Annotated in this window: 54 protein-coding genes (1 of these 54 only partly in view); 16 read left to right on the top strand and 38 right to left on the bottom strand. The window is 69.5% G+C overall.

The genetic code is table 11. The annotated features are described in order from the left end of the window. On the top strand, window positions 1-809 hold the end of the coding sequence (locus NJ4_RS16195; protein ID WP_067437460.1) for an ABC transporter ATP-binding protein. The gene continues 943 nt to the left of window position 1, outside the view; only the last 809 of its 1752 coding nucleotides appear in the window; its start codon lies beyond the left edge, outside the window; the stop codon is at window positions 807-809. 6 nt (window positions 810-815) lie between these two features. Here the strand turns inward: NJ4_RS16195 and npdG are convergent, their stop codons facing one another. Further along, window positions 816-1484, bottom strand: a complete 669-nt coding sequence (gene npdG, locus NJ4_RS16190) for an NADPH-dependent F420 reductase (RefSeq protein ID WP_067437458.1) — start codon at window positions 1482-1484, stop codon at window positions 816-818. 131 nt (window positions 1485-1615) lie between these two features. Between npdG and NJ4_RS16185 the strand changes: the two genes are divergently transcribed. The 3 genes from NJ4_RS16185 (at window position 1616) to NJ4_RS16175 (ending at window position 6417) form a co-directional block, all read left to right on the top strand. Further along, the gene (locus tag NJ4_RS16185; protein ID WP_067437456.1) at window positions 1616-2644 is read left to right on the top strand and encodes an LLM class F420-dependent oxidoreductase; all 1029 of its coding nucleotides are present in this window, start codon (window positions 1616-1618) and stop codon (window positions 2642-2644) included. Then, window positions 2641-3783, top strand: coding sequence for an acyl-CoA dehydrogenase family protein (locus tag NJ4_RS16180; RefSeq protein WP_067437454.1), 1143 nt, complete (start codon window positions 2641-2643; stop codon window positions 3781-3783). The genes NJ4_RS16185 and NJ4_RS16180 overlap by 4 nt, the downstream gene beginning before the upstream one ends. Before the next feature lie 96 nt (window positions 3784-3879). Further along, complete coding sequence (locus tag NJ4_RS16175; protein WP_281178333.1) at window positions 3880-6417, top strand: bifunctional FO biosynthesis protein CofGH; 2538 nt, start codon at window positions 3880-3882, stop codon at window positions 6415-6417. Here NJ4_RS16175 and NJ4_RS16170 read toward each other — a convergent pair. From NJ4_RS16170 to NJ4_RS16155, 4 genes are all read right to left on the bottom strand, one after another. Next, entirely contained in the window at window positions 6414-6830 is a 417-nt protein-coding gene (locus tag NJ4_RS16170; RefSeq protein WP_067437452.1) for a nitroreductase/quinone reductase family protein, read from the bottom strand. The two genes, NJ4_RS16175 and NJ4_RS16170, sit on opposite strands and share 4 nt — an antisense overlap. An 86-nt stretch (window positions 6831-6916) precedes the next feature. Continuing rightward, entirely contained in the window at window positions 6917-8167 is a 1251-nt protein-coding gene (locus NJ4_RS16165; protein ID WP_067437450.1) for an endonuclease/exonuclease/phosphatase family protein, read from the bottom strand. 105 nt (window positions 8168-8272) lie between these two features. Then, the gene (locus NJ4_RS16160; protein ID WP_157551170.1) at window positions 8273-8923 is read right to left on the bottom strand and encodes a methyltransferase domain-containing protein; all 651 of its coding nucleotides are present in this window, start codon (window positions 8921-8923) and stop codon (window positions 8273-8275) included. A 2-nt stretch (window positions 8924-8925) separates the two neighbouring features. Continuing rightward, on the bottom strand, window positions 8926-9321 hold the full coding sequence (locus tag NJ4_RS16155; protein WP_067437446.1) for a VOC family protein: 396 nt from the start codon (window positions 9319-9321) through the stop codon (window positions 8926-8928). 219 nt (window positions 9322-9540) lie between these two features. Between NJ4_RS16155 and NJ4_RS16150 the strand changes: the two genes are divergently transcribed. Next, entirely contained in the window at window positions 9541-10602 is a 1062-nt protein-coding gene (locus NJ4_RS16150) for a TerC family protein (protein ID WP_174524613.1), read from the top strand. A 55-nt stretch (window positions 10603-10657) separates the two neighbouring features. Here the strand turns inward: NJ4_RS16150 and NJ4_RS16145 are convergent, their stop codons facing one another. From NJ4_RS16145 to NJ4_RS16120, 6 genes are all read right to left on the bottom strand, one after another. Then, complete coding sequence (locus tag NJ4_RS16145; RefSeq protein WP_067437443.1) at window positions 10658-10933, bottom strand: GNAT family N-acetyltransferase; 276 nt, start codon at window positions 10931-10933, stop codon at window positions 10658-10660. A 51-nt stretch (window positions 10934-10984) separates the two neighbouring features. Continuing rightward, window positions 10985-11701: a hypothetical protein gene (locus tag NJ4_RS16140; protein WP_157551169.1), complete on the bottom strand. Its 717-nt coding sequence runs from the start codon at window positions 11699-11701 to the stop codon at window positions 10985-10987. Continuing rightward, a complete protein-coding gene (locus NJ4_RS16135) occupies window positions 11694-12209 on the bottom strand; it encodes a SigE family RNA polymerase sigma factor (RefSeq protein WP_067437439.1) in 516 nt (171 codons plus the stop codon). The genes NJ4_RS16140 and NJ4_RS16135 overlap by 8 nt, the downstream gene beginning before the upstream one ends. A gap of 118 nt (window positions 12210-12327) precedes the next feature. Next, on the bottom strand, window positions 12328-13578 hold the full coding sequence (locus tag NJ4_RS16130; RefSeq protein ID WP_067437437.1) for a sugar ABC transporter permease: 1251 nt from the start codon (window positions 13576-13578) through the stop codon (window positions 12328-12330). Next, on the bottom strand, window positions 13575-14351 hold the full coding sequence (locus NJ4_RS16125) for an ATP-binding cassette domain-containing protein (RefSeq protein ID WP_456093718.1): 777 nt from the start codon (window positions 14349-14351) through the stop codon (window positions 13575-13577). Before NJ4_RS16125 ends, NJ4_RS16130 begins: the two co-directional genes overlap by 4 nt. A gap of 38 nt (window positions 14352-14389) precedes the next feature. After that, on the bottom strand, window positions 14390-15445 hold the full coding sequence (locus tag NJ4_RS16120) for a sugar ABC transporter substrate-binding protein (protein ID WP_067437433.1): 1056 nt from the start codon (window positions 15443-15445) through the stop codon (window positions 14390-14392). Between the two features lie 184 nt (window positions 15446-15629). On the opposite strand from NJ4_RS16120, the gene NJ4_RS25710 reads away from it, so the two are divergent. After that, window positions 15630-16811, top strand: coding sequence for an ROK family transcriptional regulator (locus NJ4_RS25710; protein WP_067437431.1), 1182 nt, complete (start codon window positions 15630-15632; stop codon window positions 16809-16811). A gap of 8 nt (window positions 16812-16819) precedes the next feature. Here NJ4_RS25710 and guaA read toward each other — a convergent pair whose 3' ends face one another. The 3 genes from guaA to NJ4_RS16100 form a co-directional block, all read right to left on the bottom strand. Next, window positions 16820-18403: a glutamine-hydrolyzing GMP synthase gene (gene guaA, locus NJ4_RS16110; protein ID WP_067437429.1), complete on the bottom strand. Its 1584-nt coding sequence runs from the start codon at window positions 18401-18403 to the stop codon at window positions 16820-16822. A gap of 248 nt (window positions 18404-18651) precedes the next feature. Beyond that, complete coding sequence (locus tag NJ4_RS16105; RefSeq protein WP_067437427.1) at window positions 18652-20373, bottom strand: GMC oxidoreductase; 1722 nt, start codon at window positions 20371-20373, stop codon at window positions 18652-18654. Further along, entirely contained in the window at window positions 20370-21986 is a 1617-nt protein-coding gene (locus NJ4_RS16100) for a succinic semialdehyde dehydrogenase (RefSeq protein ID WP_067437425.1), read from the bottom strand. Before NJ4_RS16100 ends, NJ4_RS16105 begins: the two co-directional genes overlap by 4 nt. A 145-nt stretch (window positions 21987-22131) precedes the next feature. Here NJ4_RS16100 and NJ4_RS16095 point away from each other — a divergent pair, with 145 nt between their 5' ends. Next, window positions 22132-23046, top strand: a complete 915-nt coding sequence (locus NJ4_RS16095) for an SDR family NAD(P)-dependent oxidoreductase (RefSeq protein ID WP_245644594.1) — start codon at window positions 22132-22134, stop codon at window positions 23044-23046. 10 nt (window positions 23047-23056) lie between these two features. After that, complete coding sequence (locus NJ4_RS16090) at window positions 23057-23590, top strand: hypothetical protein (protein WP_067437421.1); 534 nt, start codon at window positions 23057-23059, stop codon at window positions 23588-23590. A 108-nt stretch (window positions 23591-23698) separates the two neighbouring features. Here NJ4_RS16090 and NJ4_RS16085 read toward each other — a convergent pair whose 3' ends face one another. The 4 genes from NJ4_RS16085 to glpD all read right to left on the bottom strand — a co-directional run bounded on the left by NJ4_RS16085 (window position 23699) and on the right by glpD (window position 29881). Continuing rightward, window positions 23699-25012 (bottom strand): aminotransferase family protein, encoded by a 1314-nt coding sequence (locus NJ4_RS16085; protein ID WP_067437418.1) that lies wholly within the window; start codon window positions 25010-25012, stop codon window positions 23699-23701. Continuing rightward, window positions 25009-26358, bottom strand: a complete 1350-nt coding sequence (locus NJ4_RS16080) for an acetyl ornithine aminotransferase family protein (protein ID WP_067437415.1) — start codon at window positions 26356-26358, stop codon at window positions 25009-25011. Before NJ4_RS16080 ends, NJ4_RS16085 begins: the two co-directional genes overlap by 4 nt. Then, window positions 26358-27923, bottom strand: a complete 1566-nt coding sequence (locus NJ4_RS16075) for an aldehyde dehydrogenase family protein (RefSeq protein WP_067437413.1) — start codon at window positions 27921-27923, stop codon at window positions 26358-26360. Before NJ4_RS16075 ends, NJ4_RS16080 begins: the two co-directional genes overlap by 1 nt. A 230-nt stretch (window positions 27924-28153) precedes the next feature. Next, window positions 28154-29881: a glycerol-3-phosphate dehydrogenase gene (gene glpD / locus NJ4_RS16070; protein WP_067437410.1), complete on the bottom strand. Its 1728-nt coding sequence runs from the start codon at window positions 29879-29881 to the stop codon at window positions 28154-28156. 96 nt (window positions 29882-29977) lie between these two features. Here glpD and NJ4_RS16065 point away from each other — a divergent pair, with 96 nt between their 5' ends. Together NJ4_RS16065 and NJ4_RS16060 are read left to right on the top strand one after the other, a co-directional pair. Further along, entirely contained in the window at window positions 29978-30826 is an 849-nt protein-coding gene (locus tag NJ4_RS16065) for a DUF1707 SHOCT-like domain-containing protein (protein WP_067437408.1), read from the top strand. After that, window positions 30823-31686, top strand: coding sequence for a DUF1707 SHOCT-like domain-containing protein (locus NJ4_RS16060; protein ID WP_067437405.1), 864 nt, complete (start codon window positions 30823-30825; stop codon window positions 31684-31686). The genes NJ4_RS16065 and NJ4_RS16060 overlap by 4 nt, the downstream gene beginning before the upstream one ends. A gap of 83 nt (window positions 31687-31769) precedes the next feature. Here NJ4_RS16060 and NJ4_RS16055 read toward each other — a convergent pair whose 3' ends face one another. From NJ4_RS16055 to NJ4_RS16035, 5 genes are all read right to left on the bottom strand, one after another. Then, window positions 31770-32876: a GuaB3 family IMP dehydrogenase-related protein gene (locus NJ4_RS16055; RefSeq protein ID WP_067437403.1), complete on the bottom strand. Its 1107-nt coding sequence runs from the start codon at window positions 32874-32876 to the stop codon at window positions 31770-31772. A gap of 117 nt (window positions 32877-32993) precedes the next feature. Further along, window positions 32994-33749 (bottom strand): DUF2510 domain-containing protein, encoded by a 756-nt coding sequence (locus NJ4_RS16050; RefSeq protein WP_067437401.1) that lies wholly within the window; start codon window positions 33747-33749, stop codon window positions 32994-32996. Then, window positions 33746-34249: a hypothetical protein gene (locus NJ4_RS16045; protein ID WP_067437397.1), complete on the bottom strand. Its 504-nt coding sequence runs from the start codon at window positions 34247-34249 to the stop codon at window positions 33746-33748. Before NJ4_RS16045 ends, NJ4_RS16050 begins: the two co-directional genes overlap by 4 nt. Before the next feature lie 129 nt (window positions 34250-34378). Next, window positions 34379-35908 carry an IMP dehydrogenase gene (guaB, locus tag NJ4_RS16040; RefSeq protein WP_067437393.1) on the bottom strand — a complete coding sequence of 510 codons (1530 nt, stop codon included), beginning with the start codon at window positions 35906-35908 and terminating at the stop codon, window positions 34379-34381. A gap of 3 nt (window positions 35909-35911) precedes the next feature. After that, a complete protein-coding gene (locus NJ4_RS16035) occupies window positions 35912-36814 on the bottom strand; it encodes a GNAT family N-acetyltransferase (protein WP_067437388.1) in 903 nt (300 codons plus the stop codon). A gap of 193 nt (window positions 36815-37007) precedes the next feature. Between NJ4_RS16035 and NJ4_RS16030 the strand changes: the two genes are divergently transcribed. Both NJ4_RS16030 and NJ4_RS16025 read left to right on the top strand, forming a co-directional pair. Then, window positions 37008-38135, top strand: coding sequence for an exonuclease/endonuclease/phosphatase family protein (locus tag NJ4_RS16030; RefSeq protein WP_067437384.1), 1128 nt, complete (start codon window positions 37008-37010; stop codon window positions 38133-38135). Window positions 38136-38208: 73 nt separating this feature from the next. Further along, complete coding sequence (locus tag NJ4_RS16025) at window positions 38209-39744, top strand: hypothetical protein (protein WP_067437379.1); 1536 nt, start codon at window positions 38209-38211, stop codon at window positions 39742-39744. Window positions 39745-39911: 167 nt separating this feature from the next. Here the strand turns inward: NJ4_RS16025 and groL are convergent, their stop codons facing one another. Both groL and groES read right to left on the bottom strand, forming a co-directional pair. Next, on the bottom strand, window positions 39912-41534 hold the full coding sequence (groL, locus tag NJ4_RS16020; RefSeq protein ID WP_067437376.1) for a chaperonin GroEL: 1623 nt from the start codon (window positions 41532-41534) through the stop codon (window positions 39912-39914). Between the two features lie 168 nt (window positions 41535-41702). Continuing rightward, window positions 41703-41999, bottom strand: coding sequence for a co-chaperone GroES (gene groES / locus NJ4_RS16015; RefSeq protein WP_067437373.1), 297 nt, complete (start codon window positions 41997-41999; stop codon window positions 41703-41705). 235 nt (window positions 42000-42234) lie between these two features. On the opposite strand from groES, the gene NJ4_RS16010 reads away from it, so the two are divergent. Continuing rightward, a complete protein-coding gene (locus tag NJ4_RS16010; RefSeq protein WP_067437370.1) occupies window positions 42235-43458 on the top strand; it encodes a class I SAM-dependent methyltransferase in 1224 nt (407 codons plus the stop codon). On the opposite strand, the gene NJ4_RS16005 is transcribed toward NJ4_RS16010, so the two are convergent. The 5 genes from NJ4_RS16005 to NJ4_RS15985 are packed head-to-tail and all read right to left on the bottom strand — an operon-like array spanning window position 43451 to window position 47704. Further along, window positions 43451-44473, bottom strand: a complete 1023-nt coding sequence (locus NJ4_RS16005; RefSeq protein ID WP_067437367.1) for a hypothetical protein — start codon at window positions 44471-44473, stop codon at window positions 43451-43453. The two genes, NJ4_RS16010 and NJ4_RS16005, sit on opposite strands and share 8 nt — an antisense overlap. A gap of 39 nt (window positions 44474-44512) precedes the next feature. Further along, on the bottom strand, window positions 44513-45385 hold the full coding sequence (locus NJ4_RS16000; RefSeq protein ID WP_067437364.1) for an oxygenase MpaB family protein: 873 nt from the start codon (window positions 45383-45385) through the stop codon (window positions 44513-44515). A 19-nt stretch (window positions 45386-45404) separates the two neighbouring features. Further along, window positions 45405-45968, bottom strand: coding sequence for a DUF4234 domain-containing protein (locus NJ4_RS15995; RefSeq protein ID WP_082748731.1), 564 nt, complete (start codon window positions 45966-45968; stop codon window positions 45405-45407). Window positions 45969-45998: 30 nt separating this feature from the next. Continuing rightward, window positions 45999-46607: an MBL fold metallo-hydrolase gene (locus tag NJ4_RS15990; RefSeq protein ID WP_067437360.1), complete on the bottom strand. Its 609-nt coding sequence runs from the start codon at window positions 46605-46607 to the stop codon at window positions 45999-46001. Continuing rightward, complete coding sequence (locus NJ4_RS15985) at window positions 46604-47704, bottom strand: S-(hydroxymethyl)mycothiol dehydrogenase (protein WP_067437357.1); 1101 nt, start codon at window positions 47702-47704, stop codon at window positions 46604-46606. Before NJ4_RS15985 ends, NJ4_RS15990 begins: the two co-directional genes overlap by 4 nt. A gap of 48 nt (window positions 47705-47752) precedes the next feature. On the opposite strand from NJ4_RS15985, the gene NJ4_RS15980 reads away from it, so the two are divergent. The 3 genes from NJ4_RS15980 (at window position 47753) to NJ4_RS15970 (ending at window position 50245) form a co-directional block, all read left to right on the top strand. Further along, window positions 47753-48418 (top strand): VOC family protein, encoded by a 666-nt coding sequence (locus NJ4_RS15980; protein ID WP_082748745.1) that lies wholly within the window; start codon window positions 47753-47755, stop codon window positions 48416-48418. A 70-nt stretch (window positions 48419-48488) separates the two neighbouring features. Continuing rightward, window positions 48489-49031, top strand: a complete 543-nt coding sequence (locus NJ4_RS15975) for a SigE family RNA polymerase sigma factor (protein ID WP_067437347.1) — start codon at window positions 48489-48491, stop codon at window positions 49029-49031. Next, window positions 49028-50245, top strand: coding sequence for a hypothetical protein (locus tag NJ4_RS15970; RefSeq protein WP_067437344.1), 1218 nt, complete (start codon window positions 49028-49030; stop codon window positions 50243-50245). Before NJ4_RS15975 ends, NJ4_RS15970 begins: the two co-directional genes overlap by 4 nt. A gap of 20 nt (window positions 50246-50265) precedes the next feature. Here the strand turns inward: NJ4_RS15970 and tsaD are convergent, their stop codons facing one another. The 8 genes from tsaD to NJ4_RS15930 all read right to left on the bottom strand — a co-directional run. Further along, window positions 50266-51309 carry a tRNA (adenosine(37)-N6)-threonylcarbamoyltransferase complex transferase subunit TsaD gene (gene tsaD / locus NJ4_RS15965; protein ID WP_067437341.1) on the bottom strand — a complete coding sequence of 348 codons (1044 nt, stop codon included), beginning with the start codon at window positions 51307-51309 and terminating at the stop codon, window positions 50266-50268. Further along, entirely contained in the window at window positions 51306-51764 is a 459-nt protein-coding gene (gene rimI, locus NJ4_RS15960; protein WP_067437338.1) for a ribosomal protein S18-alanine N-acetyltransferase, read from the bottom strand. Before rimI ends, tsaD begins: the two co-directional genes overlap by 4 nt. Then, window positions 51761-52402 (bottom strand): tRNA (adenosine(37)-N6)-threonylcarbamoyltransferase complex dimerization subunit type 1 TsaB, encoded by a 642-nt coding sequence (tsaB, locus tag NJ4_RS15955; protein WP_067437335.1) that lies wholly within the window; start codon window positions 52400-52402, stop codon window positions 51761-51763. The genes rimI and tsaB overlap by 4 nt, the downstream gene beginning before the upstream one ends. 16 nt (window positions 52403-52418) lie before the next feature. Further along, window positions 52419-53357, bottom strand: coding sequence for a tRNA (adenosine(37)-N6)-threonylcarbamoyltransferase complex ATPase subunit type 1 TsaE (gene tsaE / locus NJ4_RS15950; RefSeq protein WP_067437332.1), 939 nt, complete (start codon window positions 53355-53357; stop codon window positions 52419-52421). Further along, window positions 53354-54469 (bottom strand): alpha/beta fold hydrolase, encoded by a 1116-nt coding sequence (locus NJ4_RS15945; RefSeq protein WP_067437329.1) that lies wholly within the window; start codon window positions 54467-54469, stop codon window positions 53354-53356. Before NJ4_RS15945 ends, tsaE begins: the two co-directional genes overlap by 4 nt. After that, window positions 54466-55647 carry an alanine racemase gene (gene alr, locus NJ4_RS15940; RefSeq protein WP_067437325.1) on the bottom strand — a complete coding sequence of 394 codons (1182 nt, stop codon included), beginning with the start codon at window positions 55645-55647 and terminating at the stop codon, window positions 54466-54468. Before alr ends, NJ4_RS15945 begins: the two co-directional genes overlap by 4 nt. Window positions 55648-55714: 67 nt before the next feature. Next, window positions 55715-56386: a lysophospholipid acyltransferase family protein gene (locus tag NJ4_RS15935; protein WP_067437322.1), complete on the bottom strand. Its 672-nt coding sequence runs from the start codon at window positions 56384-56386 to the stop codon at window positions 55715-55717. Window positions 56387-56445: 59 nt separating this feature from the next. Beyond that, on the bottom strand, window positions 56446-56733 hold a 288-nt coding region (locus tag NJ4_RS15930), incomplete at its 5' end, for an ADP-dependent NAD(P)H-hydrate dehydratase (protein ID WP_281178331.1).

Raw genomic sequence — 56733 nt, 5'->3', positions numbered from 1 at the left:
CGCTGGCCAGGCTGCTCGGAGTGGCCCAGGTGCCCGACGACCGTGAGGCCACCGGAGCACAGCCGCAGGGCGAGAGGCTCGACGCCCGCGACGTGCACTTCTCCTACGTTGAAGGGCGCGACGTGCTGCACGGCATCGACCTCTCGGTCGGCGTCGGCGAGCGGATCGCGATGGTCGGCCCGTCGGGTGCCGGCAAGTCGACCCTGGGCCGACTGCTCGCCGGCATCCACCCACCGCGTGCGGGATCGGTGACCGTCGGTGGTGTCGGCCTGACCGAGCTGCCGCTCGACGACCTGCGCGGGCACGTCGCCCTGGTCACCCAGGAGCACCACGTCTTCGTCGGCACGATCCGGGAGAACCTCGCGCTGGCCGCGCCGCACGAGGCCGGCGACGACGAGATCTGGGCCTCCCTGGCCGCAGTCGATGCCGAGGCATGGGTGCGGGCGTTCCCGAACGGCCTGCTCGAGGTGGTCGGGTCCGGGGGGCGCACGCTGACTGCTGCCCAGGCCCAGCAGGTGGCCCTGGCGCGGCTGGTGCTGGCCGATCCGCACACGTTGGTGCTCGACGAGGCGACGTCGTTGATCGACCCGCGGGCCGCGCGTCACCTCGAGCGGTCACTGGCCGCCGTACTCCACGGGCGCACGGTGATCGCGATCGCGCACCGACTCTTCTCCGCCCACGACGCCGACCGGGTCGCGGTCTGCGAGGACGGCACGATCACCGAGTTCGGCTCCCACGACGAGCTGGTCGCCGCCGGCGGTTCCTACGCCGCCCTCTGGGCCTCCTGGAACGGCACCCCGCACACCTGAGTGCGCTCAGAGGCCGGAGATGCTGATCCCCGAGCGCACCTTGTACTTCTTGTTGATCGAGATCAGCACGGCGGTCAACGGTTCGAGCTGACGGGCCAGGCGCAGCTTGCCCGCGTCGATCCCGATGCGCGAGGTGACGGCTCGGGCCAGCTCCTGGGCGGTCTCCTTCGACTCGGTCGAGTCGCCGCAGACCAGGACGTCCTCGTGGTCGAGGTACTCGTCCTGCGACCACAGCGACGCCGCGGCCACGTGGTGGAAGGCGCCGACGACCGAGGCGGTCGGCACGATCGCGGCCGCGGCCTCGGCGGCCGAGCGCTCGACGTCGAGCCCGTAGGGACCGCCCTTGTCGAAGCCGAGCGGGTTCACGCACGAGATGACGGTCTTGCCGGCGAGCTGATCGGCGAGCGCCTCGACCAGCTCGTCGTGGCCGTCGAACGGCACCGCGAGCAGCACCACGTCGGCCGCGGCCGCGGCCTCGGCGTTCGCGGCACCCGAGACGACCGGCGAACCGCCCTCCCCGGCAATGCGCTCGGCGATCTCGGCGGCGACCGGCTCGGCCTTCTCCGCGGCGCGAGAGCCGATGACGACCTCGTGACCGTGCTTGGCGAAGCGGTAGGCGAGGCCCTTGCCCTGGGGGCCGGTGCCGCCGATCACGGCGATGCGGAAGGTCGTCATGTGCAGGAGTCTCCTGGAGCTCGAGGTCGAATGTGGCACGGAACCCTTGCTACCGTGACACCATTACTGTCACAGTTGCACCGCGCAGTCACAGGCTACCCACTGTTGAGACCCCCGAAGGATCGTGTCCCATGAAGCTCTCCATGCCCCTGATGTACGCCGGCAACCCGCGCGAGGCCGCCGACCAGGTGGCCGACCTCGAGAAGGCCGGCCTCGACACCGTGTGGATCGCCGAGGTCTACGGCTTCGACTCCCCGACCCTGATGGGCTACCTGGCGGCGAAGACGGAGACGATCGAGATCGCGGCCGGAATCCTCAACATCTACTCGCGCACACCGGGTCTGCTGGCGATGACCGCCGCCGGCCTCGACAACGTCAGCAACGGGCGCGCGGTCCTGGGTCTCGGCGCCTCCGGTCCCCAGGTGATCGAGGGCTGGCACGGCCTTCCCTACGACAAGCCGATCGGCCGCACGCGTGAGGTCATCGACATCGTGCGGATGGCCCTGCGCCGTGAGCAGGTCGAGCACGACGGCATCATCAAGCTGCCCCTCCCCAAGGACCAGGGCCTGGGCCTCGGCAAGCCGCTCAAGCTCCTCAACAAGCCCGAGCGCAACGCCGTACCCATCTACCTGGCGGCCCTGGGCGCCAAGAACGTCGAGCTGGCAGCCGAGAAGGCCGACGGCTGGCTGCCGTTCATCTTCGCCCCCGAGAAGGCCAACGACACCTGGGGCGACGCGCTGGCCAAGGGCTCGGCCAAGCGCTCGGCCGACCTGGCACCGCTCGAGATCTCCGGCGGCGGCATGTGCGCCATCGGCGACGACGTCAAGGGCCTGCTCGACTTCGCCCGGCCCATGCTCGCGCTCTACATCGGCGGCATGGGTGCCCGCGGCAAGAACTTCTACAACCAGCTGGTCAGCGACTACGGCTACGAGGCCGAGGCCAGGCAGATCCAGGATCTCTACCTCAGCGGCAAGAAGAAGGAGGCCGAGGCCGCGGTGCCCCTCGAGCTCCTCGAGATGGTCAACCTGGTCGGCCCCAAGGGCTACGTCAAGGAACGTGTCGAGGCCTTCCGCGAGGCCGGCGTCACCAACCTGCAGATCATGCCGGCCGCCGACGACGCGGCCGCCCTGGTCCGCGAGATGAAGGAGCTCGTCGGATGACCCGCGAGATCTTCGAGGCCGAGCACGAGGACTTCCGGCAGACCGCGCGCACCTTCTTCGAGAAGGAGGTCGTGCCCGACCACGGCCAGTGGGAGAAGGACGGCATCGTTCCCCGCGACCTGTGGCTCAAGGCCGGCGAGGCCGGGTTGCTCTGCTTCGACGTCGACGAGGCGTACGGCGGCCCCGGGGTCGCCGACTTCCGCTACAACGTGGTGCTCTCGGAGGAGCAGAGCCGGGCCGGTGTCAGCGGCCCCGGCTTCTCGGTGCACTCCGACATCATCGTTCCCTACATCTCGAGCCTGGCCACCGACGAGCAGAAGCAGCGCTGGCTGCCCGGCTGCGTCTCCGGCGAGATCATCACGGCGATCGCGATGACCGAGCCCGGCGCCGGCAGCGACCTGCAGGGCATCCGCACCACCGCGATCGACAAGGGCGATCACTACGTCGTGAACGGCTCGAAGACGTTCATCTCCAACGGCATCAACGCCGACCTGGTGATCGTGGTGGCTCGCACCGACCCGGAGGCCGGGCACAAGGGCATCAGCCTGCTCGTGGTCGAGCGCGGCATGGAGGGCTTCGAACGCGGCCGTAACCTCGACAAGATCGGCCTGCACGCCCAGGACACGGCCGAGCTGAGCTTCACCGACGTGATGGTGCCCAAGGAGAACCTCCTCGGCAAGGAGGGCGACGGCTTCATCTCGTTGATGATGAACCTCCCCCAGGAGCGCCTGATCATCGCCGCCCAGGCCGCTGCCGTGTGCGACCTGATGGTCGAGCTCTGCCTCGACTACGCCAAGACCCGGGAGGCGTTCGGCCGTCCGATCGGCAAGTTCCAGAACACCCGTTTCACGATCGCCGAGATGGCGACCGAGGCGCGCATCACGCGCGTCTTCGTCGACGACTGCATCACCAAGCACAACCGTGGGGAGCTCGACGCGACCGGTGCCTCGATGGCGAAGTACTGGGCCACCGAGCTGCAGAACAAGCTGGTCAACCAGGCGGTGCAGCTGCACGGCGGCTACGGCTACATGATGGAGTACCCGGTCGCCCGGGCCTATCTCGACAGTCGCATCTCCACGATCTACGGCGGCACCACCGAGATCCAGAAGGAGATCATCGGCCGTTCCCTGGGCCTGTGACTCCAGCCGCGAACGGGAGCGGCCCCGGGTAGCTCGTCGTACGCATGAATGGGACACCCTGCACCGACGTACGCCCCGGGAAGTAGCCTCGACCTCGTGAGTGTCACCCCGCAGCAGATCCGTCGCGCCCTGGCCCGAGTCGAGCGCGGAGCGGCGCTCGACGAAGCCGAAGCCACCGCACTGCTTGCCGCCACCGGCGAGCAGCTCGACGCCTTGTGCACGGCGGCCGCGCGGGTTCGTGATGCCGGGCTGGTGGCGGCCGGCCGACCTGGTGTGGTGACCTACTCGCCGAAGGTCTTCATCCCGGTCACCCGGCTCTGCCGCGACCGGTGTCACTACTGCACGTTCGTGGAGACGCCCGGGCAGGCGGCGCGGGAGGGCCGCGAGCCGTACCTCTCCCCCGACGAGATCCTCGAGATCGCCGCCGAGGGCGCGAAACTGGGCTGCCTCGAGGCGCTGTTCACCCTCGGTGACCGGCCAGAGGACCGCTGGCCCGAGGCTCGCGAGTGGCTCGACTCCCGTGGCTACGACTCGACGATCGCCTACATCCGGGCGATGGCGGTCCGGGTGCTGGAGGAGACCGGCCTGCTGCCGCACCTCAACCCCGGGGTCATGTCGTGGGAGGAGCTGAACCGCCTCAAGCCGGTCTCCCCGTCGATGGGGATGATGCTCGAGACCACCTCGCGTCGCCTCTTCGAGACCAAGGGCGAGGCCCACCACGGCTCCCCCGACAAGGACCCCGAGGTCCGGCTGCGGGTGCTCGAGGACGCCGGGCGTCTCTCGATCCCGTTCACCTCGGGGCTGCTGGTCGGCATCGGCGAGACGCTGGAGGAGCGGGCGAACACGATCTTCGCGCTGCGCGCCAACGCGCGCCGCTACGGTGCCTTGCAGGAGGTCATCGTGCAGAACTTCCGGGCCAAGCCCGACACCGCGATGCGGCACACCGACGACCTCGACCTCGACGAGTACCGCGCTGCGATCGCGGTCACCCGGATCGTGCTCGGCCCGAAGATGCGCGTCCAGGCCCCGCCGAACCTCGTGTCACTCGAGGAGTGCACCGCGCTGCTGGGCGCCGGTGTCGACGACTGGGGCGGCGTCTCCCCGCTGACCCCCGACCATGTGAACCCTGAGCGCCCCTGGCCCTCCCTGGACCGACTGCGTGACCTCACCGCAGCGTCCGGCCTCGAGCTGAAGCCGCGGCTCACGGTCCACCCCGAGTACGTCGTCCAGGGCGAGCCGTGGCTGGACCCTCGGGTCTCCGGCCACGTCGCGGCCCTCGCGGACGACGACGGGCTCGCCACTGTCGGCGTACGACCCGAGGGCCTGCCGTGGCAGGAGCCCGACGGCGGCTTCGCAGTCGTCGGTGAAGGCAAGGGCCGCACCGACCTCCACGCCTCGATCGACACCGAGGGTCGCACCCACGACCGACGTGCAGACTTCGACACCGTCTACGGCTCCTGGGACGAGGTCGGCTCCGACGCCGCCGACGTGGCCGACGTGGCGGATCAGGACCGGCCCTCCGTGCCTGCGGGCCGGGATGGGTCTGCGGCACTCGCGGCGGCGGAGGCCGATCCGGGCAACCTGAGTGACGAGCATGCGCTGACGCTGATGACGGCCGAGGGGCCGTTGCTCGACGAAGTCATCAAGCTGGCCGACGCGCTCCGCCGCGAGGTCGTGGGTGACGAGGTCACCTACGTGGTGAACCGCAACATCAACTTCACCAACGTCTGCTACGTCGGCTGCCGGTTCTGCGCGTTCGCCCAACGGCGCACCGACGCCGACGCCTACTCCCTCTCCCTGGACCAGGTCGCCGACCGCGCCGAAGAAGCCTGGAACCTGGGCGCCTCCGAGGTCTGCATGCAGGGAGGCATCGACCCCGAGCTGCCCGGCTCGGCCTACTTCGGCCTTGCCGCCGCGGTGAAGAAACGGGTGCCCGGCATGCACGTGCACGCATTCAGCCCGATGGAGATCGTCAACGGGTCCTCACGCACCGGGTTGTCGTTCGAGGACTTCCTGATCAAGGCCCGCGAGGCGGGGCTCGACACCATCCCCGGCACGGCCGCGGAGATCCTCGACGACGAGGTCCGCTGGATCCTCACCAAGGGCAAGCTGCCCACCAGCACCTGGATCGAGATCGTCTCCACCGCGCACAAGGTGGGCATCCGGTCGTCCTCGACGATGATGTACGGCCACGTCGACAACCCACGCCACTGGGTGCAGCACCTGCGCGTGCTCTCCCGGATCCAGGACGAGACCGGTGGTTTCACCGAGTTCGTGCCGCTGCCGTTCGTGCACACGTCCTCACCGATCTACCTCGCCGGCGTGGCCCGCCCCGGACCGACCCTGCGCGACAACCTCGCCGTGCACGCAATGGCCCGGATCATGCTGCACGGGCGCATCGACAACATCCAGACCTCCTGGGTCAAGCTCGGCACCGAGGGCACCCGCGCCATGCTCAACGCCGGCGCCAACGACCTCGGCGGCACCCTGATGGAGGAGACCATCTCCCGGATGGCCGGCTCCGAGCACGGCTCCGCCAAGACCGTCGGGGAACTGGTCGAGATCGGTGCCGGCATCGACCGCCCGGTCCGCGAGCGCACCACCTTGTACGGCGTACCCATCAAGCGCACCTAGTCAGGAGCAGGCTCGAGGTCCACCCGGATGGTCAGCAGGTCGGTGCCGACGAGTCGCACCAGCGCACTGTTGATCCTGGGCAACTCCTTGAGCCGGGCTCGAGGATCGTCGTCATCGAGAATGACCGCCACCCCGGTTCGCCAGACGCCTGCGAGCTGGACACGGACCTGCGGATCCACAGCGAGGTTGCGCACGTAGTGGGAGCGGCGGCCGAACTCCGAGACGATCCAGAACGTGTTGCCGTCGAGCCTGCCACCGACCGGGGTCGGGCGTGGCAGGCCACTGGTCCGACCGATCGTCTCCAGCACCGCTTCACCGCGCAGGTGGGGCGCCAGGCGACGGGCGATCGGATTCGCCAGCCGACGTTGCACCGGCAGGATGATCGACTCCCACGTTCGAGACACGTTGGCCATGCCGCCCACGGTAGGGCGGTGCACGCCTCGACGCATCCGCCTGTGGTCGGAGAAACCGCGCCTCGCTGACCGCTCGCCGTCCCTGCTCAGCGGCGTACGTCGACCCAGACCAGGCGGTGGTCGGACGTCGGGAACGGGTAGGCGCCGGTGAGCCGGTGGAGCGGGTCGGTGGTGGTCGGCCAGAAGACCGCGGAGTCGAGGATCCGCAGGCCCTTCGACGGCAGCACGTAGTCGGCACGGATGTTGCCGGGGGTGCTGTCGGCGAAGTCGGCCGTGTCGTACGCCGGGTCGGAGACCTGCGCCTCGTTGGCGCCGCCCTGCAGCTCGGACGCCTCGACCGCGCCCTCTGAGGTCGGCGTGGAGGACGTGTTCACCCGGCGGTTGTCGAGCAGCTGGTCGGTGGCGCCCGCCAGTGAGTCGCCGTCGCGCGGGTCGGAGTTGAGGTCACCGGCGATCACGAACTGCCCTTGCCGGTCGAGGCCGCCGCGGTGGCCCTCGTCGTCGCGGATGTACGACGCGGTGCGGCCGCCGCTGACGTAGTCGGCCCAGAACCGGATCTCGTCGGCATTGCGCAGACCGTTGCGGTCCTCGGCACCGTCGAACACCGGCGGCGTCGGGTGGCTGACCAGGAAGTGCACGGTGCGCCGCCCGATGCGGATCGGCAGGTCCCAGTGCGACTTCGACGAGAGCGGCAGGACGGCCAGCTCGTCGGCCGAGTAGAAGTCACCCGGCGCCGGTGTCGCGGTGTCGTCGGGGAGCCGGGCCCCCGGCATGTCCCTCCAGAGGAAGTGCTGGAAGGTGCGCGCGTGACCGGCGTCGATGGGGTACTTCGAGTAGACGACCATGCCGTACTGCCCCTCGAACTCGCCGAAGCCGAGGGCGTCGTTGCCGCCGCCGGCGGTGCCGCTGTTGTCGAGGTCGAAGCCACTGGGCACACCGGTGTTCGACGGCGCCACGTAGGAGTAGGGGTAGTGCGCCGGGTCGGCGCCGTTCTGCCCGACCTCCAGGTAGTTGTCGCGGAACAGGTCCACGGCCTCGGGGGCGTAGTCGAACTCGTTGACCAGCACGACGTCCGGCGCCGCCCGCTGGATGGTCTCGGCGACGTTGCGGGCCTGCTGGTTGTCGGGTGTCGAGAGGTCGGCGACCAGTTGACCGGGGGCAGCCCGGTTCAGGGAGGCGTTGAAGGTGGCGAACCGCACCGACCGGTCAGGGCCTTCGCCGTGACCATGACCCCGCTCGGGTCCAGCCTGGGCCGGTCCTCCGGTGAGTGCCGGGGTCATCGCCAGCGCGGCGATCAGGGCTGTTGGGACGAGCCACGGGGCGGGCAGGCGGCGCACGGGAACCTCCGGGTGGGTGGGCGAGCCTTCACGGTAGATCCATGCGCCGCCCCTGCCCACCCTGCCGGGTGAATCCTGCGTGAACGTGGTCTCGACCAGACGGTGTCAGGAGGGCGCGGTGGCGGAGACGTACTGCGCGACTCCGTGGAGCTCCTGGGTGACCTCGGTGAACCCGGCACCGCGCAGGCGCCCGGTGAAATCGTCGGCGTGGAACATTCGCAGGCCGGTCACCCCGAGCACGCGAGACTGCACCGGCCGCACCAGGCGGTACGGCGACTCGCGGCTGGTCATCAACGAGATGCGCCCGCCCGGGCGGAGGACGCGCAGCATCTCCTCGAACGCCGCGAACGGGTCCGGGATCAGGTAGAGCGCGGCATAGCAGTTGACCGCGTCGAAGGCGTCGTCCGGGAACGGCTGGTTCGTCGCGTCGCCGAAGAGGTACGCCGCCCGCTCGTGCGCGTTCGTCGTACGAGCCCGTTCGAGCATGGGAGCCGACATGTCGATGCCGACGGCCAGGCCGGAGGGAGCCACCGCGCGAGCGAAGGCACGGGTGAAGAGCCCCGGCCCACAGGCCACGTCGAGCACGGTGTCGCCCGGCCTGAGGTGCAGGGCACGGACGGTCAGCGACCGTTCGTTGCGCAGGTGGTCGAGGTCGAAACCCATGAACGCCCAGCCGAGCAGGGGTCGGTAGGCCTTCTCGTAGACCGGCGCGAGGAGCGGGTTGCGCATGAGGCGTTGCGCCCAGCGGTCGCCCACGCTCAGGGCTCCCACACGACTTCGACCTCGAAGCCCTCCGAGCTCTCCACGTAGAGCGCCACGTGCTCGTCACCGCCGGCGTGCGGATAGCGGTCGGCGTACAGCTCGTGCCAGCCGTGGGCGCTGGACTCGGCCCGCATCCGGTCGAGCAGGGGGCGCTCGTCGGTGAGCAGAGCAAGGTGGTTGAGGCCGGGTCGCAGCCGGTCGTGGGGCTCGTCGACCTGGTCGGCCGAGCGCTCCAGGAAGAAGTGCGTGCCGTCCGGATGGGCCCAGGAACACGCACTGCCCGTCGCGGTGTCGATCTCCCAGCCGAGCTCACCCAGCAGCCAGCCCCACTCTCCCTCGGCGACGGCCAGATCGGCGACCCACAGGTCCAGGTGGTGCACGGCGCGAGACATGCTCACAACCTAGCGAGTTCTCATCCACAAGCGGAACGTGAAACACTGTCCGGGTTCAGGAGGGGAGTATTCCTTCGCAGTGGTGTCGTCACCACGACAGAGCAATCTGTCCGGTGCCACTGGTTCGGCTCACGTCGAGCGGAAGAGACCTCCGGAGTCCATGTCCGGCTGTCGCATCCCCAAGTGCTGCAGCGTCACGCCACTCCGGAGGAGATTTCCTTGGGTGCAATCATCGGCGATTCCGTCGCCAGCCCACTGATCTGGGCCATCACGATCGCCATCGCCGTCCTTGTCTTCACCGTCGACCTGGCCATCATCGGCCGTCGACCGCACGAGCCCTCCATGAAGGAGGTCAGCACCCATCTCGCGATCTTCGTGAGCATGGCGATCATCTTCGGCATCTGCCTGTTCATCTTCGCCGAGCCGCACGAGCTCTCCCCCGACCCGGGGCTGGAGTTCTTCTCGGGCTGGTTGCTGGAGTACTCACTCTCCATCGACAACCTGTTCATCTTCATCATCATCATGGCCAACTTCAACGTGCCGCGTGAGTACCAGCAGAAGGTGCTGATGATCGGCATCGTGCTGGCGCTGATCATGCGCGCGATCTTCATCGTGCTCGGCGCGGCCGCCATCAACCAGTACAGCTGGGTCTTCTACGTCTTCGGCCTGTTCCTGGTCTGGACGGCGTACAAGCTGGCCAAGGAAGGCGCCGAGGACGAGGACGACGAGTACGAGGAGAACCGCCTCGTGAAGTTCGCGGAGAGTCACCTGCCGGCGACCAGCGAGTGGAACGGCACGAAGTTCTTCTCGATCGAGAACGGCAAGCGCCTGATCACGCCGATGTTCCTCGTCGTGCTCACCCTTGGTACGACGGACCTGCTGTTCGCGCTGGACTCGATCCCCGCGATCTACGGCGTCACCAAGGACCCGTACCTCGTGTTCACCGCGAACGTGTTCGCGCTGATGGGCCTTCGCCAGCTCTACTTCCTCATCGGCGGGCTGCTGCAGCGCCTGATCTACCTGTCCTACGGCCTGGCGTTCCTGCTGCTGTTCATCGGCGTGAAGCTCGTGCTGCACGCCATGCACGAGAACGAGCTGCCGTTCATCAACGGTGGCGAGCACATCACGTGGGCGCCCGACGTGCCGATCTGGCTCTCGCTGGTGGTCATCATCGGCACCCTGGCGATCACCGCGATCGCCAGCCTGGCGGTCTCCCGCACCATGTCCGACGAAGAGACCGATGCCCGCACCGGTCCGCGTCGCGACTGGGAGAACGACTGACCTGACGAGGTTGAGGGCTCAGGTGGCTGCCATGGCAGCGATCTGAGCCCTCAGCTCAGGTCAGGAGGTCCTGGTAGTCGGGGTGCTTCTCGATCCAGCTCTTGATGAAGGGGCACAGCGGTACGACGCGCAGCCCGCCCTCGGCGCGCACGGCGTCGAGCGCCTGTCGCGCCAATGCACCGCCGACGCCCTGTCCCTCGAGGGAGACCTCGGTGTGGGTGAAGGTGATGTGGTCGGACGCGCGGCGGTATTCCGCGAAGCCGGCCAACTGGCCCTCGACGTGTGCCTCGAAGCGGTTCTGGTCCTTGTTGTCCTGCACCTCGACTGTCATGCCCGCCATCCTGACAGACGCGACCTGAGGGTTCTTGGGAGGCGAGGGCTGTCAGCGCAGACCGTCGAACCAGCCCGGGTCGGTGACCAGTTGCGCGAGCTCGTCTCGGTTGAGCACCGGATTCTCCCGAGTCACCGGCCCGCCCATCGCCGGGTCGGTGCCGTTGTAGGCGACCACGGTGACCGACGTGCCGTCGCGACCGAGATAGAACCCCCGCGTTCCTTCGAGGTCGGGGTTGACGCCGAGCACGTCGGGTGTGCTGGGCGCGATCAGCACCCACCCGTCGTCTGTCTCGGAGCAGTCAGCCAACTCCGCGCACCTTGTGGCCCAGGTGGTGAGCAGCGGGTCATCGGGGTCCTTGGCGACAATGGCCTGGACGGTTGCCTGGCCGGTGCCGTCGAGCGGATCGAAGTCGACGGTGGGGCCATAGATGGTGCCCGCGGGCAGCCCCGCAGGCACCGTGGCCAGCAGTTGTCTCTGCAGTCGCTCGAGCTTGGGTGGCAGGGCAGCTGGCGCCTGCGCCGACTTCGGCTTCACGACTGAGGCGGCCACATCCTTGTCCGGGTCCGACGCCTTGTCCCCGAACGGGCCGAGCGTCGCCGTGGTGGTCACCACCGCGGCCACCGCGACGGCACCGGCCAGCACCGAGAGCCGCTTCCGACCTTCCCGACGCTGCCCTCGGCGTACCCCACCGGCGACAAGCTCCTGGGTGCCGTGGACACCACGTGTCGCCCGTTCCAGCAGGTCCGTCATCTCGTGGTCATTCATGGAGCCCACTCCTGCTCGTGATCAGAAAGTCCGGTCCGAGAATCTCTCGAACCCTCGCGAGAGCGCGCGAGCTGCGACTGCGCACGGCCTGCTCCGACAGGTTCAGGTCGCGTGCGACCGTCCGGCAGTCGAGGCCGACCAGATGGCGCTGCACCACGATCACCCGGTCGGTCGGCGACAGCTGTCGCAGCGCCGCGACCAATGTGTGTCGCAGCGCGACATCCGTGTCGAGGCTGACCTGGTCCGGGATGTCGGCGGTCGGACGCTCGCTCGAGGATCGCTTGCGGGTCGTGCTGATGAACAGCCGCACCAGCATGGTGCGGGCGTAGGCCACCGGGTTCTCCGCGTCACGCACCTTCGGCCACCGGCCGTAGATGCGAGCGAAGGTGTCCTGCACGAGGTCCTCGGCGAGAAACCGGTCACCACACATCAGAAAGGCTGCCCGGAGCAGTTCGCCCGAGGTCGCCTGCGCGAAGTCTTCGAACTGCGCCCGATCGCCCTGCCGCATGAGGTCCCCACCTTGTTTCGGCTGCTACGTCACTCTCTCACTCACTACGACGAGGCCACCGAGCCGAATGTGGCAACCCGCTTCGGGACGGGAGTGCCGCGGACTCCGCCAGGGTTGCTCAGCCGCGACCGCTGGAGGCCCGGGCCCGGCGAGCCACCGAGTCGACTGACACGGCCAGCAGCAGGACGCCGCCGGTCACGATGAGTCGCACCGACGACGAGTCGACTCCGACGATGTTGAGGCCGCTCTGGATCGACTTGAGCACCAGGATTCCCAAGAGCGCCGACCAGGCCGAGCCTCGACCTCCGAAGAGGCTGGTGCCCCCGATGACCGCCGCGGCGATGGCAGTCAGGTTGGTGTCGTCGGTGCCGCTGCTCTGGGAGACCGAGGTGATCTGGGCGGCCGCCAGCAGACCGCCGATCGCGGCCAGCGTGGAGCACAGCACGAAGACGGAGACGTAGATCCGGGTCACCTTGATGCCGGCTCGTCGAGCAGCTTCCTCGTTGCCGCCCACGGCGAACACGTGCCTGCCCCACGCCGTACGGACCAGGGCGAAGTTCATCACCATCACGAGCAGCACGAAGAACGCCCAGAGGTAGCCCCAGCCCCGGTCGATGTAGAGGTAGTACGTCGCGAAGAGCAGTCCGAGCAGCAGGAGGCCACCCTTGATCAGCAGGCCGGGCACCCAGACGCCGCTGAGGCCAGCCGCGATCCGCTTGCGCGAGGCCAGCAGGCGACTCGTCACGTAGCCGGCCGAGATGAGCACCACCAAGAGGTAGGCGATCGGCTCGGGGAGGTATTCGTAGCGCATGTAGCGAACGAAGACGTTCCCGTCGGGGAGGTTGATCGTACCGTCCTTGCCGAGCACCAGATAGAGCACCCCCTCGAAGCCCATCAGTCCGGCCAGGGTGAACACGAAGCTGGGCACGCCGAGCCGCACGAACAGGAAGGCGTAGAGCAGACCGATCGCCACACCGCAGGCGATGCCGGCGATCAGGCCCAGGACCATCGACTGGCTCTGGTGCACCACGAGGACCGCCATCACGGCCGCACCGACGCCACTGACCGAGCCGATCGACAGGTCGATCTCGCCGAGCAGGAGGACCAGCACGACCCCCAGGGCGATCACGCCGACCGGTGCCGCGAACTGGGTGATCGAGACGAGGTTGCGCGAGGAGAGGAAGATCGGCTCCATCGCGTAGAAGACCACGCTGATCACGACCAGCCCGACCACCACCGGCACGCTGCCGAGGTCGCCGCCCCGGATCCGACGCCACGAAGCACGGATGGCGTCCGCGAACCCCTTCTGCTGCACGAGGCGCTCGTCGCCCAGATCGGCAGCGGTCGGATCCTTGACTGTTCCGCTCATCGCGGTCCTTCCGTTCTGCTCTGGTCACGGCGGGCCGTGCGCGAGGCGACGACATTGTCCGAGGCCCCGGTGATGGCGGCGACGAGCTCCTCGGTGGTGGCCTCCTCGACGCGGAACTCCGCTGCATTGCGACCCAGCCGCATCACCACGATGCGGTCGGCCACCGCCTGGACGTCGGCCATGTTGTGGCTCACCAGGATGACCCCGAGACCCTGCGCCCTGAGTCGCTCGATCAGGTTCAGCACCTCGGCGGTCTGGGCCACACCGAGAGCGGCGGTCGGCTCGTCGAGGATCACGATCTTGGGCTGGCCGACCAGCGACCGAGCGATCGCCACGGTCTGTCGCTGCCCCCCGGAGAGGGCCGCGATCGGGATGCGGACCGACGGGATCTTGGCCGAGAGGGAACGGAGCAGGCGCCAGGCCTCCTTCTCCATGCCGACCTCGTCGAGCACGCCGGCGCCTCGTCGCTCCTGGCCGAGGAACAGGTTGGCCACCACGTCGAGGTTGTCGCACAGCGACAGGTCCTGGAAGACGGTGGCGATGCCGACGCGCTTGGCGTCGGCGGGTCCGTCGGGGTGGATCTCGGCGCCGTCGAAGACCAACGTTCCGCCATCGGGTTGGTAGACGCCGGAGATGATCTTGACCAGCGTGGACTTGCCGGCACCGTTGTCGCCGACCAGTGCGACGACCTCACCGGCACGCACGTCGAGCGCGACGTCGGAGAGCGCCTGCACGGCACCGAACCGCTTGGTGACGCCGGTCAGGGAGAGCACGCTCCCCCCTGCCGGCGCCACCGCGTGTTGATCGACCATCACTTCAGCCCGGCCGCCGCACAGGCGTCGGCGTACTCGGCGGTGCAGATCTGCTCGACCGTGTAGAACTTGTCGGCCACGACCGTGTCGGCAACGTTGTCCTTGGTCACCACGATCGGGTCGAAGATGAACGACTTCACACCCTGGAAGTCCGTGGCGTCGGAGACGTCGTCACCGTTGGCCAGGGCGACCGCGACCTCGGCGGCCTTGTCGGCCTCGATCGGAATCGGCTTGTAGATCGTCATCGTCTGCTCCCCGGCGAGGATCCGCTGGATCGCGGCGATCTCGGCGTCCTGCCCGGTGACCGGCGGCAGGTCCTTGATGCTGGCCCCCTTCAGCGCGCTGATCGCACCACCCGCCTGACCGTCGTTGGCGGCGTAGACGCCCTGGATCTTGGCGCTGCCGAACCTGGTCAGCTGGTCGGTGGTGAACTGGTTCGCGTTGTCCGGGCTCCAGTCGGGGTTGTCATACTCCGCGAGGACCTTGAGGTTGGACTTGTCGATCGCCTCGTGCGCGCCCTTCTTGAACTGCGCGGCGTTCGGGTCCTTCGGGTCACCGTTGAGCATGATGATGTTGCCCTTGTCGTGCATCGCCTCGATCAGCGCCTCGCCCTGCATCCGGCCGACGGTCTGGTTGTCGAAGGACAAGTAGTAGTCGGCACCCTCGATGAAGCGGTCGTAGGCGATCACCGGGATGTCCTCGGCCTGGGCGTCCTTGACCGCCGAAGCGGCTGCCTTGCCGTCGACCGGGTCGAGCACGACCACGTCGGCACCCTGCGTGATCGCCGAGTCGACCTGCTCGGCCTGCGACTCCTTCTTGCCGTCAGCGTTGAAGTACTTGACCTCGCACTTCTCGCAGAGCTCCTTGACCTTGGCCTCGAAGAGCGGTTTGTCGAAGGTCTCGTAGCGGGTGGTCTTGGTCTCGGGGAGCAGGAGCGCGATGACGGGATCGTCGCCGCCCTCGGCAGCTTCGTTGGCGCCGCAGGCCGCCAGGGCGCCGGCGCTGATCAGTACGGCGACACCGATGGCGGCGACGCGCTGGAACGTTGTGGTCACGATTTCCTCCTGGTTCCCGGCCCGTCCACGTTGCGGTGACGGAGTCCGGCGCTGGTGAGGTCGAGTGTTGTGGCTCACAGCGTTTGTCGTCAAGAGTTGAACGCAAAATTGTTCCAACTCGCAACATTGCGCAATTTGGACCCCCCTCTTGACGACTAACTGCCTGATGTCAGAAGGTTCACCCATGCCGCCCGAGACCCCTGCCGCGCATCACCCCGGCTCGACGTCGTCGCTGCGCACGGCCAACCAGCGCCGTGTGATCGACGTGCTCCGTGGTCGCAACGGCGGCGTCCCGGCAGACGGCGCGCCTCTGACCCAGGCCGAGCTGGCCCGCATCACCGGCCTCGCCCCCGCGACCGTGTCCAACATCGTCCGCGACCTGGCCGGGGCCGGGCTGGTGTCCACCGAACCCGGCAGTGGCCGACGGGGTACGACGATCCGCATCTCCCGCGCCGCTGGCGTGGTGGCCGGGGTCGACTTCGGGCACAGCCACCTCTCGGTCGGTCTGGGCGACCTGGCCGGCAACGTGATCGCCGAGCGCCGCCAGCCGCTCGACCCGGCGCACACCCACGACGAAGGACTCGGCCTGGCTCGCGACCTGATGGCCGAGCTCTGCGACGCGTCAGGCATCGACGAGCCGGTGCGCAACATCGGGATGGGCCTGCCCGCGCCGATCGTGGCAGGCCTGGTGCGCAGCTCGGCGATCCTGCCCGGCTGGGTGGGCGTCAACGCCCGAGAGGTTGCGACAGAGGCGTTCGACAGCCCGGTGCACATCGAGAACGACGCCAACCTCGCCGCCCTGGCCGAGCACCGACAGGGGGCTGCACGCGAGCACGCGACCTCGGTGCTGATCAAGATCTCCTCCGGCGTGGGCGCCGGGGTGATCCTCGAGGACCGGCTGTTCCGCGGTTCCTCAGGCAGTGCCGGCGAGATCGGCCACCTGACCCTCGACGCCCAGGGCCCTGTCTGTCGCTGCGGCAGCCGCGGCTGCCTCGAGGCCTACGCGTCGGTCGGCGCCGTGCAGGACCTCCTGGTCGGCCAGTTCCCCGACGCGTCGATCGATGACATCATCGCCGCCGCCCGCGAGGGCAACGTCTCCGCCCTGCGCACGTTCGAGGACGCCGGGCTGCACGTGGGCTGGGGCGTCGCGTCCGTGGTCAACCTGCTCAACCCCGACATCGTGCTGATCGGCGGCGACATGGCCCGCGCCGGCGACCTGCTGCTCGACTCGGTGCGTGTCGGCCTGCGCCGGCACGCACTCGACACCGCCGCGAACACGCCGGTCGAGGCCGGCGTACTCGGCGAGCGGGCCTCACTGGTCGGCGCGGTGCTCCTGGCCTCGGACCGCACCGAGCTCCAGGTCTGAGGCGAGCGTCACTCCCACTCGATGGTGCCCGGGGGCTTGGAGGTCACGTCGAGCGTGACCCGGTTGACCTCGGCCACCTCGTTGGTGATGCGGGTCGAGATCTTCTCGAGCACGTCGTAGGGCAGCCGCGACCAGTCGGCGGTCATCGCGTCCTCGGAGCTGACCGGGCGCAGCACGATCGGGTGGCCGTAGGTGCGACCGTCGCCCTGCACGCCGACCGAGCGCACGTCGGCCAGCAGCACCACCGGCATCTGCCAGACGTCGCGATCGAGGCCCGCGCGGGTCAGCTCCTCACGGGCGATCGCGTCGGCGTCGCGCAGGATGTCGAGACGCTCCTGGTTGACCGAGCCGATGATGCGGATGCCCAGGCCGGGGCCGGGGAACGGCTGGCGCCAGACGATCTCGGAGGGAAGGCCGAGCTGCTCCCCCACCAGCCGGACCTCGTCCTTGAAGAGCGCCCGCAGCGGTTCGACCAGGTCGAACTCGAGGTCATCGGGCAGGCCGCCGACGTTGTGGTGCGACTTGATGTTGGAGGTTCCGGCGCCGCCCCCGGACTCGACCACGTCGGGGTAGAGGGTGCCCTGCACGAGGAAGGCCACCTTGGCGCCATCGGCTGCCGCCTCACCCAGGACCTCGGCCTCGGCGGCCTCGAAGACCCGGATGAACTCGCGGCCGATGATCTTGCGCTTCTCCTCGGGGTCGCTGACCCCGTCGAGCGCCTCGAGGAACCGCTGCTGGGCGTCGACGACGTGCAGCTTCACACCGGTGGCGGCCACGAAGTCGCGCTCGACCTGCTCGGCCTCGCCCTTGCGGAGCAGCCCGTGGTCGACGAAGACGCAGTCGAGCCGGTCACCGATGGCGCGTTGCACGACGGCCGCGGCGACCGCCGAGTCGACCCCGCCGGAGAGTCCGCAGATGGCCCGCCCGTCGGTGCCGATCTGCTCCTGGATGCGGGCTATCTGCTCCTCGACGATGTTGACCATCGTCCAGGTCTGCCGGCAGCCGGCGATGTCGTGGAGGAAGTGCTCGAGTGTCGCCTGGCCGTGCTCGCTGTGCATCACCTCGGGGTGCCACTGGACCCCTGCGAGCTGCTTGTCGAGGTTCTCGAAAGCGGCCACCGGGGTGACGTCGGTCGAGGCCAGCACGTCGAACCCGTCGGGGGCGGCGGTGACCGAGTCGCCGTGTGACATCCACACGTTGTGCTGGGCCGGGATGTCGGCCAGCAGCGTGCCCGGGGCGGTGACATTGACCGGCGTACGGCCGTATTCGCGGGCACCCGTCGGGGAGACCTCGCCACCCAGGCCCTTGGCCATCAGCTGGAAGCCGTAGCACATGCCGAACACCGGAACTCCGGCGGTGAACACCTCGTCGGAGATGCCTGGTGCGCCGTCGGCGTAGACCGAGGAGGGGCCCCCGGAGAGGATGATCGCCTTGGGGTTGCGGGCCAGCATCTCGGCGACCGGCATCGTGTGCGGCACCAGCTCGGAGTAGACCCGGGCCTCACGCACCCGGCGAGCGATCAGCTGGGCGTACTGCGCCCCGAAGTCAACGACGAGGACGAGGTCGTGCTGGCTGTGCTCGGGTCCGGTCATGGCGGGATCCTATCGACCATCGACCGCCGCTCCGAAAAGGCCTCGACATGGTCCAGAAAACGCATCAGGGCCCGACCGGGGAGGGAGGGTGGTCGGGCCCTGATCGTCCATGCATCTGCTGGACAGAGCTTGGACATGGGGCCCGACGTGGGAGGGAGCATGACTGTCGGACCCACACACCTCAACGAAGGCAGAAGGGCCGGGTTATGCCCCCGGCCCTTCTATTTCGAACTATTTCCCGGCGATGGTCAGCTGACGCCGACGATCGGGAGGCGCAAAGCGGCCGGAGCCGACTCGGGGACCACGGGACTGGCCGGGCGTACCGGGGCAATCCGGGCATACTGCTCACCGAGCGTCGGTCGCGGGTCGGCCTCGCCCTTGTTGGGCCAGAACGACATCGCCCGCTCGGCCTGGGCGGTGATCGTCAGCGACGGGTTGACACCGAGGTTGGCCGAGATCGCCGACCCGTCGGCGATGTGCAGTCCCGGGTAGTTGTAGACCCGCTGGTAGGCGTCGACGACGCCGGTCTCGGGTGAGTCCCCGATCGTGCAGCCACCGATGAAGTGGGCGGTGAGCGGCATGTTGAAGGGCTCACCCACGTTGCCGCCCGGGGTTCCGCCCATGGCGTCGGCCATGCGGCGCACGGCCTCGTAGGCGATGGGGATGTACGTCGGGTTGGGCTCGCCGTGACCCTGCTTCGAGCTCATCACCCAGCCGAACGGCGTCTTCTTGCCAACGGTGGTGATCGAGTTGTCGAGGCTCTGCATGACCAGGGCGATGACCGTGCGCTCCGACCAGTGCTTCATGTCATAGAGGTCGAGCGCCTGCTTGCGCTGCTTCCACAGCTCCTTGAGCCAGGTGCGCCAGCGCGGCTCGGTGTCGGTCTGGTCGGCCAGGACGGTCTGCATCATCGCCATCGCGTTGCTGCCCTTGCCGTAGCGGACCGGCTCGATGTGCGTGTGCTCGTCGGGGTGCCACGACGAGGTGATCGCCACGCCATGCGTGAAGTCGGTCGAGTCCTCCTTGGGCGCCAGCGCCCCCAGGATCGCCTCGGAGTTCGTGCGGGTGAGCACGCCGAGCCGGTCGGAGAGCTGCGGCAGGTCACCCTCGCCCTTGAGCTTGTGCAGGAGCTTCTGGGTGCCGAGTGCGGCCGCGGCGAAGATCACCTGGTCGGCGGTGAAGGTCTTGACCGCCGACCGACGCGACAGCTTGGCCTTGGTCCACCGGGTGGTGATCTCGTAGCCACCGTTGCGCCGCGGCTGGACCCGGGTGACCGTGGTCAAGGGGTGGACGTCCGCGCCGTTCTGCTCGGCCAGGTAGAGGTAGTTCTTGACCAGGGTGTTCTTCGAGTTGTGGCGACACCCGGTCATGCACTCGCCGCAGTTCTTGCACGGGTTGCGGTCGGGGCCGACCCCGCCGAAGAACGGGTCGGCGACCGGCTTGTGGCTGGGCTGGCCGGGGCCACCGAAGAAGACGCCCACGGGGGTCGGGTGGAAGGTGTCGCCGACGCCCATGTCGTCGGCGACCTGCTTCATCACCCGGTCGGACGCCGTGGTCAGCGGGTTCTCGACGACGCCGAGCATGCGCTTGGCCTGGTCGTAGTAGGGGGCGAGCTCGTCCTTCCAGTCGGTGATGTGCGCCCATGACTTGTCGCGATAGAAGGCGTCGAGCGGTTCATAGAGCGTGTTGGCATAGACCAGGGAGCCGCCTCCCACCCCGGCACCGGCCAGGATCAGGCAGTCCTTGACCATGTCGATGCGCTGGATGCCGTACATGCCTGCGGCGGGCGCGTAGACGTATTTCTTCAGGTCGAACGACGTCTGCGGCAGGTCGTCGTCCTCGAAGCGGGCACCGGCCTCGAGCACGGCGACCTTGTAGCCCTTCTCGGTCAGCCGGAGCGCCGAGACCGAGCCGCCGAAGCCCGACCCGATGATGAGTACGTCGTAGTGCCCTGCGTGGTTCCTGGTCATGCGCGACCCGTCTTCTTCATCAGGCGCGCACTTGCGGTGAGCGTCTTGGCGAACAGTTCGTTGGACATGCCCTTGACCGGCCGGAATCCCCACACGCGTTGGGTTCCGACCGACTGGGACTCGGTGTAGCGGTGGATGCCCTCGGCGCCCTGACGACGACCCATGCCCGACTGGCGCATGCCGCCCATCGGGGCGTCGACGCTCGCGAACGTTGCGCCGTACGCCTCGTTGATGTTGACCGTGCCGCACTTGATCTCGCGGGCGATCGCGCGGGCGCGCTTGCCGTCCTGGCTGAAGATCGCGGCGTTGAGGCCGTAGTCGCCCTCGTTGGCCCTGGCGATCGCCTCGGTCTCGTCGTGGAACCGGTAGATCGAGATGACCGGGCCGAACGTCTCGTTGCCGAAGCAGGTCATCTCGGGCGTGACCCCCTCGAGGATCGTCGGCTCGTAGTAGTAGGGCCCCAGGTCGGGTCGTGCCCGGCCACCGGTGAGCACCTTGGCGCCCTTGGCGACGGCATCCTCGACGTGTGCGGTGACCGTGTCGAGCTGGGCCTGCGAGATCAGCGATCCCATGTCGGTGGTCCACTCGTGGCCGGCACCCAGCACCATCGCCTCGGTGCGCGCCACGAACCGCTCGACGAACCTGTCGTAGACCTGGTCGGCGACCAGCAGGCGCTCGGTGGACACGCAGAGCTGGCCGGCGTTGGAGAACGTCGCTCGCACCGCACCCTCGGCCGCCTTCTCGATCGCGGCGTCGCGCAGGATCAGGATCGGGTTCTTGCCGCCGAGCTCGAGCGAGCAGCCGGTCAGGCGCTCCGCGCACCCTGCGGCGACCCGCTTGCCGGTGGCGGTGGAGCCGGTGAAGCAGACGTAGTCGGACTTCGCGATCAGCGAGGTGCCCACCCGCGAACCCGGGCCGGCGACGACGGTCCACAGGTCCTTGGGGAAGCCGGCCTCCTCGAGCAGCTGGGCACCGAGCAGAGCGGTGAGCATGGTCTGGCCGTCGGGCTTGGTGACCACCGCGTTGCCCGCGGCCAGCGCCGGCAACCCGTCGCACAGTGCCATCGTGAACGGGTAGTTCCACGGCGCGATGATGCCGACGACGCCCTTGGGCACCCGGTTCAGGTCGACGCGCGTGGCACCGGGCACGACGCCTGCACGGCGCTGGGTGTCGAGGTGCCGGTGAATCGTGCGCGCGTAGTAACGCGCGGTCAGGGCCACGTGGTAGACCTCGAGATAGGCGTCCTTGCGGGCCTTGCCGGACTCCCAGACCGCCAGGTCGATGATCTCCCTCTCGCGGTCGAGCACGAGGTCGTGGAGCCGCAGCAGGATCTCGGCACGGTGGTCGAGCGACGTACGCGCCCACGCCGCCTGCGCCTTGCGGGCACGAGCGAACGCCTCGACGATGTCGTCCTCGCTCGACTGTGGGACGTGGCCCAGCGGCTGGCCGTTGACCGGGCTGATCGACGGCGCCGACTCCCCCGAGGTGGAGACGATGCGCCGGGTCAGCGCCGCGGCGTAGTCGGGCTCGAGCGCATAGGTGGCTCCCGGGTCGTGCTCGGGGTCGTGCGGGCCACCGACGAGGGGCTCAGGTTGCGGGGTCTGCTGGCTCATGGTCCTGAGCCTAGGTGACCGACGAACCCTTCACTACCCTCCAGTAGCAATTGGACGCCCTTGACACTCTGATTCCTTTTGTAAATCCCGGATTCCGGACATCCGACGGGCTCGCAGCCCGCGCGGGCGCCGTACGGTGTCGGGTGTGACCGCGCTGTTCCTGACCCCAGTCGCCCGCATCCGACGCCAGGTGATCCGTCCGATCGCCGCCCGGCTGGCGCCCGCCTCCGACCTGGCGGCCAGCCCGCTCGCCGACCGGACCGTGCTGATCACGGGTGCCTCCTCAGGTATCGGAGAGGCCACGGCGTACGCCGTCGCACGCCGTGGCGGACACGTGCTCCTGGTGGCCCGGCGTTCCGACGAGCTCGACCGGGTCGCCGCCGCGATCCGGGCCGACGGTGGCAGCGCCTCGACGTACACCGCCGACCTCAGCGACGCCGCGGCCGTGGACGAGCTCGTCGCGCGGGTGCTGGCCGACCACGACGAGGTCCACTACCTGGTCAACAACGCCGGGCGCTCGATCCGCCGCTCGCTGGCGCTCTCCTACGACCGGGCCCACGACTTCGAGCGCACGATGGCGATCAACTACTTCGCGCCGGTGCGGCTGGTCCTCGGCCTGCTGCCGACGATGCGCGAGCAGGGGTTCGGGCACGTGGTCAACGTCGGCACCTGGGGAACCCAGGTGAAGGCCCCCAAGTACGCCGCCTACATCGCCTCGAAGACGGCCCTCGACACGTTCTCCCGGATCGCGGGGCGGGAGGCCTGGGCCGATGGCGTCACGTTCACGAACATGCGGTTCGCGCTGGTGCGCACCTCGATGGTGGCGCCCACCGATGCCTACGCGAAGCTGCCGGCCCTCTCCCCCGAGCGTGCGGCGACGAAGGTGGTCCACGCCCTGGAGGACCGGCCACTGACTGTCGGCACGATCCCCGGTGCCGTTGCGGAGGTGGTCAACCTGGTGGCGCCGCGGCTCTCCGACCTGCTCTTCGCCTCCTCCGACCGCCGGTTCCCCGACTCCGACGCAGCCCGGGCCACCACCTCCAGTGACCGGATGCGGTAGAACCGAGCGCATGGACGACCAGCAGCTAGCCGACCGAATCGACCGCCTCGAGGGCTATGCCGTCAAGGTCCTCAGCGCCGCCGCCGCGGTGTTCCTGTGCCTGGGGGCGTTCCGCACCTACTACACGGAGAAGGGCACGGACTACTCCGTCGTGACCACCGTGGGTCTCTTCGACGAAGGCGGCGCGCAGAAGGTGATCGCAGCCGGCTTCCTCGGTCTGGTGATCGCCACGGCGATCGCGGTGATGGTCTGCATCGTCGCCTTCGACCGCGGGCAGGGCCGATTCGCGGTGCGTGCCGGAGTCGTGTCGTTCTGGCTGATGGCGGTCGGCTCGCTGGCGCCCGTCTTGGTCTCCCTGATCGCCCGGGGCTCGGACGAGTCCTCCGAGCAGGCCGGATCGGCGATGATCCACTACGTCGCCGGCGTCGCCCTGTTCGGGCTTCTCGTCTTGACCACGGTTCGCAATCTGTGGGTGCGCGACCCGGAGCTCCACGTCGTCCACGGCCCCTCGGGTTCGGCACACCTGCGCGACCACTGGCGCTGACCCGTCGCCAGTTCGGTTCGACCCGTCGCCAGTTCGGTTCGACCCGTCGCCAGTTCGGGTCGACCCGTCGCCAGTTCGGGCCATCCTCTCGAATTCACGACGGGTCGATCAGCCGAGGACGTCCCGGATCGCGGCTGCGGTGAGTGAGGCGAGCTCCTCGGTCTGAGCGGGCGTGACCACCAGGGGCGGCCCGAGCACCACGAGGTCACCGTCGGTGCCGTTCGCACACCCGGTCGACGGGTAGAGCAGCACACCGCGCTCCTTTCCGGCCACGACGACGCGCTCGATCACGCGCTCGGACCTGGCGAACGGCTGCGCCGTACGGCGGTCGGCGACGAGCTCGATGCCACGCAGCAGGCCGAGTCCACGAATGTCCCCCACCGACGGATGCTCCCCCAGCTTCGTGCGCAGGGCGGTGTCGAGCTGGTCGCCGCGCTCCGCCGACGCTCTCACCAGGTCGTGCTCACGCAGGTGAGCGAGCACGGCGCGTCCGGCGGCCGCCCCGACCACGTGGTGGGAGTAGGTGAATCCGTGCGTGAACCCGCCGCTGATCAGCTCGTCGTGGACGTGACCCGAGGCGACCGCCAGACCCAGCGGCCAGTAGCCCGACGCGGCACCCTTGGCCAGCACCATCAGGTCCGGGCGCAGCCCGAAATGGTCGCTGCCGAACCAGGCGCCGGTGCGGCCGAAGCCGGTCATCACCTCGTCGGCGATCAGCAGCACGCCGTGGCGACGGCACACCTCCGCGATCGCCGGCCAGTAGTCCGACGGCGGCACGCAGCCCCCCAGGGCAGCACCGGAGATCGGCTCGGCGATGAACGCAGCCACCTGGCCGGGGCCGGTCTGCTCGATCAGCGCGTCGAGCGCGTCGGCGTGCCGGGGCCCGCAGGCGTCGGGATGGCTGTCGGGGAACGGGCAGCGGAACTCGTACGGCGTGGTGGTGTGCTCGGCCGCGCCCAGCCACGGGAGGTACGGCGCACGCAGCGCCGGTCGGCCGGAGACGTCGAGGGCTCCGCGAGTGTTGCCGTGATAGGCGCCGGCTCGTCCGATGATGACGTGCCGGTCCTCACCGCGCGCCAGGTGAAAGGCCCGGGCCATCTTCAACGCGGTCTCGACCGCCTCGCTTCCGCCGGAGACCGGGTAGACGTGCGGGTCGTCCATCGGCAGCAGCGGCGCCAGCTCCTCGGCGTACGCCTCCAGGGAGCCGGAGGTGAACGCCGACCCGTGCACGTAGGCGATGGAGCGGGCCTGGTCGGCGATCGCGTCGGCGACCTCGGTCACGCCGTGGCCGATGCCGACCACGATGGCGCCGCCGGAGCCGTCGAGGTAGCGGCGACCGTCGGTGTCGAAGATCTCCGCGCCGCTCCCGCGGGCGGCGACCGGGAGTCGGTCACCGCCGCGCGAGAAGACGTGCTTGCTCACTCCGCGACCGCGGCCACCGAGTCGCCGAAGATCCGCAGCGCGACCTGTGCCTGCTCGGGCGTGACCACCAGTGGGGGCGACATCCGGATCGTGCTCTCACCGCACTCCAGCACCAGCAGGCCCTGTTCGAAGGCACGCTGCTGCACGGCCGCAGCCTGCTCGGGCGTGCGGAACTCGACGCCGAGCATCAGCCCGACCCCGCGCACGTCGGTGATCATCTTCGGGAACCTGGACTGCAGGTCCTTGAGCCCCGGCACGAGCTCCTCGCCGATCTTGGTGGCGTTCTCGACCAGGCCCTCGGTCTGAATCGTCTCGAGGGTGGCCAGGCCGGCGGCGCAGGCCACCGGGCTGCCGCCGTACGTCGACCCGTGTGCCCCGGCGCCCCACTTCTCCATCAGCTCGGCCTTCGCCGCGAACGCGCCGAGCGGCAGACCCGATGCGATGCCCTTGGCGCTGATGATGATGTCCGGCTCGACGTCGGCCAGCTCGATCGCCCACATCTTGCCGGTGCGGCCCATCCCGGACTGCACCTCGTCGGCGACCAGCAGGATGCCGTGGCGGTCGCACAGGTCACGCAGCCGCTGCACCCACGAGGCGGGCGGCACGATGTAGCCGCCCTCGCCCTGCACCGGCTCGAGGAAGATCGCGGCCACCTCGGTCGGCGGCACCTCGTAGCGGAACAGGGTGTTCTCGAGGTAGTCGAAAGTCGCGTCCTCGTCGTGCACCCGGGCGCCGGTCTCGGGGTCGCGCTCGCTGAAGGCGTACGGCGCGTGCAGCACGCCGGGCAGCAACGGCCCGAAGCCCTGGTGGTACTTCGCCTTCGAGGCGGTCAGGCTCACCGCTCCGTAGGTGCGGCCGTGGAACGCGCCGTAGAAGCTGATCACGTAGGGGCGACCCGTGGCGTAGCGGGCGAGCTTGATCGAGCCCTCGACGGCCTCGGCGCCGGAGTTGGTCAGGAAGACCCGCTTCGGACCCGAGATCGGCAGGGTGCGGGCCAGCGCCTCGCACATCTGGGAGTAGATCGGGAGGTAGAAGTCGCTGGCCGAGTAGTGCAGCAGCTCAGCGGCCTGGGCCTGCACCGCCTCCACCACGCGCGGGTGGCAGTGGCCGGTGGAGTTCACCGCGATGCCGGCGTTGAAGTCGAGGAAGAGGTTGCCGTCGGGGTCCTCGATGACCGCCCCGTGGCCCCGCGCCGGCACCAACGGGTAGGCCCGCGGCAGCGACGGACTGGTCACGCCGCCGTCCCGGTCGAGCACCTTCTGACCCTCGGGCCCGGGCAGGGCCGTGCGGATGTCGGGCACCGGCCGGTCGCCCAGCCACGTCGGGTTCGTTGCCACCTGCGTCATCAAGAGACCACCGTTCTGGATTGTTCACGAAGGAATTGCTGCACGTAGTAGTGCCCGCCACCGGCCTTGCCGGCGGTGCCGGAGCCCTTCCAGCCGCCGAACGGCTGGACGCCGGGCCAGGCGCCGGTCGTTGCCCCCGCGGCGCGGTTCACGTAGACGACACCGGCCTCGATCGTGTCGAGGAACTGCTGGACCTCGGAGTCGTCGGTGGAGAAGAACCCGGCCGTCAGGCCCAGGTCGGTGTCGTTGGCCAGGGCCAGGCCCTCGTCGACGGAGTCGACCGGTGCCACCGCCACGAACGGCACGAAGAGCTCCTCGCGGAACAGCCGGTCGTCGGTGGGCAGGTCGGTCACCACGGTCGGCGCGAGGTAGTGACCCACGGCTCCGGCGGGGCTCTTGCCGACCACGTCACCACCGGTCACCACGCGGCCGTTGCTGCGGGCATGCTCGACGGCCTCGGTGAACCGAGCCACTGCGGCCTCGTCGATCACCGGCCCGAGGAACACGTCGCGGTCGGTCGGGTTGCCGAGCGCCAGCGCCGTCGCCTTCTCGGCCAGGGCCGCGATCAACGGCTCGTAAGCCTCGCGTTCGACGTACACCCGGGAGCAGGCGGAGCACTTCTGGCCGGAGAACCCGAAGGCAGAGCGGGCGATGCCGGCAGCAGCCTGCTCGATGTCGGCCTTGCGGGAGACGATGGTCGGGTTCTTGCCGCCCATCTCGCACACGACCGGCTTCGGGTACGCCGTGGCGAACTGCCGGTAGATCGACATGCCGACCTCGTAGGAGCCGGTGAAGGTCAGGCCGGCGACGTCCTGGTGCGCGACGACGGCCTTGCCGATCTCGTCACCACCGGGCACCACGTGCAGCACCCCGGCGGGCAGGCCGGCGTCACGCAGGCACTCGTAGAACTTGATCGCGGAGAAGCTGCCCTGCGGGCTGGGCTTGAGCACGACCGTGTTGCCGGCGACCAGGGCGCCGGCGGTCGGGCCGGCGGCCAGCGCCATGGGGAAGTTGAACGGGCTGATCACGCCCCACACGCCGTAGGGGCGCATGACGCTGCGGTTGCTCTCGGCGTCGACGATGGAGTCCATCGCGACGTCGAAGCCGTCGTGCTTCTCCATCATGTCGGAGTAGTAGCGGAAGAAGACCGCGGACTCCTCGACGTCGCCGAGCGCCTCGAGACGGTTCTTGCCGACCTCCATGCTCATCAGGGCGGCCAGCTCGTTGGAGCGCTCGCTGATCAGGTCGCCGGCGCGACGCAGGATGGCCACGCGCTCGCGCCACGGCGTGTTGGCCCACGAGGGCCCGGCGGCCTTGGCGGCGGCCACCGCGTCGTCCACGTCGGCCGCGGTCGCCGTGTGCACGCGGCAGAGCACGACCGAGGTGTCGACCGGGCTGACCACGTCGAAGAGCTCGCCGGTCGTGCGCGCCTCACCGCCGACGTAGGTCGGCAAGGTCTGGCCGAACCAGGATCGTGCGGTCTCCAGGCCCTGTTCGTAGGCGGCGTGCAGGTCGTCGTTGTCGGCAGAGAGAGTGGCATATGTGACGCGGAAGCGCGACGCCATGGTGGTTCCTCCAGATGGGTGCTGGGTGGTGTCCGTCGCGGCGATGCGTACGCAGCGACGAACAGGCCTCCTGTCGGAGATTCCTTGTTCAATCAGGCTAGCAACGAAAGAATTTACGTGCCAGAGGACACACGAAAGGATTTATTCGTTCGTGACGTGAACTTGACCCGCCCCTCGCCGGTTCCCCCTCGGCCGCCGGTTTCCCGGGTGCACCGGGGAATCCGGCAGGGTCAGACGATGTCCTTGACCTGCACCCGGGCCTCGTCAGCCTCCTGGTCGGTGAGCTTGGCCTGGCTCTGCCGCTCGGCCTCCACCCGTCGCAGGTAGTGGTCGACCTCCTCCGCGATGCGGGCGTCGTCCCAGCCGAGCTCGCCGCCCATCAACGCGGCCACCGTCGGAGCGGTCGCGACGCCCCGGTCGAACATCTCGATGGAGATGCGGGTCCGCCGGGTCAGCACGTCGTCGAGGTGCTGGGCGCCCTCGTGGGTCACTGCGTAGACCACCTCGGCGGCGAGATGGTCCTCGGCGCCCTCGAGCGGCATGCGCAGCTCGGGACGCTCAGCGAGCAGGGCCAGCACCTCGTCGACCAGGTCGCCGTACCTGCCGAGGAGGTGGTCGATGCGCGCCACGTGGAGCCCGCTGCGGCGAGCCAGCAGCACGCGCTGGTTCGAGCGGGTCTCGAACCCGTCGGCCCCGACCAGAGGCACCCGGTCGGTGATCGAGTCGCGCACGGTCAGGTTCACCGTCGTCTTCAGCGAGTGCGCTGCCGCCTCGATCGCGTCGCGGGCCATCACCCGGTACGTCGTGAGCTTGCCGCCGGCAATCATCACCAGCCCCGGCACCGGAGTGACCACGGTGTGCTCGCGAGAGATCCGCGACGTCGGCTCGGACTCGCCCTTCAACAGCGGCCGCAGGCCGGCGTACACGCCCTCGACGTCGTCGTGGTCGAGCGGCTCGCGAAGGATCTTGTTGACGTGGGTCAACAGGTAGTCGATGTCGGCCTTCGACGCCGCCGGGTGCGCCTTGTCGAGGTCCCAGGCGGTGTCGGTGGTGCCGATGATCCAGTGCCGTCCCCACGGGATGACGAACAGCACCGACTTCTCGGTCTTGGTGATGAAGCCGGCCTCGGACCGGATCCGGTCACGCGGCACGACAAGGTGGATCCCCTTGCTGGCCTGGACGTTGAGCGATCCACGGCCGCCGACCATCTCCTGGATCTCGTCGGTCCACACACCCGCTGCGTTGACCACGACCCTGGCACGCACCTCGAACTCGCGCCCGGTCTCGAGGTCGATCGCGCGGACGCCGACCACCCGCTCGCCCTCGCGCACGAAGCCGATCACCTTGGTGCGGGTGGCCACGTGGGCACCGTGCGTGGCCGCGGTGCGGGCGATCGTCATCACCAGCCTGGCGTCGTCGACCTGGCAGTCGTAGTAGCGGATCGCGCCGGTCAGCTCCTCGGTCTTGAGGTCGGGTGCGATGCGGGCGACCTGGCGACGGAACAGGTGCTTGTGCTTCGGCACGCCCATGTCGTACTTGCCGGCCATCGCCATCGCGTCGTAGAGCACCAGCCCGGCGCCGACGTACGGCCGCTCGAGGGTCTTGTGCAGTGGGTAGAGGAACGGCACCGGTCGGACCAGGTGAGGGGCGAGACGGGTGAGCAGGAGCCCGCGCTCCTCGAGCGCCTCGCGGACCAACCCGAAGTCGAACATCTCCAGGTAGCGCAGGCCGCCGTGGATCAGCTTGCTGCTGCGGCTCGACGTGCCTGAGGCGAAGTCGCGCTGCTCGATCAGTCCGGTCGAGAGGCCACGGGTGACCGCGTCGAGCGCGGTGCCGGCACCGACCACTCCCCCACCCACGACGAGCACATCGAGCTCACCACCGTGGTCGGCGGTGGCGACCAGGGCTTGCAGGGCATCGGTCCGGGACTGGGGGCTGAGGGCGCTCGGCTGGCTCATGCGGCCAGTGTGTCAGGGCTGCAGTGGCAGGCCCGCGGGCGGTCACTCGGCGTACGCATGCGCCACGCGCCTGCCCTTGCCAAGTATTGTCTCCCCATGACAGGGGGCAACGGCACGGTCCGGGCACGCGACGCCGATCGCGATCGCGTGGTTGACGTGCTCGGTCAGGCGTACGTCGACGGGCAGCTCTCCGAGACCGACCGTGAGCTGCGTGTCTCCCGGGCACTGAGTGCACGCACCCTCGACGACCTCGACGTGCTGGTGCGCGACCTCCAGGGCCACGACGTGGTCCCCCGCCCGCCGGCACCCAGCTCGAGACTGCCGCTGGTCGCCATGGCAGCAGCCGTGCTCGTGCTGGTCGGCACCGGGGCGTGGATCGTCTTCTCGGGCGGCGACGAACCCGCCAAGGAGCCGGCGGCCGCGGCCCCCTACGTGGCTCCGGTCGAGCCGCCCGAGATCGCCGAGCCAGTCGAGTTCGTCCCCGATGCGCTCTCCAAGGTCTGGTTCCAGGACTTCCTCACCGAGTACCAGGAGAACTTCGATGACACGATCATCCTCGATGCCGGGTTCCGCCAGGGCGGGTTCGTCCACTTCAAGCGCCCGGTCAGCAGCGAGCGCCCCGACGTGCTGCAGAACTGGGACTGGTATCCCGACCGTGGCTTCGAGCAGTCGATCATCTCGGCCTCGCACGACCCGTTCGGCTACGCGCAGGCGGACCTGTCCCTCATCGACCTGGACCGGCTGCTCGCCGAGGTCGCGCACAGCCGGAAGTACCTCGGTGTCGACAATCCCGACATCGACGTCTTCATCGGCCCTCACATCGGGGACTCCCCTCAGCTCATCGAGATCCGCGCAGGAAACTCGTACGGCGACACCGGTTGGCGCACCATCACCTTCGACGGCCGCATGACCGAGAGCCGTCCCTTCGTGATCGGCCGCCAGTGAACCCGGCACATGAGGGCCAGCGGGCCAAGGACAGCGATCGCACCGCCATGGTGGAGCTGATCGACACGGCGTACGCCGACGGACAGCTGAGCCCGACCGAGCGGGAGCACCGCACCCACCGAGCACTCACCGCCACCACGCTGGGTGAGCTGCAGGCGCTCACCACCGACCTGCAGGAAGTCGCCGCTCCGGTCGCCGCCGTCGTGCGCCGGCGGCGCTCCGCACTGGTCGCGGCGCTGGTGCTGCTGCTCGGCATCGGCGCGTACGCGATCTTCGGCGGCGACGACGAGAAGCCCGAGCCGCCCCGGCAGGACCGGGCCGCTCCGGCGGTCGAACAGGACCCGGTCGAGGAACCGGTCGAGGTGGCCGACCCTCCCGTCGTGGAGAAGGCACCGTTGGAGTACTCCTTCACCCGCAGGGGAGTACGCAACTTCGTGAAGATCTATCGCAAGCAGTTCGGCACGACCGAGGCCGTTGCCTTCGGGTTCAAGGCCGGTCAGGTGAATGTCGCGCGGCGGAGCCCCGACGGACCCCAGCACTGGCAGTTCGTGGACGGACACTTCGTCGACGCCGGCAGCTACTCCGACGGTGCCGCCGACGGGGTCATCGACCGCGAGTTCCCGCCGGGCTCGGTCGACCTGGCCGACCTCGACATCGACGCGATGTTCGACAACCTCGCGGCCGTGGAGCGAGCCACCTGGCGCACGACCTTCCCGACCCGCGGCACCTCGGTCATCCTCATCGGTGGGAGGCCCGGGGTGGCAGTCGCCGCAGGCGACAAGTTCACGACGTCGTGCCTGATCTGGTGGACCACGATGTCCGGCAAGGTGCTGCAGGACAACCTCCCCTGCACTGAGTGACCGCTGGTGCACCGTCCTGCTCGCAGCGGGTGACTGGGATGCGGTGCACAGCGGTGAGCGCCAGTGTCACGGGAGAACCCGAGTCACTCGACGACGACCTCGACCCGCTGGAACTCCTTGAGCTCCGTGTAGCCGGTGGTGGCCATCGAGCGCTTCAGCGCACCGATCAGGTTCATCGTGCCGTCGGCGACTCGCGACGGACCGAACAGGATCTCCTCGAGCGAGCCGATCGTGCCGAACTCGACGCGTTCGCCCCGCGGCAGCTTGCCGTGCCAGGCCTCGGCACCCCAGTGGAACCCGCGGCCCGGTGCATCGTCGGCGCGGGCGAACGGCGATCCGACCATGACCGCGTCGGCGCCGCAGGCGATCGCCTTGGCGACATCACCCGAACGACCGATCGAGCCGTCGGCGATGACGTGCACGTAGCGGCCACCGGACTCGTCCATGTAGTCACGACGGGCGGCAGCCACGTCGGCGACCGCGGAGGCCATCGGCACCGCCACCCCGAGCACGGTGCGGGTGGTGTGGGCCGCGCCGCCGCCGAAGCCGACGAGTACGCCGGCCGCGCCGGTGCGCATGAGGTGCAGCGCGGCCTGGTAGGTCGCACACCCACCCACGATCACCGGCACGTCGAGCTCGTAGATGAACTCCTTGAGGTTGAGCGGCTCGGCCTGGCTGGAGACGTGCTCGGCCGAGACCGTCGTGCCGCGGATGACGAACATGTCGACGCCCGCGTCGACCACGGTCTTGGCGAACTCCTTGGTCCGCTGCGGTGAGAGCGAGCCCGCGACCGTCACGCCGGACTCACGCATCTGCTTGAGCCGGGCGGTGATCAGCTCGGCCCTGACCGGCTCGGCGTAGATCTCCTGCATGCGCTGGGTGGCCCGAATGCCACGCAGCCCCGCCACCTCGTCGAGCAGCGGCGTCGGGTCGTCGTACCTGGTCCAGAGGCCTTCGAGGTCGAGCACGCCCAGGCCGCCGTGCTTGCCGAACGCGATCGCGGTCTCGGGCGACATCACCGAGTCCATCGGTGCGGCGAGGACCGGCAGCTCGAAGCGGTAGGCGTCGATCTGCCAGGCGACGCTGACCTCTTCGGGGTCGCGCGTGCGCCGCGAGGGCACGATGGCGATGTCATCGAAGGAGTACGCGCGCCGGGCACGCTTGGCCTTGCCGATCTCGATCTCAGTCACGCGGGTCAGCCTATCCGTTGCCGGCGCGGACGAGAATTGCCCACTGCACGCACGACAACGCACGACTCGGCGCGCGAGAACCCACAACTCGAGGCACCACAACGCACGACTCGTGGGTCAGCGGGGCGGCGGGGGGCGGCGCAGGTGACCGCCGACGACCATCGCGACGATCACCACGAAGTAGCCGGCCACGCCGACCCAGGCGCCGATCTCGGGCGAGGCCTCGCCGGCGAAGATCTTCGCGACCGCTGCCGTCTGGTAGAGCGCGGCGAGTCCGGCCAGGGTGGCGCCGACGATCCGCTGCCAACCACCGGACCGACCCGCAAGAGGAACCCCCGCGAGGACGACGCCGACCAGCACGACCGCCAGCGCCAGGTAGGCGCCGAAGGTGAAGAAGCTCCACAGCAGCAGGCCCGCGTCGTCGGCGCTGACGTCGTTGTCCGCCAGGTTGGAGGTGATGTCGATGGCCCGGCCCTCGTCGACATCGGCCCACGCCAGCACGAAGAGGCTCAGCACAGACATGAGCACCCCGATCAGGCCGAGACCGAGCAGCAGGCCGGGAGCTCCGCGCCGCGGCCGTGACCCCGCCGCTGGTGCGTACGACGACTGCGCGTGGTCTGGCGCCGGGTGTGATCCGACGGGCTCAGGCGGCTGGTGTGAATGCGTGGCGAGAGAGGCCTGCGCTGCGGGCTGGTGCGGAGCCGACGGTTCGATCCGCTGCGCCACCGGCGGAGCGAACGGCTCGGTCCCCTCGGGAATGGGGTCGCTCAGCACGGCGCCGTTGGCACCCACCACGCGCTCAGTCCAGGAGTGACCGTCGTACCACCGCTGCCCGAAGCGACCCGACGGGTCGGGGAACCATCCGCCGTTCACCGGTACCCCACCTGGATCATGATGTAGTCAGCCTCGTTCGTGACCTGCTCCTCGAACAGCTCGACCCGGATGTCGCCGATGAGCTCGTCCCCCTTGTGCACCTGGCCGTTCCAGGCGGTCTCGGTCAGCGGCTCGGGCCCGGAGCGCTGCGCCACGTCGTGGTCCCACTCATAGCCGAGATCGGTCAGGTCGCTGACGAGCTTCTCCTTCAGCGCCGCCGCAGAGTCCCGGTTGCCGGCAAGCCGGTAGTAGTCGTGGTCCGGCAGAGGCGAGTCGGGGGTGTAGGACACCGCACCGGCGGGGAGCGGGAACACCAACTTGTAGTCGGCCACCAGCTCGGCACCTTCGGCGTCACCGCTGTCTGAACTCGACGATCCGTCCCCGCCCGTGGGGTCCTTGCTGCCCGAGCCGATGCTGCCCCCGGTGGGTGCGGCCAGGCCCTCAGGTTCCTGACCGTCGAGGACGAACCCCGTGACCAGGCAGGCCACCAGGGCTGCCACCCCGATGCCTGCGGTCGTTGTGCGTGTTCCCGAGCCCATCATCACTCCCCGACGTCAAGAATTCCCGGTTCGGGCATCAAGCATGCCCCGTTGGCGCGACAACAATCCACGGCTCGCGACCGGAACGGGTCAGCTGTTGTAGTTGGGCGACTCGACCGTCATCTGGATGTCGTGCGGGTGGCTCTCCTTGAGCGAGGCCGAGGTGATCCGCACGAACTTGCCGTTCTGCTGAAGCTCGGGGATGGTGCGCGCACCGATGTAGAACATCGACTGGTTGAGCCCACCGACCAGCTGGTGCGCGACCGCGGAGAGGGGGCCGCGGTAGGCGACCTGGCCCTCGACGCCCTCGGGCACGATCTTGTCGTCGCTGGTGACCTCGGCCTGGAAGTAGCGGTCCTTGGAGTAGGACTTCTTGCCGCGGCTGCTCATCGCGCCGAGCGATCCCATGCCGCGGTAGGCCTTGAACTGCTTGCCGTTGACGAAGACCAGCTCGCCCGGGGACTCCTCGCAACCGGCCAGCAGGGAGCCGAGCATCACGGTCTCGGCGCCAGCCACGATCGCCTTGGCGATGTCGCCGGACTGCTGGAGCCCGCCGTCGGCGATCACGGGTACGCCGGCCGGGGCACAGGCCAGGGAGGCCTCGTAGACCGCAGTCACCTGGGGAACGCCACACCCGGTGACCACCCGCGTCGTGCAGATGGAGCCGGGGCCGAAGCCGACCTTGACCGCGTCGGCACCAGCGTCGACGAACGCCTGGGCGCCTGCGCGGGTGGCGACGTTGCCACCGATCACCTGCACGTGCTTGGTGGCCGGGTCGGTCTTGAGCCGGCGGACCATGTCGAGCAGGAGCTGCACGTGACCGTGGGCGGTGTCGGCGACGAGTACGTCGACACCGGCGTCGATCAGCGTGGTGGCCCGCTCCCAGGCGTCACCGAAGTAGCCGATCGCGGCGCCCACCATCAGGCGGCCGTCGGCGTCCTTGGAGGCGTTGGGGAACTGCTCGGACTTCACGAAGTCCTTGACCGTGATCAGCCCGCCCAGGCGGCCGTCCTCGTCGACCAGGGGCAGCCGCTCGCGCTTGTTCTGGCGGAGCAGTGCGGTGGCGTCCTCACGCGAGATGCCGACCGGTCCGGTGAACAGCGGGCTGGTGGTCATCACCTCGTCGACCTTGGTGGTGGCCCACTCCGCGACCGGGGTGAATCGCAGGTCGCGGTTGGTAATGATGCCGAGCAGCTTGTTGTCGGTGTCGACCACGGGCAGCCCGGAGACGCGGTACTCACCGCAGATGCGGTCGAGCTCCTCGAGCGTCGCGTCAGGTCCGATGGTGATCGGGTTGGAGATGATGCCGGTCTGGGTGCGCTTGACCAGGTCGACCTGGTAGGCCTGGTCCTGCAGCGACAGGTTGCGGTGCAGCACGCCGATGCCACCCTCGCGGGCCATCGCAATCGCCATGCGGGACTCGGTGACGGTGTCCATGGCCGCGGAGATCAACGGCACCTTCAGCGAGATCTCGCGAGTGAGTCGCGACGTGGTGTCGATGTCGGAGGGAGCCATGTCGGACTCTCCCGGCAGCAGCAGCACGTCGTCGTAGGTCAGTCCAAGGGCGGCAAACTTGTCTGGGAGCTCCACTCCCCCATCGTATCGACACGTCTGCGGCATCGCCTAAGCCGGGAGCGGCTTGAGCTCGTGCACCGGGATCCGCACCGTCAACGCGTCGCCCGCCATCCTGATCCGACCCTTGAGTCCGGCCGCCAGCACCATCGGGAGCACCGCCTGGTTGTCGACCCTCGTGGTCAGCAGGAGCTCGGTCACACCACGGGAGCTGGCCAACCGCCCGACGTCGATCAACAGCCTCGTGCCGATCCCTCGTCGTTGCCAGGCAGGGTCGACCCTCAGGCTGACCGGGGTGCTCCCATCGGCGTCGGCGTCACCCAGGCTCGCGACGCCGACGACGGTTCCCTCGACGCGCGCCATGACCACCCCCTCCTCGACGACGTACCCAGGGCTGGCGCCCCTGCCCAGTCGGCGGCTCGGCACCGGCCGCAGCGGCGAGGGCTCGAGTCGGCCGCGGTTGAGCACGTCGTTGACCAGGTCGGCCATCGCCGATCCGCGGGCGTGCTCGGTGGCGGTGAAAGGTGCCGTACGACGCACCTGGACCAGCACGTCACCGACCTGCATCTCCATCACGTCCTGGACCACGGACAGGGAATCGACGACCAGGTCCGCCTCGGCGTCGAAGAGCCGGGCCACCACCTCCGGGAACGCCGCGGGCTGGGCCAGGACCGTCCGGGCCGCCTGCACGTAGCGCGCCGGCTGGTCGGCGAGCGCCTGCTCGGTGCACCGCGCACCGGAGACCGACTCTCCACCGGACCTCTCCACGAGCTCGGCGATGTCCCTCAGCCGCCAGTGCTCGGGGCACCGCAGCACCAGCTCGTCGGTGACCGACTCGATGCCGGGAAATATCTGCAGCCCCAGGATGTTCACCCCGGACGTGCCGCAGTTGGCAGCCAGCAGGGCGAGCGCTCCGGGCCGATCGGGCAGGGTCATCCGAACTCGCCACAACATGGGCGTCCCCTTCGGTTCTCGAGATCTGGATCCGGGGCGCCACGTCGTCGGGGCGCCCCGGAGGGTCCAGCATGGATCGCCGGTGTTGCCCGGTTGCTGCGCTCGTGTTTCCGGCAGGAAAACCCTGCCCCGCTTGGGATTCGGCCGGGTCGACCCACTATCTTTGGGCGGGCTTTCTTGGGGGGAATCACGCATGCCGATCATCCGTGTCGCCGTCGCCGGCGCGCTTGCCCTGCTCGTCACCGTGTCCGCACTGGTGACCAGCCGGGCCGACCGCACACACCACGGGTTCGGTGCACCCCTGACCGTGATGACGCGCAACGTCTTTCTGGGCACCAACATCTTCCCGGTCTTCGACGCCGCGACCGCACCGGAGGCCAGGCGGCGGCAGGTGGACGTCACCGCCCACGCCATGCACGAGGCCCGGGACAACGTCGACAAGACCGCCTACCGGGTCCGCGCGCGGCTCATCGCCGGCGAGATCGCCGCCGCCGAGCCCGACCTGGTGGGTTTGCAGGAGGTCGCCCTGTGGCGCAGCGGGCCACTCGAGACCCGGCGGGTCGGCGTACCCAATGCCACCGCAGTCGACCTCGACTTCCTCGAGATCCTCCTCGCCGACCTGACCGCGACCGGGCACCGCTACCGGGTGGTCAACCAGATCTCCGAGATGGACATGGAGTTCGCGAGCTACGGCTCGCGGGGCCGAGCTGGGGCTCGGGACGTGCGCCTGACCCTGCGCGACGTCGTGCTGATGCGCCAGGGCGACGACCTCACCGTCGTGGACCGCGGCCGCGGGCATTTCACCGCCCGGCGCACGATGCATCTTCCGGGTCGCGTCGTCGACTTCACCCGGGGCCATGCGTGGGTGGACGTCGAGCGCGCCGGCCATCGGTTCCGCTTCATCGCCACGCACCTGGAGGTGGGCGACCCCCGGGTCAGCAACAACCAGGTCCGCGAGCTGGTCACCGGCCCGGCCGCCACTCATGGACCGGTCGTGGTGGTCTGCGACTGCAACACCGACCCGGACGCCGGGCGCCGTTCCATGCCCTACCGCGCGATCACCGGCGCGGGATTCGCCGACGCCTGGCATCGGCTTCCGGAGGCCGGCCCCGGCCACACGTGTTGCACGACCAGCGGCCTGCGCGACACCCGACCCGGGGTGATGGATCACCGGCTCGACTTCGTCTTCGTCCGGGCACGCCGGGGCTTCACGATCACACAAGGGGCCGTGCTGGGCGGCACCACGGACGACCGGGACACCGCGACCGGCCTGTGGCCCTCGGACCACGCCGGCCTGGTCGTCACGGTCAGGGATCGATGAGCGACGGATGACACAGCCCACCCCGGCCCGGACCTCGCCCACCCCACCCTCCCCGAATGGCAGGCTGTCCCCCATGACGAGCCCGACGCGCTGGACCGTGCCCGAGATCGGCACCAAACGACTCGTCGGCGGCGTGGCCGTGCTCGCCATGCTGCTCCGGTTCCCCGGGATGCTGTGGCCGATCCGCCCCGACGAAGCCGGTTTCACCCTGGTCGCCCGCGCCTGGCACCCCCAGCCGGACAGCCTCTACGGCACCTACTGGGTCGACCGTCCACCGCCGCTGATCGCGCTGATCAAGCTCTCCGACTGGATCGGCGGGCCGCTGTTCATCCGTGTCATCGCGGCACTCGGCTGCGCCCTGCTCGTGGTGGCGGCCGCACGAACGGCGTACCTCGTCTCGGGCGAGCGGGCGGCGCGGTGGACGGCCGTCGCGACCGCCGCGGTCACCACGAACACGATGATCGACTCGGTCGCGGCCAAGGGAGAGATCCTCGGCATCCCGATCGTGGTGACCAGCTTCTGGCTGGCCCTGGAGGCGCTGCGGGTGCTGGACGCCTCACCCCGCAAGGGGATGCTGCTGGCCGGCGGGGCCGGCCTGCTCGGCATGCTCGCGATCGGGTTGAAGCAGAACATGGCCACCGGCCTCGCCTTCGGCGGTGTCGTGCTGCTGACCTCCGCGGTGCGCAAGGAGATCAGCTGGCCGGCGTTCGGCAGGCTGGCCGGCGCCGCGCTGCTCGGGGCCGCCATCCCTCTCGGACTGACGATCGGCTGGTGCCTCGCGACCGGCGTACACCTCGAGACGCTGTGGTACGCCGTCTACGGGTTCCGCTCGCACGCTCTCGACGTGATCTCCAACGAGGAGGCCGGGGCACCGCTGGGCCGGGCGCGACAGTTGGCGATCATCTTCGTCGCCACCGGCATGGCCTTCGTGGTCGCCTGGTTCCTGATCAACATCAAGCACGCGTGGCGCACGCATCCGGCGGTCACCCTGGCCGCCGTCGCCGTTCTCGTGGTCGACGGAACCGGCGTGATTCTGGGTGGCAGCTACTGGCGGCCCTACCTGTTGGGCATCGTGCCGACCGTCGTGCTGTGCGCCGCCCTGGTTGTCGGGGCCCCTGGGCTGCGCGGCCGGATCACGCGGCTCCTGGTCGCGCTGACCGCTGTGTCGTGCCTGGTCTCGACGGTCGGCTGGGTGGCGAAGAGCACCTCGGGCGCCGAGCCGCCGACCGAGATCTACACCGGGCAGGCGATCAAGCGCGTCTCCGAGCCGGGCGACACGATCGTGGTGTACGGCGGCCGTGCCGACATCGTGTTCGCGTCGGGTCTGAGCTCGCCGTACGAGCACCTGTGGAGCCTGCCGATGCGCGGCAACGACCCCAAGCTCGAGGAGCTGATCGGGCTGCTGGACAGCGACAAGGCTCCGACCTGGTTCGTCGGCTGGGTCGACTTCGACTCGTGGAACGGTGTGGGCCAGCCGGCGCTCGAGGCGATGCTGGCCCAGCACTACGAGCGCCACGGTGAGGCGTGCGGCGACCACCCGATCTGGCTGCACAAGGGCGTCGACCGCGACCTGCCCGTCCCCGACTGCGAGCGTCCCTGGCGCTGGTGACCCGTCGCCAGTTCGGGGTGACCCGTCGCCAGTTCGGGGTGACCCGTCGTGAGTTCGACCGGATTGACGAACTCACGACGGGTCACCCCGAATTCACGACGGGTCAGCAGTAGGGCCCGGCTCCTCGTCGTGAGGAACCGGGCCCAACTGGTCAGAGCTGCGTCAGGTCAGTGACCGTGGCCGTGCCCGTGGCCAGCGGCCGGGGCGTCGTCCTCTTCCTCGGGCTTCTCGACGATCAGCGTCTCGGTCGTGAGCAGCATGCCCGCGATCGAGGTGGCGTTGACCAGCGCGGAGCGGGTCACCTTGACCGGGTCGAGGACGCCCTGGGCGACCAGGTCGCCGTACTCGCCGGTGGCGGCGTTGAAGCCGTTGCCGACACCGAGCTCACGAACCTTGGTGGTGACGACGTAGCCGTTGTCACCGCCGTTCTCGGCGATCCAGCGCAGCGGCTCGTCGGCGGACTTGCGCACGATGCGCACGCCGACGGCCTCGTCACCGGTGAGGCCGAGGTCCTTGTCCAGCACGGCAACCGCGTGGATCAGGGCGGAGCCACCGCCGGGGACGATGCCCTCCTCGATCGCGGCACGCGTCGCGGAGACGGCGTCCTCGATGCGGTGCTTCTTCTCCTTCAGCTCCACCTCGGTGGCGGCGCCGACCTTGATCACGCACACGCCACCGGCCAGCTTCGCGAGACGCTCCTGGAGCTTCTCGGTGTCCCAGTCGGAGTCGGAGTTCTCGATCTCGGCCTTGATCTGGTTGACCCGGCCCTCGACGGCAGCGGTCTCGCCGGCACCGTCGATGATCGTCGTGTTGTCCTTGGTGATCACCACGCGACGAGCCTGACCGAGCACCTCGAGGCCGACCTGGTCGATCTTGAGGCCGATCTCGGGGGCGACGACCTGGCCACCGGTGAGGATCGCGATGTCCTCGAGCATGGCCTTGCGACGGTCACCGAACGCGGGAGCCTTGACGGCGACCGCGTTGAAGGTGCCACGGATCTTGTTCACGACCAGGGTCGAGAGCGCCTCGCCGTCGACGTCCTCGGCGAGGATGAACAGCGGCTTGCCGGCCTGGATGACCTTCTCCAGCAGGGGCAGCAGGTCCGCGATCGCGGAGATCTTGCCCTGGTGCAGGAGGATGTAGGGGTCCTCGAGGACGGCTTCCATGCGCTCGGGGTCGGTCACGAAGTACTGCGAGATGTAGCCCTTGTCGAACTGCATCCCCTCGGTGAACTCGAGCTCGGTGCCCATCGTGTTGGACTCGTCGACGGTGATCACACCGTCCTTGCCGACCTTGTCGAAGGCCTGGGCGAGCAGGTCACCGATGTGGGCGTCACGCGAGGAGATCGTGGCGACGGACGCCATGTCCTCCTTGGACTCCACCTCACGGGCCGCGTCACGCAGCGCATTGCCGACGGCCTCGGCCGCAGCGTCCATGCCGCGCTTGAGGCCCATCGGGTTCGCACCCGCGGCCACGGCGCGCAGACCTTCGTGCACCATCGCCTGGGCCAGCACGGTCGCGGTCGTCGTACCGTCACCGGCGACGTCGTTGGTCTTGGTCGCGACCTCCTTGGTCAGCTGGGCACCAAGGTTTTCGAACGGGTCGTCCAGCTCGATCTCACGAGCGACGGTGACACCGTCGTTCGTGATGGTCGGGGCGCCCCACTTCTTGTCGAGGACGACGTAGCGGCCCTTGGGGCCGAGCGTCACCTTGACGGCGTTGGCGAGCTTGTCGACGCCGCGCTCGAGCGAGCGGCGACCGTCCTCGTCGAACTGAAGAATCTTCGGCATTGCTTCTCCTCTAGGGGGAAATCAGGGGTGAAATGGCGAAGCCCGCCAGGGGCCCGGATGGGTCCTGGCGGGCTGGCGTCCGACTGCCGAGGCGGACGAGGGTCGGCGACCTGTGGAGCGGAGCGGTCGTCGACCGAGGAGACTGCCGGCAGCCGGGATGTCAGGCCGTCAGGAAATGATGGCGAGGACGTCGCGGGCGGAGAGGATCAGGAACTCGTCGCCGCCGTACTTGACCTCGGTGCCGCCGTACTTGCTGTAGATGACCTTGTCGCCGACAGCGATGTCGAGCGGAAGGCGCTCTCCACCGTTCTCGTTGAAGCGACCGGGACCCACGGCCACGACCTCGCCCTCCTGGGGCTTCTCCTTGGCAGTGTCGGGGATGACCAGGCCAGATGCCGTGGTCTGCTCCGCCTCGAGCTGCTTGACGATGATGCGGTCCTCGAGAGGCTTGATGTTGACCGACACGTGTCGACCTCCACTTTCTCCACTTTGATGAAACAGGGGGCGAAGGGACCCCGCACAGCGGGATCACCCGGGAAGTTTGAGCCTGCAGTTGAGTACGCCGTCGCGGGGGTCGCACTCGTTGCAAGCGCTGGCACCCTCATGGTGAGAGTGCCAGAACAGACGCTAGCACTCTCCGCAAGCGAGTGCCAGAGATGGGTCATGCTGAAACCTCGGGGTCGCCTGCCAGACTGCGGGCATGGACTCCGACACCTTCCGCTGGCTGCTCACCGACGACGGCCAGCGACTGCTCGAGTCCGCCACCCATGCGTACGTCGACCATGCCGGCGACCCGATCCGCTCGGCGGCGGCGGTCCGCAAGATCGAGTCCGACCCCGATCGCGCGGCCGCGGCTCTGACCCAGGTCGGTCTGCGGGCCAAGGGGGTGGCGAAGTTCGGCGACGACGCGGTGCGGATGTACTTCACCCCCGACGCTCTCGAGCAGGCCACCCGCACCCGGGTGGCGGCTCATCGGGCCGCCCGCCTGGCTGCGGCGGACCCGGCCAGCGTGATCGACCTCGGCTGCGGCATCGGCGGCGACCTGATCGCCTTCGCCCGGGCCGGGTTGACCGTGGCCGGTGTCGACCTCGACCCCGTCCGCGTGGCGATCGCCGAGGCCAACCTGGCCGCACTCGGCCTGCCCGGCGCCGTGCAGGTGGCCGACGGCACCACCCTGGACCTCTCCGGGTTCGGCGCGGTCTTCGCCGACCCCGCCCGCCGCGGCGCCCGGGGTCGCGTCTTCGACGTCGAGGGCTGGACCCCGCCGTGGTCGTTCGTCACCTCGCTCCTCGCGCGGGCCTCCGTGGTCAAGGTCGCGCCCGGCATCCCCCACGACCTCGTCCCTGCCTCGGTCGAGGCGGAGTGGGTCAGCGAGGCCGGCGAGGTCAAGGAGGCGGCCCTGTGGTCGTCGTACCTCGCCACGGTCCGGCGCCGAGCCACGGTCATCGGCACGGGCGGTTTGGCCTCGATCACCGAGGAGGACGATCCGTACGACGGCCGCGAACGACCGGTCCGTGCCTTGGGTGAGTTCCTCTACGAGCCCGACGGTGCGGTGATCCGGGCCGGCCTGGTCACCGCGGTCGCGGCCGGGGTCGACGGCGGGCTCCTCGACGAGCACATCGCCTACGTGACCTCGGATGCGTCCTTCCGCTCCCCCTTCGCCCGCGGCTACCGCGTGCTCGAGACGCTCCCCTACCGGGAGAAGCCGCTCAAGGCCGCCCTGCGCGAACGCGGCATCGGCCGGCTGACCATCAAGAAGCGGGGCGTCGACGTCGTGCCCGAGCAGCTGCGCAGGCGACTCGACCTGCACGGCGAGCAGGAGGCCACCCTGGTGATGACCCGCGTGGCCGGCGAGGGCACCGCGCTCCTGGTGCAGCCGTTCGGACAGGGCACCGAGTCGCCCGGCATGCCGCTGATCAGGTGAACCGCAGGTCGACCGCCCGCTTGAGGGTGTAGTCGACGGTGGCTGCTCCGGAGTCCGAGTCCTCGGGCACACCCGTGTAGGAGAGCCGGAGCTTCAGGGGAGCCTCGTCCACGCCGTCGGGGAGCCCGAAGAGAAGCCACCGCGTGTCGTGGACAGTCATGTCAGCGGGCCTGGAGTGGATCTGGTTGAAGTCACCGTCGAACATGGCGACGGGCGCCGCGCCGCCGAGGGTGTACGTCGGCTCGCCGTACTCGGTCTCTCGTTGCACGTACTGGCCCCGGTGCTCGCCGGCGAAGTAGGCGTTGGTCTCCACTGTCACCTTGGCCAGCACCCACCTCGTGCCCTCGGACGCCCACCCTGACTGGCCGGCCGCCTGGAACCACGGCACCGGGTCGAGCACCTCGATCTGGCACTCGCCGCCGCTGAACTCCACGCCGTTGCCGAGGTCGATGCCTTGGTAGGGCGCACAGTGGTGGTCGGTTAGGCGCGGCAGGTTGCCGCCGTAGACGTCGCGGTCGGAGGTCGCGGGAGTCTGGTCATAGGGGTCGACCGAGATCTGGCGGCCGTCGAACTCGGCCACCAGGCGGATCGCCGCGTCGTCCGGCACCGCCACCACCCATGCATGGGTCTCCTCGGCCTCGAGCATGGCGCGCTTGCCGTCGTACTCGAGCCAGAAGCGCACCGGCTCGTTGCCCTGCGGTTGGAGCATCCAGACGTCCCCGCCCATCATCGAGCGGCCCAGCCCGACGTCGACGAAGGCCCGACCGTCCGCCGCCTCCGCGGACACGTCCACGTCGGCCAGGGCCGACGTGTGGTCGGTCGTGTCGTGCGGTCTGCTGACCACGAAGTCGTAGTTGCCGGTGGGCAGGGTCAGGTCGACCGGGATGCCCTCGACGTCGCCGTAGCTCGCGAAGACCTCCCCCGTGCTCGCCTCTCGACCGTCGTCGGAGAGGGGTCCACCGGAGCAGCCGGTGACCAGCAAGGCGACGAGCAGAGTCGCGACGTGTGCACGCATGGCCGCCTTCTACCCCGCCCGAGCACTGGCTGAACCCGCTCAGGCCGCCGGGAGTTCCATGGTGCGGCCGCCACGCGAGATGATCCGGCGCTCGGTGGCGGTGACGAGCCGGAAGAGGCCGGTGTTGCGACCGATCCTGACCTGGTCGGGGACCACACGGTGGGAGGCCCGCACCGCCGTTGACACCGTGGCGAACGCTGCCGCATGAGCCGGTGTCCAGGTCAGGCCGAACGCCTTGCGGACGCGCGCGGGCAGCATGCCCCGGACGACCAGGTTGGTGCCGGTGATGCCGGGTCGCAGCTGGATCGGCACCGGCATGTCGAGCGCGATGGCGCGACCGACGACACGGGCCTCGTCGGTGACATGGAAGTCGGGACCGGCGATCTGCGCGCGCATCCACTCCTCGAACTCGCCGGCGCTGCCGGGCGCGACCGAGCGTGGCATGCCGAAGAGCTCGCCGAAGTGGACCCAGTCGGCCCAGAGCTGCTCCTTCTCGTCCGGGTCGAGGGGGCGAACCAGCGTCTCGAACGCGACCCGCGAGGAGTCGGCGAGCATCGCCATGGTCCAGAGCATCAGCTGCGGGTCGAAGGCGTCGTACGGCGTACCGGCGGGAAAGTTGCCCTCGTCGCGATCGAGGGTGCCCTTCACCTTGGTGTGCATGCGGTGCACCATCGCCAGCACGCGGTCGGCCTCGGCCCGGTCGCCGAAGAAGATCGACTCGAACGCCTCCGCGGTGGCGGAGAGCCGCATGAACGGCCGCTCCTTCGCGTTCGTCGACGCGCTGGTGCCCACGTAGGGCACGGGGTGGGTGGCGCCGATGATCAGCGCCCGTTGGCCGTAGGTCTGTCCCACGGCTCGATGCTCCTGCACGTGGCGGAGCATCGAGCCGTGTGGAAAGTAGCCGTCAGTCATGGGACCGACTGTAGTCGGATCAGGCGGGCTGGGCGCCCTGCGAGACCCAGTACTCGTTGAGCGCGCCGTTGGTCTTGACGAACCAGACGATGCCACCGATGAGGGGCAGCAGGAACCACAGGGCGGTGATCGCGGTGACCTTCTCCTCCATGCCGCGCGCCTGACGAGCCTTGCCGACCTCGCTGCCGAGCAGGAACGGGCTGACGATGCCGACGAACAGGGCCAGCACCAGGGCCACGACGCCGCCGATGCCCTGGCCGGTGTTCTGCTTCAGCTCCTCGTGGGCCTTGTAGTAGTAGACGATCGAGTAGATGCCACAGGTGACGATCGTCAACAGGATGCACATGCCCGTGCTCCGCGCCAGGCCGACCGGGCCCGGGCCGCCGTACATCTGCTGACCCTGCTGGTAGGCCGGGGCCGCGCCGTACTGCTGCTGCGGGTCCGGCTGACCGTACTGCTGCTGCGGGTCCGGCTGACCGTACTGCTGCTGCGGGTCCGGCTGACCGTAGGGCTGCTGGCCGTACTGCGGGTCCGGCTGGCCACCCGGGTAGTTCTCGGGGCTCGGGGGGTTCTGGTCAGACATGAGTGATCCTTTGCGGGTCAGGTTGTGTGATCAGGACAGGTTTGCCCTCTCGGCGCCGATGGTGGTGTCGTCGCCGTGGCCAGTGTGCACCACTGTTTCGTCCGGCAAACCGAAAAGCCGGGAACGGATGGATTCCTCCAACAAGGGCCGGTCGCTGAACGAGCGACCGGTGGCTCCCGGACCGCCGTTGAACAGGGTGTCGCCCGAGAACAGGCAGCCCAGCTCCTCGACGTACACACAGACCGCGCCGGGAGCGTGCCCCGGTGTGTGGATGATCCGCAGGGTGGTGCCGCCGACGACGATCTGCTGCTCGTCGGAGAGATCGACGTCCCACAGCTCGTCGGTGTGGGTGAGCTCCCACAGCGGCTTGTCGTCGGGGTGCAGCAGGATCGGGGCAGGTACGGCGGCACGCAGGGCCGGCGCCACGCGCACGTGGTCGTCGTGCGCGTGGGTGCACAGGATCGCCTTGAGCGTGCGGTCGCCGATCACGGCACGGATCGCGTCGACGTCGTGCGGTGCGTCGATGACGATGCACTCGCTGTCGTCGCCGATCACCCAGATGTTGTTGTCGACGTCGAACGTCTCACCGTCGAGGGAGAACGTGCCGGAGACGACGGCGTGATCGACCCGCGCGGTCACAGGATCACCACCGAGCGCAGCACCTCACCGTGATGCATCTTCTCGAACGCCGCCTCGATGTCGCCGAGGCCGACCTCCTCGGACACGAAAGCATCCAGGTCCAGGCGCCCCTGCTGGTAGAGGTCGACCAGCATCGGGAAGTCACGGGAGGGTAGGCAGTCGCCGTACCAGCTCGACTTCAGCGAACCGCCACGACCGAACACGTCGATCAACGGGATCTCGGGGATCTTCATGTCCGGCGTCGGCACCCCCACGAGCACCACGGTGCCGGCCAGGTCCCGGGCATAGAAGGCCTGCTTCCAGGTCTCGGGGCGACCGACCGCCTCGATCACGACGTCGGCACCTTCGGCGCCTGCATAGGTCTCGGCGCAGATTCGCTTGATCTCCTCGACCGCGTCCACGGCCGAGGAGTCGACCGTGTGCGTGGCACCCATCGCCTTGGCGGTCTCGAGCTTCTTCTCGTCGATGTCGACCGCAATGATCGGACTCGCGCCGGCCAACGCGGAACCGGCGATGGCGGCCACCCCGACACCACCGCAACCGATCACCGCCACCGACTTGCCCCGGGTGACCGCACCGGTGTTGATCGCGGCACCGATGCCGGCCATCACACCGCAACCGAGCAGACCCACCGCGGCAGGACGGGCCGACTCATCGACCTTCGTGCACTGCCCCGCCGCGACCAGGGTCTTCTCGGCGAACGCACCGATCCCCAGCGCCGGGGACAGCTCGGTGCCGTCCTCCAAGGTCATCTTCTGCGTCGCATTGTGGGTGTTGAAGCAGTAGTGCAGGTCGCCACGCTTGCAGGCGCGGCACTCACCACACACCGCACGCCAGTTCAGCACCACGAAGTCACCCGGCGCCACCCCGGTGACCTCCGGCCCGACCGACTCGACCACACCGGCGGCCTCGTGGCCGAGCAGGAACGGGAACTCGTCGTTGATGCCGCCCTCGCGGTAGTGCAGGTCGGTGTGGCAGACCCCGCAGGCCTGGATCTTCACCACGGCCTCACCCGGACCCGGGTCGGGCACGTTGATCGTCTCCACCGTGACCGGCTCACCCTTGGCCCTGGCCACCACCGCACGCACCTGCTGCACTGTTCCTCCTCGATTCGAATGACTGCTGTTGACACTAGTGTGTCGGTCATGAGCCTGGGCACGTACAAGGACCTCTGCATCGACGCCACCGACGCCACCTCGCTCGCCGCCTTCTGGGCGGGTGTGCTCGCTCTCGACGTACGCCGACTCGACGACGGCGACACAGTGCTCACCGGGCCGACCGACCAGCACACGATCTGGGTCAACACCGTGCCCGAGCCCAAGACCGTCAAGCACCGGCTGCACATCGACGTCCACACCCTGTCGGTGGCCGAGCTGGTCGACCTCGGCGCGACGATCGTCGACGACACGTCGTTCCGCTGGGTGGTGATGACCGACCCCGAGGGCGGCGAGTTCTGCGCGTTCGTGCGCAAGGAGCTGCCCGAGAACCGCCTCTACGAGCTGGTGCTCGACTGCGCCGACCCCGCGCGGCTCGCGGCCTGGTGGGGTGAGGTGATCGGCGGACGCCTCGGTGGCGAGGACGACGAGTGGTTCCTGGAGGACATCCCCGGAGCACCCTTCGAGTGCCTCGTCTTCGGCACCGTGCCCGAGCCGAAGACGGGCAAGAACCGGCTGCACGTCGACATCGCCGCCCCCGACGTCGATGCGTTGGTGTCTGCGGGCGCCACCGTGCTCGCCGTCCACGAGTCGTGGACCGTGCTCGCCGACCCCGAGGGGAACGAGTTCTGCGCGTTCGTCGTGCAACCTTCCTGACCCCAACCCCGTCTTGGGTGGGAAGGGATGGTGATGAGAGATGAATGTCGCTGCACATGCAGGAGGTGTGATGGCCCAGGACCGAGGCTCCGCCAAGGACGCGGAGTTCAGTGACTGGATGGCGGCACGCCAGGCGGCGCTCCTGCGCACGGCCTATCTGCTCACGGGAGATCACCACGGCGCCGAGGATCTGGTCCAGCAAACGCTTGCGAAGGTCTACCTGACCTGGGGCAAGGTCCGCGACCGGGATGCGATCGACGGCTACGCCCGACGGATCCTGGTGAACGAGAACAACTCGATCTGGCGCAGAGCCTGGAAGAAGCGGGAGACGGTCAGCGACCAGGTGCCCGACTGGGTGCCCGCACACGACGCGTACGACGAGGGCCGGAGCTCGGCCCTCTGGAATCTCGTCCAGACCTTGCCACGCAGGCAACGTGCGGCCGTCGTACTCCGCTACTACGAGGAGCTGAGCGAGGCCGAGACCGCCGACGTGCTCGGGGTCTCCGTCGGCACCGTGAAGTCACAGACCAGCCGGGCCCTCGCGACCCTGCGCACCAACGCACCCGATCACGGCATCAGCCGAGCCCTGGACCTCGGGGAGGAGGAACGATGAACACCGAGAAGGAACTCACCAACGAATTCCACGGCCGGGCCGACCGCATCGACGGCTCCCCGATCAGCTTCGACGACGTGGTCGGCCGGGCCGGCGCGATCCGCCGGCGGCGCCGCATCACCACCGGCGTTGCGGCCCTGGCAGCCGCCGCGGTCATCGTGCCGACCGCGATGTTCGGCGGCGGCCTGTTCGACAACGACGCAGCCCCCGACCCCGCCAAGCCGAACACCCAGCAGGTGCACGACGCGGTGCTCGACCCGTCGCTGCCCGAGGGCGATCCGCCCAGGCTGGCGTACGTCGACGGGCCGACCCTCGTGCAGCCGGACGGCACGACCGTCGATCTGGGCAAGAGCTATGGCGCCCCACGCAAGGCAGGCGACGAACATCTCGGTGCCTCTGGTTTCGAAGGCGGTGAGCCGAGCATCGACGTGCTCGACCAGCAATGGAACGTCATCGACTCGGTGCCCATGATGAACGGCCCGGTCTCGTCGGCCGACGGATCTGTGGCCGCCTGGGTCGCGCTCGACGGCACCGTGGTCACCCGCTCCGGCGGCCGCTCGCTCGAGCTCGGCAAGGTCGACGGTGACTACGTGACGCCGGTCGCGGTCCTGGGCCACGACTCGTGCACGGAGGCCGACGGCGGCTGTCGGGTGTTCGTCACCGTGCAGAACGGCTCTCCCGTGTCGGTCGACTCCCACGGCATCGTCGATGTCGTCCCGGGCCACTTCACCAATGTCGCCGCGGTCTCGGCCGACAACCTGATCGCCGGGGTGGTGACTCCCATCTCGGCTGCACCGACGGATCCCGTGTGCAGTGCGGTCTACGACGAGCAGGCGATGAGGCAGTTGTTCAAGACCTGTGACCTGGCCTTCGGCTACAGCGCGGGGTTCTCACCCGACAACTCGCTGCTGGCCGGCTACCACTCCGACACCGACGGGGCCGGCCCGCGCTCGATGACGATCGTGGACGCCCGCACGGGCGAGAAGGCACTCGGCATCGACCTCGACCGGGCGATCGGGAAGAACACCTCGATCGTGGGTGCCGACTGGGAGGACGACGACCACCTGCTGGTCCGCACCATGGGTCCGGCCGCGAATGCTCCGGGCGCCTACAACCTCTATCGGGTTGGCCTCGACGGCACCGTCGAGCGACTGCTCGAGCGTGACTACGACAACGGCACGATGACCCAGCCGTGGTTGATGATGCAGCCCTGATCGCGACCTGCTCCCGCGGCTCAGACGACGACGGTGCCGACGGGCTGCGAGGAGTCGGCCGGGAAGTCGAGCGCCGACGGCTCCCGGCCCCGGGCCACGACCTCGGAGCCGAGGGCGGCGATCATCGCGCCGTTGTCGGTGCACAGGTTGCGCCTGGGCACCCGGAGTCGTACGCCGGCCGCGGTGGCACGCTCTTCGGCCAGGGCCCGCAACCGTGAGTTCGCGGCGACCCCGCCCGAGATGACCAGGTCGTGGATGCCGTGTGTGAGCGCGGCATCGATCGCCTTGCGGGTCAGCACGTCGACCACGGCCTCCTGGAACGATGCGCACACGTCGGCCACCGGCACCGGCTCGCCGGCGCGGTGCCGGGCCTCGACCCAGCGGGCCACGGCCGTCTTGAGGCCGGAGAAGGAGAAGTCGAAGCGGTGCCGGTCGAGGTCCTTGCGTGAGGTGAGCCCGCGTGGGAAGTCGATCGCCACCGAGGAACCGGAGGCCGCCTCGCGGTCGATGTGCGGGCCGCCCGGGTAGGGCAGGCCGAGCAGCCTGGCCACCTTGTCGTAGGCCTCCCCCGCCGCGTCGTCGATGGTGTTGCCGAGCGAGACGATGTCGCCGGTGATGTCGTTGACCTGCAACAGGTTCGAATGTCCGCCGCTGACCAGCAGGGCCAGGCACGGCTCGGGCAGGGCACCGTGCTCGAGCTGGTCGACGGCCACGTGACCGGCCAGGTGGTTGACGCCGTAGATCGGCTTGCCGAGCGCCAACGCCAGTGCCTTCGCGGCTCCCACGCCGACCATCAGCGCGCCGGCCAGGCCGGGGCCGGCGGTGACGGCGATCGCGTCGACGTCGGCCAGCTTGACCGACGCCTGGGAGCAGGCCGACTCGATCATCGGGACGATCGCCTCGAGGTGCGCACGTGAGGCGATCTCGGGAACGACGCCGCCGAACGGTGCGTGCTGCTCCATGCTGCTGGCGACCGCGTCGGCCAGCAGCGTGTGGCCGCGCACGATGCCGACGCCGGTCTCGTCGCACGACGACTCGATGCCCAGGACGAGAGGCTGGTTCATGAGTCGCTCCCGTTGCACGAGGGTCCGAACGACCGGCGCATCACGATCGCGTCGGAGCCGTCCTTGTAGTAGCGCGGCCGGATGTCGATCTGCTGGAAGTCGGAGGCGGCGTAGAAGGCCAGCGCCTCCGGGTTCACCGCAGAGACCTCGAGCAGCATCCGGTCGGCGCCGTCCTCCTTCGCCGCGGCGAGCACGTGGTCCAGGAGGGTGCTGGCGATGCCCTCCCTCTGGTGCGAGGGGTCCACCCCGATGCGCGCGAGGTCGACGAAGTCGCCGGCCAGGGTGGTGATCGCATAGCCCACCGGAGCACCGTCGTCCTCGTAGACCACGAACAACCGGCCGTCACGCTCGAGGTCGTCGAGCAGCGACTCCTCGTCCCATGCCTCGGCCCCGAACAGGTCCTCCTCGAGCTCGGCGACCACGACGCAGTCGGCCGCCAGTGCGTTCCTGATCATGAGACCGCCTTGGGTCGCGAGGGCGCCACGGCGTCGGGCCGGCGCAGGTAGAGCGGATCGGGGTCGAGCAGCTCGGCCCGCTCCTCGACCACGGCCCGGCCCAGCCAACCGGCCGAGGGACGCAGCGGCTCGACAGCGTGTGGGAAGTGATCGGGAAACAGCTGGGCACCCTCGCCCACGACGGGCCCATCGCTGGCCACGTCGGCCGGCCGGTCCACCGCGGGCTCCGAGACGCGTCGCCCGCGGTCGTCGTACGCCGCCCAGTAGACCTCCTTGCGGCGAGCATCGGTGGCCACCACGAACGGTCCCTCGACCGCTCCGGAGTCCACTGCCTCCAACGCCAGGGCGTCGAGCGAGCACACGCCGTACACCGGGATCTCCAGCACCATCGCGAAGGTCCGGGCGGTGGCCAGGCCGACCCTCAGTCCGGTGAACGGGCCGGGGCCCACACCGACCGCCACGGCGGTCACGTCGAACTGCTGCACCCCGGCGTCGGTCAGCACACCGGCGATCAGCGGCGCGAGCTGTTCGGCGTGCTTCATCAGGTGGTCGGTCCGGCGTTCGGCGACCACGGTTCCGGCGTCGTCGAGGAGCGCGACGGTGACCTGGGGCGAAGCGGTGTCGAGGGCGAGCAGCACGCCACGAGGTTACCGACTATCCGACGGGGTCTCCCAACCGCGACCAGTCCAGCTCGGCCCACCGCGCCCCGATCGGTTGTACGACGACCGTGCGCACGTCGTGGTCCTCGATCACCTCGGCGTCGCCCAGCGTGCGGACCAGGGTGATCTCGAGCCGGTCGTCGGCGAGCCCCTCGGCCATCCCGGCACCCCATTCGACCACCGTGACCGACTCGGCGAGTGTCGCCTCGAGGTCGAGGTCGTCGATGTCGTGCACCGACTCGAGGCGATAGGCGTCGACGTGCACCAGGGCCGGCCCGTCCGCGAGGGAGGGGTGCACCCGGGCGATCACGAACGTGGGCGAGCTGATCCCGCCGCGCACCTGCAGGCCGGCTCCGACGCCGCGGGTGAACGTCGTCTTGCCGGCGCCCAGCTCACCGGTGAGGATCAGCAGGTCGCCGGCACGCAGCAGGCCGGCGAGTCGTTCGCCGAACGCGGTGGCATCGTCGGGGGTGGGCAGCAGGAAGGTCCGGGGGAACACCTTGACCAGGTCGAGCAGCGCCCCGGCGCGGCCACTGCGCACGAAGCCGTTGTGCTCCCAGAACGCGACCGATCCCGGCAGCTCCACGCGCGCCGCCACCCGCATCGACACACAGCCCTGGGAGGCGGCGTACTCCTCGGCGGCGCGCACCAGGTCGCCGGCGACTCCGGTGCCCTGCATGTCAGGCGTCACGCCGAAGCGGCGGAGGGCGAGCGTCGCCCCGGACCGGTCGAAGAGCAGGGCACCCACCGGTCGTCCGTCCTCGGTGGCGAGCAGTCCCCCGCGCTCCGCGAGCGCACGCGCCACGGTCTCCTCGGTCTCCGCCAGGGCCGGGGCCGGCGGGTCGAGCGGTGGGCGGGCGCCGAACGCGGCCCGCACCACGGCAAGCACGTCGGCGGCGGCCGTCTCGTTGACCACCTCGATGCGTCGGTTCATGGGGTCTGCGGCCGATCCTTGTCCAGGGCGGCGGCGAGCAGGTCGTCGAGCGCCGCGTTGACGTCGAGGTGCCGCTCCATGATCACCATGTGGCCGGCGCCGTCGCACTCGACCAGCCGGGAGTGCGGCAGCAACGCATGCATCTTGCGGCTGTGCCCGACCGAGGTGAGCTTGTCGGCGGTGCCGCAGATGATCGTGGTGGGCACGTGCTCGAGGGCGTTGAGCACGGCGAACTTGTCCAGCGCGCCGAAGCCGGGGAAGAACTCGGCCAGCACCTCGAAGGGTGTTCCCGAGAGCATCGAGTCGACGAACGTGACGTAGGCCCCCGGCACGTCGCCGCCGAAGGCGAACCGGTCGGTGGCCACGATCGCGAAGTCCTTGCCGAGTCGACGCACACCGTCGATCACCCGCGCCCCTCGGGCGAGGGCGGTGATCAGGCGCGTGGTCATCAGCCCACCCAGACCGCGCGGCATGATCGGCAGCAGGATGCGGTGCGGGCTCAACCCGCCGGCGGTGGTGGAGATCAGCGCCACCCCGACGATCCGGTCCCCGAACAGCTCGGGGTGCGACTCGGCCAGCGCCACGATCGACATGCCGCCCATCGAGTGACCGACCAGCACCACCCGGCCGTGCGGCACGGCCTGGTCGATCACCTCGAGCAGATCCTCGGCAAGCTGCTCGATGGTGGCGTTGTGGGCGCTGGAGCGGCCCGAACGGCCGTGTGAACGCTGGTCGTAGTAGACCGTGCGCACCAGCCCCCGATAGCCGGCCCGCTGGAAGTGCCAGCAGTCCAGGTTCAGCGCGTAGCCGTGCACGAAGACCACGGTCAGGTCGCCATCGGTCCGCTCCGGGGTGTTCTGCTCAGCCCGACGGTGGCCGCCCTCGGGTGCGGTGTACTCGTCGACCTCGACATGCAGGGGTACGCCGTCCTCGGCGATCACGGTGATCGGCTCGGAGTGCAGCGAGCCGAGCTCGAGGGCGTCGCCGGCACCGCGCCTGGCGATGATGCGACGCCGGTGCACGACGCGTACGGCGGTGCCCGCAACCGTCCCGGCGAAGGCGACGCCGGCCGCGCCCGCGCCGACCTGGAGGATCCTGCGTCGCAGGCTCATGCGCCAGATCCCTCACTGTCGACGTGGATCCGTCGGAGCCGGCCGCCGAGACGGGTGACGATCTCGTAGTTGATGGTGCCGGCCGCCTCCGCCCAGTCCTGGGCCGTCGGGGCGCCGTCGTGGCCGGTGCCGAACACTTCGACGCGGTCGCCGGGCTCGGCGTGGTCGTCGCCGAGGTCGACCATGAACTGGTCCATGCAGATGATGCCGCGCACCGGCCGCCGGTGGTCGTCGTACCAGGCATCGATCTTGTTGGAGGCGAGGCGGGGCAGCCCCTCGGCGTACCCGATCGGCACCAGGCCCATCGTGGTGTCTGCCGACGCCGTCCACGTGTGGCCGTAGGAGACCGAGCTGCCGGCAGTGACCCGCTTGACCATCGAGAAGCGGGCACGGACCGTCATTGCCGGCACCAGGCCGAGGTCGCGGGTCACGCCCGGCGCGGGGTCGAGCCCGTAGCTGGCAATGCCGCAGCGCACCAGGTCGAAGTGGGCACTGGGGCGGAGCACGGCCGCTGCACTGTTGGCCAGGTGTCGCACCTCCGGGCGCAGGCCGGCTCGCTCGGCCACGTCGAGCGCCTCCCGGAAGACCCGCTCCTGAGCGTCGTTGGCGTGGTGTTCCGGCTCGTCGCTGCAGGCCAGGTGCGACCAGAGACCGGTGATCCGCACGTGCCCACGCGACTCCGCGGCACGGGCCTCGGCAGTCAGCGCCGGCCAGTCCTGCGGCAGGCATCCGCCTCGGGAGAGCCCGGTGTCGATCTTGAGCTGGACCCGGGCGGTGGTGGCCAGGTGGCGGGCCGCGGTCTCGATCTCGGCGAGCTCAGCCAGCGAGTAGGCCGACACGTCGATGCCGCGGGTGATCGCGGCGTCCCAGTCCTCACCGGGCACGGTCAGCCAGCAGAGCACGGGCCCGGAGTCACCCCCGTCGCGCACGGCCACCGCCTCGTCGATCGTGGCGACGCCCAGCCAGTCGGCCCCGGCCTCCCGCGCGGCCCGGGCGACCTCGTGCACACCGTGCCCGTAGCCGTCGGCCTTGACCACGGTCATCATCTTGGTGGTCGAACCGTCCTCGGTGGTCGAGCCTGTCGAGACCGCACTCCCGACGATCTCGCGGAGCCGCCGGACGTTGTGCCGGATCGCTGCCAGGTCGACGACGATCTCGGCACGCGCACCAGAAGTCATGGCCGCGATTGTGTCAGGCCGCTCGCCGGGGGCGCTGCACCCGGGGCCACGTGCCCCGGGTCCGAGGTCACTGGTCGACCACCGGCCGGTCGTTGTACTGCCCGGCGAGCTCCTGCCCGCTCAGCGCGGCGATCGCGTCCATGATCTCGTCGGTGGCCTGCCGGCGCGCCCGACCGGAGGGCGCTCCGTCGAAGCGGCCGGCGAAGTCGATCGGCTCCCCCACCGCGACGCGCACCTTGGCCAGGCGCGGCAGGCGCGACCCCACCGGTTGCAGGTCGGCGGTGCCCCGGAGCCCGACCGGCACCACCGGCACACCCGCGGTCAGCGCCAGGTGGGCCACGCCGGTGCGGCCGCGGTAGAGGCGGCCGTCGCGCGAGCGGGTGCCCTCGGGGTAGATCCCGAAGGCCTCTCCCCGACCCAGCACGGTGAGCGCGGTGTCGAGGGAGGTCAGCGCCGCCTGGGCGTCGTCGCGGTCCACCGGCAGCATGCCCAGGCCCTCGAACCAGGCCTTGGACAGCGCACCCTTGATCCCGGTGCCGGTGAAGTAGTCGGACTTGGCCAGGAAGACCACCTTGCGCGGAGCGACGATCGGGATGACCAGGCTGTCGGCGAAGGAGAGGTGGTTGCTGGCCACGATCACGCCACCCGTGGCCGGTATGTTCTCGAGCCCGGTCACCTCGGGCCGCCAGACGGCGCGCGCCACCGGCGGAACGACGGTGTGCAGCACGGCGTAGAGCATGGGGCCCACAGTAGTGCCGTGGGTGTGGGGACCCTGACACCTCGGTGAACCCCGGACAGCTATCGGCAGTCGACCCGGAGTCGGGCGATCTCAGGAACGGCCCGCGCGACGTCCCCTGCGACGATCGGACCGCCGCGCGAGGCGAGCGTCGCCGCGGCACCATGCAGCCACGAGCCGACCGAGGCCGCGTCGAACGCGTCGAGCCCGCCAGCCAGGACGGCACCGATCACCCCCGCGAGCACGTCGCCGGCGCCGGCCGTGGCCAACCAGGCAACCCCCGTGGTGCTCACGCGCACACGGCCGTCCGGAGCCGCGATCAGGGTGTGACGCCCCTTCAGCAGGCACAC

The sequence above is a fragment of the Nocardioides jensenii JCM 1364 = NBRC 14755 genome (assembly GCF_001552535.1).
In the GTDB taxonomy this organism is placed as follows: domain Bacteria; phylum Actinomycetota; class Actinomycetes; order Propionibacteriales; family Nocardioidaceae; genus Nocardioides; species Nocardioides jensenii.
The sequence above is the reverse complement of the archived record's forward strand: the minus strand, read 5'-3'. Positions and strand labels throughout refer to the sequence as shown.

What these genes read in the sequence shown, in the direction of transcription:
- npdG (WP_067437458.1), bottom strand. Translation starts at nt 1,484, where the DNA reads ATGACGACCTTCCGCATCGCCGTGATCGGCGGCACCGGCCCCCAGGGC.
- NJ4_RS16185 (WP_067437456.1), top strand. Translation starts at nt 1,616, where the DNA reads ATGAAGCTCTCCATGCCCCTGATGTACGCCGGCAACCCGCGCGAGGCC.
- NJ4_RS16180 (WP_067437454.1), top strand. Translation starts at nt 2,641, where the DNA reads ATGACCCGCGAGATCTTCGAGGCCGAGCACGAGGACTTCCGGCAGACC.
- NJ4_RS16170 (WP_067437452.1), bottom strand. Translation starts at nt 6,830, where the DNA reads ATGGCCAACGTGTCTCGAACGTGGGAGTCGATCATCCTGCCGGTGCAA.
- NJ4_RS16155 (WP_067437446.1), bottom strand. Translation starts at nt 9,321, where the DNA reads ATGTCTCGCGCCGTGCACCACCTGGACCTGTGGGTCGCCGATCTGGCC.
- NJ4_RS16145 (WP_067437443.1), bottom strand. Translation starts at nt 10,933, where the DNA reads ATGACAGTCGAGGTGCAGGACAACAAGGACCAGAACCGCTTCGAGGCA.
- NJ4_RS16140 (WP_157551169.1), bottom strand. Translation starts at nt 11,701, where the DNA reads ATGAATGACCACGAGATGACGGACCTGCTGGAACGGGCGACACGTGGT.
- NJ4_RS16135 (WP_067437439.1), bottom strand. Translation starts at nt 12,209, where the DNA reads ATGCGGCAGGGCGATCGGGCGCAGTTCGAAGACTTCGCGCAGGCGACC.
- NJ4_RS16130 (WP_067437437.1), bottom strand. Translation starts at nt 13,578, where the DNA reads ATGAGCGGAACAGTCAAGGATCCGACCGCTGCCGATCTGGGCGACGAG.
- NJ4_RS25710 (WP_067437431.1), top strand. Translation starts at nt 15,630, where the DNA reads ATGCCGCCCGAGACCCCTGCCGCGCATCACCCCGGCTCGACGTCGTCG.
- guaA (WP_067437429.1), bottom strand. Translation starts at nt 18,403, where the DNA reads ATGACCGGACCCGAGCACAGCCAGCACGACCTCGTCCTCGTCGTTGAC.
- NJ4_RS16105 (WP_067437427.1), bottom strand. Translation starts at nt 20,373, where the DNA reads ATGACCAGGAACCACGCAGGGCACTACGACGTACTCATCATCGGGTCG.
- NJ4_RS16100 (WP_067437425.1), bottom strand. Translation starts at nt 21,986, where the DNA reads ATGAGCCAGCAGACCCCGCAACCTGAGCCCCTCGTCGGTGGCCCGCAC.
- NJ4_RS16090 (WP_067437421.1), top strand. Translation starts at nt 23,057, where the DNA reads ATGGACGACCAGCAGCTAGCCGACCGAATCGACCGCCTCGAGGGCTAT.
- NJ4_RS16080 (WP_067437415.1), bottom strand. Translation starts at nt 26,358, where the DNA reads ATGACGCAGGTGGCAACGAACCCGACGTGGCTGGGCGACCGGCCGGTG.
- NJ4_RS16075 (WP_067437413.1), bottom strand. Translation starts at nt 27,923, where the DNA reads ATGGCGTCGCGCTTCCGCGTCACATATGCCACTCTCTCTGCCGACAAC.
- glpD (WP_067437410.1), bottom strand. Translation starts at nt 29,881, where the DNA reads ATGAGCCAGCCGAGCGCCCTCAGCCCCCAGTCCCGGACCGATGCCCTG.
- NJ4_RS16065 (WP_067437408.1), top strand. Translation starts at nt 29,978, where the DNA reads ATGACAGGGGGCAACGGCACGGTCCGGGCACGCGACGCCGATCGCGAT.
- guaB (WP_067437393.1), bottom strand. Translation starts at nt 35,908, where the DNA reads ATGCCGCAGACGTGTCGATACGATGGGGGAGTGGAGCTCCCAGACAAG.
- NJ4_RS16035 (WP_067437388.1), bottom strand. Translation starts at nt 36,814, where the DNA reads ATGTTGTGGCGAGTTCGGATGACCCTGCCCGATCGGCCCGGAGCGCTC.
- NJ4_RS16030 (WP_067437384.1), top strand. Translation starts at nt 37,008, where the DNA reads ATGCCGATCATCCGTGTCGCCGTCGCCGGCGCGCTTGCCCTGCTCGTC.
- NJ4_RS16025 (WP_067437379.1), top strand. Translation starts at nt 38,209, where the DNA reads ATGACGAGCCCGACGCGCTGGACCGTGCCCGAGATCGGCACCAAACGA.
- groL (WP_067437376.1), bottom strand. Translation starts at nt 41,534, where the DNA reads ATGCCGAAGATTCTTCAGTTCGACGAGGACGGTCGCCGCTCGCTCGAG.
- NJ4_RS16010 (WP_067437370.1), top strand. Translation starts at nt 42,235, where the DNA reads ATGGACTCCGACACCTTCCGCTGGCTGCTCACCGACGACGGCCAGCGA.
- NJ4_RS16005 (WP_067437367.1), bottom strand. Translation starts at nt 44,473, where the DNA reads ATGCGTGCACACGTCGCGACTCTGCTCGTCGCCTTGCTGGTCACCGGC.
- NJ4_RS16000 (WP_067437364.1), bottom strand. Translation starts at nt 45,385, where the DNA reads ATGACTGACGGCTACTTTCCACACGGCTCGATGCTCCGCCACGTGCAG.
- NJ4_RS15995 (WP_082748731.1), bottom strand. Translation starts at nt 45,968, where the DNA reads ATGTCTGACCAGAACCCCCCGAGCCCCGAGAACTACCCGGGTGGCCAG.
- NJ4_RS15980 (WP_082748745.1), top strand. Translation starts at nt 47,753, where the DNA reads ATGAGCCTGGGCACGTACAAGGACCTCTGCATCGACGCCACCGACGCC.
- NJ4_RS15975 (WP_067437347.1), top strand. Translation starts at nt 48,489, where the DNA reads ATGGCCCAGGACCGAGGCTCCGCCAAGGACGCGGAGTTCAGTGACTGG.
- NJ4_RS15970 (WP_067437344.1), top strand. Translation starts at nt 49,028, where the DNA reads ATGAACACCGAGAAGGAACTCACCAACGAATTCCACGGCCGGGCCGAC.
- tsaD (WP_067437341.1), bottom strand. Translation starts at nt 51,309, where the DNA reads ATGAACCAGCCTCTCGTCCTGGGCATCGAGTCGTCGTGCGACGAGACC.
- rimI (WP_067437338.1), bottom strand. Translation starts at nt 51,764, where the DNA reads ATGATCAGGAACGCACTGGCGGCCGACTGCGTCGTGGTCGCCGAGCTC.
- tsaE (WP_067437332.1), bottom strand. Translation starts at nt 53,357, where the DNA reads ATGAACCGACGCATCGAGGTGGTCAACGAGACGGCCGCCGCCGACGTG.
- NJ4_RS15945 (WP_067437329.1), bottom strand. Translation starts at nt 54,469, where the DNA reads ATGAGCCTGCGACGCAGGATCCTCCAGGTCGGCGCGGGCGCGGCCGGC.
- alr (WP_067437325.1), bottom strand. Translation starts at nt 55,647, where the DNA reads ATGACTTCTGGTGCGCGTGCCGAGATCGTCGTCGACCTGGCAGCGATC.
- NJ4_RS15935 (WP_067437322.1), bottom strand. Translation starts at nt 56,386, where the DNA reads ATGCTCTACGCCGTGCTGCACACCGTCGTTCCGCCGGTGGCGCGCGCC.